General features: G+C 59.5%; 54 protein-coding genes, 1 other RNA gene and 1 pseudogene (2 of these 56 cut by a window edge). 29 read left to right on the top strand and 27 right to left on the bottom strand.

The window, feature by feature from the left end; genetic code table 11:
* The 3 genes from uvrB to HK20_RS06890 all read left to right on the top strand — a co-directional run.
* Positions 1-321 carry the 3' end of an excinuclease ABC subunit UvrB gene (uvrB, locus tag HK20_RS06900; protein WP_198943889.1) on the top strand. 1,971 nt of this gene lie to the left of the window's left edge, so 321 of the gene's 2,292 nt are visible here — the last part of the coding sequence; its start codon lies off the left edge, out of view; it ends in the stop codon at positions 319-321.
* A 78-nt stretch (positions 322-399) separates the two neighbouring features.
* The gene (locus HK20_RS06895) at positions 400-1,059 is read left to right on the top strand and encodes a 2OG-Fe(II) oxygenase (protein ID WP_086646347.1); all 660 of its coding nucleotides are present in this window, start codon (positions 400-402) and stop codon (positions 1,057-1,059) included.
* Between the two features lie 42 nt (positions 1,060-1,101).
* A complete protein-coding gene (locus HK20_RS06890) occupies positions 1,102-3,843 on the top strand; it encodes a pitrilysin family protein (RefSeq protein WP_086646346.1) in 2,742 nt (913 codons plus the stop codon).
* Positions 3,844-3,920: 77 nt separating this feature from the next.
* Here the strand turns inward: HK20_RS06890 and HK20_RS06885 are convergent, their stop codons facing one another.
* The 3 genes from HK20_RS06885 to HK20_RS06875 all read right to left on the bottom strand — a co-directional run bounded on the left by HK20_RS06885 (position 3,921) and on the right by HK20_RS06875 (position 7,183).
* A complete protein-coding gene (locus HK20_RS06885) occupies positions 3,921-4,877 on the bottom strand; it encodes a transporter (RefSeq protein ID WP_233129119.1) in 957 nt (318 codons plus the stop codon).
* A gap of 521 nt (positions 4,878-5,398) precedes the next feature.
* The gene (gene dinB, locus HK20_RS06880) at positions 5,399-6,478 is read right to left on the bottom strand and encodes a DNA polymerase IV (RefSeq protein ID WP_086646345.1); all 1,080 of its coding nucleotides are present in this window, start codon (positions 6,476-6,478) and stop codon (positions 5,399-5,401) included.
* A gap of 105 nt (positions 6,479-6,583) precedes the next feature.
* Complete coding sequence (locus tag HK20_RS06875) at positions 6,584-7,183, bottom strand: hypothetical protein (protein WP_086646344.1); 600 nt, start codon at positions 7,181-7,183, stop codon at positions 6,584-6,586.
* Between the two features lie 164 nt (positions 7,184-7,347).
* Here HK20_RS06875 and HK20_RS06870 point away from each other — a divergent pair, with 164 nt between their 5' ends.
* The 3 genes from HK20_RS06870 to HK20_RS06860 are packed head-to-tail and all read left to right on the top strand — an operon-like array spanning position 7,348 to position 9,700.
* The gene (locus HK20_RS06870; RefSeq protein WP_086646343.1) at positions 7,348-8,421 is read left to right on the top strand and encodes a quinone-dependent dihydroorotate dehydrogenase; all 1,074 of its coding nucleotides are present in this window, start codon (positions 7,348-7,350) and stop codon (positions 8,419-8,421) included.
* Entirely contained in the window at positions 8,418-9,293 is an 876-nt protein-coding gene (locus HK20_RS06865) for a TIGR01459 family HAD-type hydrolase (RefSeq protein ID WP_086646342.1), read from the top strand. The genes HK20_RS06870 and HK20_RS06865 overlap by 4 nt, the downstream gene beginning before the upstream one ends.
* 5 nt (positions 9,294-9,298) lie before the next feature.
* On the top strand, positions 9,299-9,700 hold the full coding sequence (locus tag HK20_RS06860) for an NUDIX domain-containing protein (RefSeq protein WP_233129112.1): 402 nt from the start codon (positions 9,299-9,301) through the stop codon (positions 9,698-9,700).
* A gap of 72 nt (positions 9,701-9,772) precedes the next feature.
* Here HK20_RS06860 and HK20_RS06855 read toward each other — a convergent pair whose 3' ends face one another.
* The 5 genes and pseudogenes from HK20_RS06855 to HK20_RS06835 form a co-directional block, all read right to left on the bottom strand.
* Positions 9,773-10,588 carry a TIGR00282 family metallophosphoesterase gene (locus tag HK20_RS06855; protein WP_086646340.1) on the bottom strand — a complete coding sequence of 272 codons (816 nt, stop codon included), beginning with the start codon at positions 10,586-10,588 and terminating at the stop codon, positions 9,773-9,775.
* Between the two features lie 33 nt (positions 10,589-10,621).
* Positions 10,622-11,206, bottom strand: a complete 585-nt coding sequence (locus tag HK20_RS06850; RefSeq protein ID WP_086646339.1) for a 5-formyltetrahydrofolate cyclo-ligase — start codon at positions 11,204-11,206, stop codon at positions 10,622-10,624.
* A non-coding RNA gene (gene ssrS, locus HK20_RS06845) (6S RNA) lies at positions 11,193-11,348 on the bottom strand. The genes HK20_RS06850 and ssrS overlap by 14 nt, the downstream gene beginning before the upstream one ends.
* Before the next feature lie 159 nt (positions 11,349-11,507).
* Positions 11,508-11,696: pseudogene (locus HK20_RS06840) on the bottom strand (cell division protein ZapA); the annotation flags it as partial.
* A 3-nt stretch (positions 11,697-11,699) separates the two neighbouring features.
* Complete coding sequence (locus HK20_RS06835) at positions 11,700-11,996, bottom strand: hypothetical protein (protein WP_086646338.1); 297 nt, start codon at positions 11,994-11,996, stop codon at positions 11,700-11,702.
* A 55-nt stretch (positions 11,997-12,051) separates the two neighbouring features.
* Between HK20_RS06835 and HK20_RS06830 the strand changes: the two genes are divergently transcribed.
* The 3 genes from HK20_RS06830 to HK20_RS06820 are packed head-to-tail and all read left to right on the top strand — an operon-like array spanning position 12,052 to position 14,101.
* Entirely contained in the window at positions 12,052-12,567 is a 516-nt protein-coding gene (locus tag HK20_RS06830; RefSeq protein WP_086646337.1) for a hypothetical protein, read from the top strand.
* Positions 12,564-13,478, top strand: coding sequence for a class I fructose-bisphosphate aldolase (locus HK20_RS06825; protein WP_086638149.1), 915 nt, complete (start codon positions 12,564-12,566; stop codon positions 13,476-13,478). The genes HK20_RS06830 and HK20_RS06825 overlap by 4 nt, the downstream gene beginning before the upstream one ends.
* Before the next feature lie 38 nt (positions 13,479-13,516).
* On the top strand, positions 13,517-14,101 hold the full coding sequence (locus HK20_RS06820) for a thiamine phosphate synthase (RefSeq protein ID WP_086646336.1): 585 nt from the start codon (positions 13,517-13,519) through the stop codon (positions 14,099-14,101).
* Between the two features lie 52 nt (positions 14,102-14,153).
* Here the strand turns inward: HK20_RS06820 and HK20_RS06815 are convergent, their stop codons facing one another.
* From HK20_RS06815 to epmA, 3 genes are all read right to left on the bottom strand, one after another.
* Entirely contained in the window at positions 14,154-14,966 is an 813-nt protein-coding gene (locus tag HK20_RS06815) for a fasciclin domain-containing protein (RefSeq protein ID WP_086646335.1), read from the bottom strand.
* Between the two features lie 12 nt (positions 14,967-14,978).
* Positions 14,979-15,389 (bottom strand): hypothetical protein, encoded by a 411-nt coding sequence (locus HK20_RS06810; protein WP_086646334.1) that lies wholly within the window; start codon positions 15,387-15,389, stop codon positions 14,979-14,981.
* Positions 15,390-15,484: 95 nt separating this feature from the next.
* Positions 15,485-16,510, bottom strand: coding sequence for an EF-P lysine aminoacylase EpmA (gene epmA / locus HK20_RS06805; protein ID WP_086646333.1), 1,026 nt, complete (start codon positions 16,508-16,510; stop codon positions 15,485-15,487).
* Positions 16,511-16,530: 20 nt separating this feature from the next.
* On the opposite strand from epmA, the gene HK20_RS06800 reads away from it, so the two are divergent.
* Complete coding sequence (locus HK20_RS06800) at positions 16,531-17,580, top strand: lysine-2,3-aminomutase-like protein (RefSeq protein WP_086646332.1); 1,050 nt, start codon at positions 16,531-16,533, stop codon at positions 17,578-17,580.
* A gap of 18 nt (positions 17,581-17,598) precedes the next feature.
* On the opposite strand, the gene ggt is transcribed toward HK20_RS06800, so the two are convergent.
* The 3 genes from ggt to HK20_RS06785 all read right to left on the bottom strand — a co-directional run bounded on the left by ggt (position 17,599) and on the right by HK20_RS06785 (position 21,479).
* A complete protein-coding gene (ggt, locus tag HK20_RS06795; RefSeq protein ID WP_086646331.1) occupies positions 17,599-19,398 on the bottom strand; it encodes a gamma-glutamyltransferase in 1,800 nt (599 codons plus the stop codon).
* 5 nt (positions 19,399-19,403) lie between these two features.
* On the bottom strand, positions 19,404-20,204 hold the full coding sequence (map, locus tag HK20_RS06790) for a type I methionyl aminopeptidase (protein ID WP_086646330.1): 801 nt from the start codon (positions 20,202-20,204) through the stop codon (positions 19,404-19,406).
* Between the two features lie 114 nt (positions 20,205-20,318).
* Positions 20,319-21,479 (bottom strand): D-alanyl-D-alanine carboxypeptidase family protein, encoded by a 1,161-nt coding sequence (locus HK20_RS06785; protein ID WP_233129111.1) that lies wholly within the window; start codon positions 21,477-21,479, stop codon positions 20,319-20,321.
* A 292-nt stretch (positions 21,480-21,771) separates the two neighbouring features.
* Between HK20_RS06785 and clpS the strand changes: the two genes are divergently transcribed.
* Entirely contained in the window at positions 21,772-22,149 is a 378-nt protein-coding gene (clpS, locus tag HK20_RS06780; protein WP_086646328.1) for an ATP-dependent Clp protease adapter ClpS, read from the top strand.
* Between the two features lie 353 nt (positions 22,150-22,502).
* Complete coding sequence (gene clpA, locus HK20_RS06775; RefSeq protein WP_086646327.1) at positions 22,503-24,848, top strand: ATP-dependent Clp protease ATP-binding subunit ClpA; 2,346 nt, start codon at positions 22,503-22,505, stop codon at positions 24,846-24,848.
* Between the two features lie 63 nt (positions 24,849-24,911).
* On the opposite strand, the gene HK20_RS06770 is transcribed toward clpA, so the two are convergent.
* On the bottom strand, positions 24,912-25,412 hold the full coding sequence (locus HK20_RS06770) for a DUF3465 domain-containing protein (protein WP_086646326.1): 501 nt from the start codon (positions 25,410-25,412) through the stop codon (positions 24,912-24,914).
* Positions 25,413-25,646: 234 nt separating this feature from the next.
* Between HK20_RS06770 and HK20_RS06765 the strand changes: the two genes are divergently transcribed.
* Positions 25,647-26,660 carry a cache domain-containing protein gene (locus tag HK20_RS06765; RefSeq protein WP_086646325.1) on the top strand — a complete coding sequence of 338 codons (1,014 nt, stop codon included), beginning with the start codon at positions 25,647-25,649 and terminating at the stop codon, positions 26,658-26,660.
* 84 nt (positions 26,661-26,744) lie between these two features.
* On the opposite strand, the gene HK20_RS06760 is transcribed toward HK20_RS06765, so the two are convergent.
* Positions 26,745-27,641, bottom strand: a complete 897-nt coding sequence (locus HK20_RS06760) for a polyphosphate kinase 2 family protein (protein WP_086646324.1) — start codon at positions 27,639-27,641, stop codon at positions 26,745-26,747.
* 109 nt (positions 27,642-27,750) lie between these two features.
* Between HK20_RS06760 and HK20_RS06755 the strand changes: the two genes are divergently transcribed.
* A complete protein-coding gene (locus HK20_RS06755; protein WP_086646323.1) occupies positions 27,751-28,359 on the top strand; it encodes a YqgE/AlgH family protein in 609 nt (202 codons plus the stop codon).
* Positions 28,360-28,413: 54 nt separating this feature from the next.
* On the opposite strand, the gene rapZ is transcribed toward HK20_RS06755, so the two are convergent.
* Positions 28,414-29,385, bottom strand: coding sequence for an RNase adapter RapZ (gene rapZ, locus HK20_RS06750; RefSeq protein WP_086646322.1), 972 nt, complete (start codon positions 29,383-29,385; stop codon positions 28,414-28,416).
* Positions 29,386-29,628: 243 nt separating this feature from the next.
* On the opposite strand from rapZ, the gene HK20_RS06745 reads away from it, so the two are divergent.
* Positions 29,629-30,027, top strand: a complete 399-nt coding sequence (locus HK20_RS06745) for a hypothetical protein (RefSeq protein ID WP_086646321.1) — start codon at positions 29,629-29,631, stop codon at positions 30,025-30,027.
* A 28-nt stretch (positions 30,028-30,055) separates the two neighbouring features.
* Here the strand turns inward: HK20_RS06745 and HK20_RS06740 are convergent, their stop codons facing one another.
* Together HK20_RS06740 and HK20_RS06735 are read right to left on the bottom strand one after the other, a co-directional pair.
* Positions 30,056-31,837, bottom strand: coding sequence for a stimulus-sensing domain-containing protein (locus HK20_RS06740; RefSeq protein WP_086646320.1), 1,782 nt, complete (start codon positions 31,835-31,837; stop codon positions 30,056-30,058).
* A gap of 9 nt (positions 31,838-31,846) precedes the next feature.
* Positions 31,847-32,563, bottom strand: a complete 717-nt coding sequence (locus tag HK20_RS06735) for a response regulator transcription factor (RefSeq protein WP_086646319.1) — start codon at positions 32,561-32,563, stop codon at positions 31,847-31,849.
* 193 nt (positions 32,564-32,756) lie between these two features.
* Between HK20_RS06735 and HK20_RS06730 the strand changes: the two genes are divergently transcribed.
* From HK20_RS06730 to HK20_RS06690, 9 genes are all read left to right on the top strand, one after another.
* Positions 32,757-33,338, top strand: coding sequence for a nucleotide exchange factor GrpE (locus HK20_RS06730; protein WP_086646318.1), 582 nt, complete (start codon positions 32,757-32,759; stop codon positions 33,336-33,338).
* A gap of 194 nt (positions 33,339-33,532) precedes the next feature.
* Positions 33,533-35,431, top strand: coding sequence for a molecular chaperone DnaK (gene dnaK / locus HK20_RS06725; RefSeq protein ID WP_086646317.1), 1,899 nt, complete (start codon positions 33,533-33,535; stop codon positions 35,429-35,431).
* A 155-nt stretch (positions 35,432-35,586) separates the two neighbouring features.
* On the top strand, positions 35,587-36,723 hold the full coding sequence (gene dnaJ / locus HK20_RS06720; RefSeq protein ID WP_086646316.1) for a molecular chaperone DnaJ: 1,137 nt from the start codon (positions 35,587-35,589) through the stop codon (positions 36,721-36,723).
* A 5-nt stretch (positions 36,724-36,728) separates the two neighbouring features.
* A complete protein-coding gene (gene dapB, locus HK20_RS06715; protein WP_086646315.1) occupies positions 36,729-37,508 on the top strand; it encodes a 4-hydroxy-tetrahydrodipicolinate reductase in 780 nt (259 codons plus the stop codon).
* Positions 37,509-37,696: 188 nt separating this feature from the next.
* Entirely contained in the window at positions 37,697-38,884 is a 1,188-nt protein-coding gene (gene metK, locus HK20_RS06710) for a methionine adenosyltransferase (RefSeq protein ID WP_086646314.1), read from the top strand.
* 18 nt (positions 38,885-38,902) lie between these two features.
* Positions 38,903-39,640, top strand: a complete 738-nt coding sequence (locus tag HK20_RS06705; protein WP_086646313.1) for a tRNA (guanosine(46)-N(7))-methyltransferase TrmB — start codon at positions 38,903-38,905, stop codon at positions 39,638-39,640.
* Positions 39,641-39,735: 95 nt separating this feature from the next.
* A complete protein-coding gene (gene purH / locus HK20_RS06700; protein ID WP_086646312.1) occupies positions 39,736-41,313 on the top strand; it encodes a bifunctional phosphoribosylaminoimidazolecarboxamide formyltransferase/IMP cyclohydrolase in 1,578 nt (525 codons plus the stop codon).
* A gap of 136 nt (positions 41,314-41,449) precedes the next feature.
* A complete protein-coding gene (locus tag HK20_RS06695; protein WP_233129110.1) occupies positions 41,450-42,190 on the top strand; it encodes an OB-fold nucleic acid binding domain-containing protein in 741 nt (246 codons plus the stop codon).
* Between the two features lie 122 nt (positions 42,191-42,312).
* Complete coding sequence (locus HK20_RS06690; protein ID WP_086646310.1) at positions 42,313-42,489, top strand: DUF1328 domain-containing protein; 177 nt, start codon at positions 42,313-42,315, stop codon at positions 42,487-42,489.
* Between the two features lie 103 nt (positions 42,490-42,592).
* Here HK20_RS06690 and glyS read toward each other — a convergent pair whose 3' ends face one another.
* Together glyS and HK20_RS06680 are read right to left on the bottom strand one after the other, a co-directional pair.
* A complete protein-coding gene (glyS, locus tag HK20_RS06685) occupies positions 42,593-44,653 on the bottom strand; it encodes a glycine--tRNA ligase subunit beta (protein ID WP_086646309.1) in 2,061 nt (686 codons plus the stop codon).
* Between the two features lie 4 nt (positions 44,654-44,657).
* Positions 44,658-45,542, bottom strand: a complete 885-nt coding sequence (locus HK20_RS06680) for a glycine--tRNA ligase subunit alpha (RefSeq protein WP_086646404.1) — start codon at positions 45,540-45,542, stop codon at positions 44,658-44,660.
* Between the two features lie 233 nt (positions 45,543-45,775).
* Between HK20_RS06680 and HK20_RS06675 the strand changes: the two genes are divergently transcribed.
* Positions 45,776-46,534, top strand: a complete 759-nt coding sequence (locus HK20_RS06675) for a DUF2076 domain-containing protein (RefSeq protein ID WP_086646308.1) — start codon at positions 45,776-45,778, stop codon at positions 46,532-46,534.
* Positions 46,535-46,626: 92 nt separating this feature from the next.
* Here HK20_RS06675 and HK20_RS06670 read toward each other — a convergent pair whose 3' ends face one another.
* From HK20_RS06670 to HK20_RS06655, 4 genes are all read right to left on the bottom strand, one after another.
* Positions 46,627-47,139: a helix-turn-helix domain-containing protein gene (locus HK20_RS06670; RefSeq protein ID WP_086646307.1), complete on the bottom strand. Its 513-nt coding sequence runs from the start codon at positions 47,137-47,139 to the stop codon at positions 46,627-46,629.
* Between the two features lie 136 nt (positions 47,140-47,275).
* Positions 47,276-48,955, bottom strand: a complete 1,680-nt coding sequence (lnt, locus tag HK20_RS06665) for an apolipoprotein N-acyltransferase (protein ID WP_233129109.1) — start codon at positions 48,953-48,955, stop codon at positions 47,276-47,278.
* Between the two features lie 86 nt (positions 48,956-49,041).
* Positions 49,042-49,887, bottom strand: coding sequence for a GNAT family N-acetyltransferase (locus HK20_RS06660; protein ID WP_086646305.1), 846 nt, complete (start codon positions 49,885-49,887; stop codon positions 49,042-49,044).
* Positions 49,884-50,378 carry a Fur family transcriptional regulator gene (locus HK20_RS06655; RefSeq protein WP_086646304.1) on the bottom strand — a complete coding sequence of 165 codons (495 nt, stop codon included), beginning with the start codon at positions 50,376-50,378 and terminating at the stop codon, positions 49,884-49,886. Before HK20_RS06655 ends, HK20_RS06660 begins: the two co-directional genes overlap by 4 nt.
* Before the next feature lie 161 nt (positions 50,379-50,539).
* Here HK20_RS06655 and HK20_RS06650 point away from each other — a divergent pair, with 161 nt between their 5' ends.
* Positions 50,540-50,824, top strand: a complete 285-nt coding sequence (locus HK20_RS06650) for a sulfurtransferase TusA family protein (RefSeq protein WP_086646303.1) — start codon at positions 50,540-50,542, stop codon at positions 50,822-50,824.
* Positions 50,825-50,887: 63 nt separating this feature from the next.
* Here the strand turns inward: HK20_RS06650 and rho are convergent, their stop codons facing one another.
* Positions 50,888-52,189 carry a transcription termination factor Rho gene (rho, locus tag HK20_RS06645; protein ID WP_086646302.1) on the bottom strand — a complete coding sequence of 434 codons (1,302 nt, stop codon included), beginning with the start codon at positions 52,187-52,189 and terminating at the stop codon, positions 50,888-50,890.
* A gap of 248 nt (positions 52,190-52,437) precedes the next feature.
* Entirely contained in the window at positions 52,438-53,586 is a 1,149-nt protein-coding gene (locus HK20_RS06640; protein WP_086646403.1) for a magnesium transporter CorA family protein, read from the bottom strand.
* A 267-nt stretch (positions 53,587-53,853) separates the two neighbouring features.
* On the opposite strand from HK20_RS06640, the gene trpB reads away from it, so the two are divergent.
* The 3 genes in view from trpB to HK20_RS06625 are tightly spaced (at most 13 nt apart) and all read left to right on the top strand, a layout consistent with a single transcriptional unit that may run on beyond the window.
* A complete protein-coding gene (gene trpB, locus HK20_RS06635; RefSeq protein WP_086646301.1) occupies positions 53,854-55,098 on the top strand; it encodes a tryptophan synthase subunit beta in 1,245 nt (414 codons plus the stop codon).
* On the top strand, positions 55,095-55,928 hold the full coding sequence (gene trpA, locus HK20_RS06630; protein ID WP_086646300.1) for a tryptophan synthase subunit alpha: 834 nt from the start codon (positions 55,095-55,097) through the stop codon (positions 55,926-55,928). Before trpB ends, trpA begins: the two co-directional genes overlap by 4 nt.
* Positions 55,929-55,941: 13 nt before the next feature.
* Positions 55,942-56,902, top strand: partial view of a TIGR03862 family flavoprotein gene (locus HK20_RS06625; protein ID WP_369823042.1) — the 5' portion only. Its footprint extends 305 nt past the window's final position; the window shows 961 of its 1,266 coding nt (coding positions 1-961); the start codon lies at positions 55,942-55,944; its stop codon lies off the right edge, out of view.

Here is a 56,902-nt window from a genome sequence, read left to right as displayed (position 1 = left end):
GCCGAGTTTGTGGGGCAGGATCTGAGTGCCACCATTGCCGGGCTGGAAAAGCGGATGCGCGATGCCGCAGCCGAGCTGGAGTTTGAAACAGCAGGCCGCCTGCGTGATGAAATTAAAAGGCTGGAAGCCTTGCAACTCGGGCTGGACGTGCCGCCCCCTCCGGCCCCAAAGGCCGGGGCCGGGGCCGGGGCCGGGGCCGGGGCCGGGGCCGGGGCCGGGCGCAAGGGCGCTGGCAAAGGGCAGGTCCCGCGTCCCTTGGGGCCGGGTGGCGGGGGGTATGAGCCAAAACCCGGAAAGGGCCGCAGTAAACGGCGCTCGTAACGGCTGGCTCTTGTTTATGCCGCGCAACCCTTCTACCGTTTCGGCGGTTAACAGGTTCACTTTTGCGGACAACAGGGTATGACCACGTCAGAATCCACCATCCGGCCCGATTATGCGGCACTAACGCAGGCTCCTGTCTGCGCAGAGCCATTTACACATATTATGGTGCCGCACTTTATTCGTCAGGATGACTTGCCCAGACTATTCGCCAGTCTGCCTGCCATTCATTCGGGTGGGTCTTTCCCTCCACAATCACTTAAGCTTGCCCCGCTGGTGCAGGCACTGGTGCGCGAGATGGAAGGCCCGGAACTGCGCCGGATCATTGCCCAAAAGCTGAACCTTGACCTGGATACAGCACCTTCCATGCTGACCATTCGTGGCCGCACGCGGGAAAAGGATGGCCGCATCCACACGGACTCTTTGGCCAAGCGCGTAACCATTCTGCTTTACCTGAACCCTACAGGCCCGCATTGGGAAAAGCAGGAAGGTTGCCTGCGCCTGTTGCGTGGCCCGCATGATATTGAGGACTACGCAAAGGAAGTGCAGCCTGTGGATGGCACACTGCTCATCTTCCCCAACGGGCCGACAACATGGCACGGGCACAAGAAGTTTGTGGGGTCGCGCTATACCATTCAGCTCAATTACATGACCGAGGATGCCAAAGCCCGCTCCGAGCTGCGGCGGCACAAGCTGTCTGCTCTCGCCAAAAAACTGCCTTTGCCTGCCATGGGGTACTAGGCATTTTTCCTTTGCCGTTTTCCACAGGACACAGGATTTTTCATGATTTTCCGTAAAATGACCATCTCCCGCGCGCGGGGTGCCGCACTTGTTGCCGGGCTGGCCCTGTGTGGCAGTGCGCTCTCGCCCGTTGGTGCCTTTGCGCAGGCGGCAGCGCCTTCCATGCCATCGGAACTGGTGCCGCCTTCGCTCAGCAGTGCGCAGGTCGTGCGGGCAACCCTGCCCAATGGCTTGCGGGTTGTGATCGTGCCCAACAAGCTGGCACCGGTGGTCACAACGGAAATCAACTATCTGGTTGGATCGGCAGAGGTGCCAAAGGGTTTTCCCGGTACGGCGCATGCGCTGGAACATATGATGTTCCGTGGCAGCAAGGGGCTGGACAAGGACCAGCTCGCGGCCGTGGGTACACGCCTTGGTGGCAGCTATAATGCAGACACGACCGAGGACGTTACCCAGTATTTTTACACTGCTCAGGCACGTGACCTGCCGGTGCTGCTCAGGATTGAAGCCCTGCGCATGAACGGGCTGACCCTGTCCGAAGCAGACTGGAACAAGGAGCGGGGTGCTATTGAGCAGGAAGTCTCGCGCGACCTGTCCAGCCCCGCCTACCGTTACCTTGAACAGCTGCAGGCCATTTTGTTCGCGGGCACACCGTACGAGCATGATGCGCTGGGCACGCGCCCGTCGTTTGATAAAACAAAAGCCGCTGACCTGCGCGCATTTTACGAAAAATGGTACGCGCCCAACAATGCCATTCTGGTTATTGTGGGGGATGTAAACCCGGTTACCGCCCTGCAACAGGTAGAAGATGCGTTTGGCGGTGTTCCACGTAAAACATTACCTGCACGGCACAAGGTTTCTCCCGTGCCACCACCGGCCAAAACGCTTACGCTGGCAACGGATTACCCCATAGGGTTTGCAACACTTGCCTTCCCCATGCCGGGTTCTTCCGCTGCGGATTATGCTACGGCGGATATTCTGTCCGATGTGCTGGCCAGCCAGCGTGGGGCACTGTACGACCTTGTGCCACAGGGCAAGGCGCTGTTTGCCGGGTTTGAATACGCCCCCAAAAAGGAAGCAGGGTTTGGGCTTGCTCTGGCAGCGTTCCCCAAAGGGGGGGATGCGGCAAAAGCCATGGCGGATATGCGGGGTGTGCTGGAGGCTATTCGCAAGAATGGCGTTCCGGCTGATCTGGTGGAAGCCGCCAAACGGCGCGAGATTGCCCAAATGCAGTTTGCTGCCAATTCGGTCAGCGGGCTGGCCTCCACCTGGTCCACGGCGCTGGCTTTTCAGGGGCTGGACGCACCGGGGGATCTGGTTGCCGCGTATCAGGCTGTAACGCCAGAGGCGGTGAACAAACTGGCTGCCACCCTGCTTAACCCGGCCCATGCGGTTTCTGCCGTACTCACGCCGGAAAGTTCGGGTAATCCTGTGTCGGGCAAAGGGTTTGGCGGGGCTGAGTCCTTTGCGTCTTCCCCCGATAAGCCGGTCAAATTGCCGGATTGGGCAGAAAAAGCCCTGCTCAAGCTGGACAAGCCTGAACCCACACCCCAGCCTTATGTGAGCACCCTGTCCAACGGGATCAAGCTGATCGTCTGGCCGGCCCATGTCAGCCATACCATTCAGCTCAGCGGGCAGGTCCGGCAGACACCCTCCCTCCAGCAGCCCGCAGGGCAGGATGGAGTGAATGACGTTACCGAAGCCCTGTTCTCCTACGGGACCACGCAGTATGACCGGCTGGCTTTCCAGAAAGCGCTGGACGATATTCCTGCATGGGAAAGTGCGGGGAGCAGCTTCTCCCTTCAGGTTCTGACACCCGATTTTGCAAAAGGTGTTGCCCTGCTGGCTGATAATGAGCTGCACCCGGCTTTTGCAGACAAGGATTTTCAGGTTGTGCGCCAGCAGACGGCACAGGCACAGGCAGGGGAACTGCTCTCGCCTGACCATCTGTTCAACCGGGCCATAAAAATGGCTGTGCTGCCGCCCAAAGACCCCACTTTGCGCGAAGCCACACCGCAATCCATCATGAGTGTGACGCGTGATGACGTGCAGACCTATTACAAAAAAGTCTGGCGGCCAGACAGAACAACCATTGTTGTGACCGGGGATGTAACCCCGGAAAAAGCACAGGCTGTGCTGGAACAGGCGTTCGGGGGCTGGAAAGCCGATGGCCCCGCACCCGATATTGACCTGCCAGCCGTGCCCCTAAGCAAGGCATCCCACGCACAGGTGCCAGATAAGAGCAGTGTGCAGGACGAAGTGGTTCTGGCCGAAACACTGGGCCTGACTGCGGCTCAGCCCGACCACTTTATGCTCCAGTTGGGGAATGAGGTGCTGGGGGGCGGTCTGTTCTCCTCCCGCCTGTACCGGGACCTGCGTGTTAAAACCGGGTATGTTTACACAGTGGGGAGCGCGTTCGAGTGGGGGCGTACCCGTGGCCTGTACACGGTCAATTACGGCGCAGACCCCGATAAGGTCGGCAAGGCACAGGCCGCTGCGGTGCGGGACATCAAGGCCATGCAGTCGGCCCCTCCTTCGGATGATGAACTGGCTCTGGCCAAGGCGTCACTTCTGCGGAGTATTCCTCTGGCCCGCGCCAGTCTGGACCGGATTGCAGCGCAGTACCTGCATCTGACCGATCTGGGTCTGCCGCTGGATAATGCGGACCGCGGGGCACTGGCCTACTACAATGCAACCGGCGCAGATGTGCAGGCCGCATTCCGCCAGTGGATCCGCCCGGATGATCTGGCATCCATTGTTAAGGGGCCTGATCCGTCTTTGTAAAAGACGTAGAATATACAGGTGTTTTATGCAGGCGGCGGAAAGTTCTCTTTCCGCCGTTCTGTTTTTTGCATTAGGTGTTAGAAGACACTGTTAAACGCAACCTGGGGTGATACGTCCAAACCCGTGTTGTGGCCGGCAAAGTAAGTGGACATACCTGCAATAACCCCAAAGCGGGGGGACCAGTTATACTCAATGGCAGGAGCAATCTGCCAGTCACCGGAGGACTGGGCTATGGTATCAACCTTTTTGCCTGTGGCGGTTGTGCCCCGTAAATGGGAGCCGTTGGACCAGTCCCGCGCCAGATCAAGGGCCAGAACCCACTTCTGGTTAATGCCGAATTCGAGCGAAAAACCACTCTCGCCATACATGCCCGGCTGTGCCCGGCCTTTAAAACCTGCTGATGTGCCATAGCTGGTTACGTCATGCAGGTGTGCGGTTGTGACCGCACGCCGGAAGGTGCTCCATACCCGCAACCGTAGCTCATGCTGGCCGGGCAGGGTGTAGGTGGATTGTTCTGTTAACGCCAGACGAAAAGTGTAGGTGCCAGCGCCCACACCATCCTGCACGCGGCCCAGCCTGTTATAATCCCCCGTAGGCATGGCCATGCCTGCAAAAACGCTCAGGGCGGGTATGTAGCGTTTGGGGTCTGCATCCACATAACGCCACATCAGGTCCACCGGCAGGTCACCAAACTTTAAACCGCTGCTGGTGTTGTCACCTTTTTTCCAGCGATACTCGATAACGGGGGTCAGCTGGATACTGATCGCATCCGTAATTGCGTATTTATACAGCGTAAAATTACTAACGGCCTTTTGCCTTGGGTGCATGGGCTGGCTCACACCATTGCTGTTAAACTGCCCAACCGGCTGGCTGTAGGTCATGTACGGTTCCCACGCGATCATGCCTTTTTTGGTCATGGCCCCGGAGGGGGAGACAAGGGAGCCAGTGTACCACTGCGGTTTTGCCTCCTGCTCACTTTGGGTCTGTGTGGTGGTGCTGTTTGCATCGGCTGCCCAAGTGGGCGTGGCGGCCATGGCAAGGGCTGGCACGCCAAGCGTGGCAGGTAAACGCCAGTGCATGGAGCCATACAGGCAGGTGCGGGCAAAAAACCGCTTGGCCTGCTGTATCAGCAATGTGCTCATGGGGGCGTCTGCTGTGCCGTTCCTGCCCGGCAAGTCTGCGGGTGCTGGTCCAGTTTTGTGCCCACATGGGCGCTTGTGTGCGGGTTTGACTGCGCCAGTGGGTACGACGTTGGAAAACGGGGAGGGGGGCGCAGTCATTCAGCCAACCTTACAGAGACACTGTTTTGTAATGGAACTGTATCGGTTGCCCTGAATTATCGCGGGTGTAAAGATGCTTACGGGATCAAAATTAGTGTATCTGCTGGGTATCGGGTTTTGTCGTTTGCCCTGTAGTCTTTGCGTATCCGCAATTTTTGGCGGGTTTTCCTTGTGATGAAGGAATGTTGACTTTCAACACATTTTGAAATCAAAACATTTTCTGTGTTGTACTGGATGTGGTCAATCTGGTAGCGGATTATGCTGCACGTGTTGCCTTATGGCAGCAGGGAAAGCTGGCGGTCTGCCGCAGGCTGCCCCGCTACACTCAGCCCGGCAAGCGATATGCCCAAAAGCCGGACGGGCTTGGCAAGGGGGAGCAGGGGGGCTAGCAGCCGGCTCCCGGCGTCTCGCAAGGCGGTTTCGTTCTGGATGGGATGGGGGAAGGACTGGCTGCGCGTCAGTTGAGTAAAATCCGAATGGCGGAGTTTGAGTGTGACCGTGCGCCCGCTGATCTTGCGCTTTAGGCAGCCTGCCCAGACCAGCGTTACAAGTTTGTCCATGGCCTGTTCCAGTTCGGGGGCAGCATGCAGGTCCTGTAAAAAAGTTGTTTCTTTTCCAAGGGATTTTCTTGGTCTGTTGGGTTCAACCGGTCGGTTGTCCACGCCGCGGGCAATGCCATGGTAAAATGTGGCAGCCTTGCCAAAATGGTGTTTGAGAATATCCAGTGCACAGGCGCGCAGGTCTGCCCCGGTATGAATACCCAGACCGTTCATGCGTCGGGCCGTGGCCGGGCCGATGCCGTGGAAGGTGCCAACCGGCAGCGGTGCTACAAAAGCCTCCCCCATGCCCGGTGGAATAACAAACAGGCCGTTGGGTTTGCGGTAGTCCGATGCCAGCTTGGCCAGAAACTTGTTGTAGGAAACCCCGGCAGAGGCGGTTAGCCCGGTCTGTTCAAAAATGCTGGCCCGGATTTCCTCCGCAATGGCGGTGGCGGAGGCACGGCGGAGTAATGGCTGGGTGATGTCCAGATAAGCCTCATCCAGAGAGAGCGGCTGAACAAGGGATGTATAGCGTGAAAAAATGGCGTGAATCTGGGCCGATACAGCCCTGTAGGCATCAAACCTTGGAGGAACAAAAACCAGTTCGGGGCATTTGCGCCGCGCAATAAGGGAGGGCATGGCAGAGCGCACGCCAAATTTGCGGGCTTCGTAGCTGGCGGCGGCCACAACGCCACGTTCCTGACAATGGCCTACGGCAACCGGTCGCCCTTTGAGGGCCGGGTTGTCGCGTTGTTCGACTGACGCATAAAATGCATCCATGTCGATGTGGATAATGCGGCGTATGGGCGTAGGCATGGCCCGGCCACTATGGCATGAACCGCACCAAAATGGAACAGAAAGAGAACGCGCCTTGCGGGCTCATTCCTGCGCAGTGCTCAAGCTGTGGTGTGCCCGGTAGGCTTAACCGGGGTTGTGTTGCGCAAAATTGCGGCGTGGTGGCGCATAACGCCACGAATGGGCGATGCTCATATCCAGATCATGCCACCGTGCGACCGAAAGGGCTGCGGTGGCAGGGTAGGCGGCACGGCTCATGCGCGGCATGGCTACGGGCTGCTGCAAAGGGCGCGCCGCATGGTGGGAGAGCCAGTAGCCCGCGCCCGCAAGGCATGCGCCCAGAGTGGTCAGGGCCGCCACCATGCGCTGGCGCAGGCGCGCAAAGGGGAGCAGGGGGCTCAACAGGGCCTGCATGTCCGTTTCCCGCTCATTCTGTGCGGCTTCGGTGGCGAGGAGCAGATTATACTCGGTTTCGGTTACGGCCAGTGTGCTGCCTGCGCAAATATCCAGTGCGGGCATTTCATGCGCGGCCATGTCGGTTAGCGCATCCTGAAAAGCTTGGGAGACAGCCATAAACTCCTGCCGGAAGCAGGGCAGGAACAGGCTGCCCGATGCACCCGGTGCTGCCCCGCAGGGGGGAGGGGCGCCAGCAAGGCGGCGGATGGTCCACAGGGTCAGCCGTTCACTTGCGGCAAGGTCGGTAAGGTACACAGGTGTATGCTGCATGGCGTGATCCGGAGGCAACGCCTCCCTCCCTAGCTATCGGTCATGGAGGATCATTAAATGAGAATCACTCTTAGTTGCAAGTAAAACTTTGGGCAATAATCGTGTGGTCGCGGGGCTGGTTTTTTCTCTTTCCTTAGGGGGCAGCTTGGGGCAGTACAAAGGGCATGTCAGTGCTAGCATCCCTCTCCCTGCCGCTTGTGCGCAAACTTGACCCCGAAAAAGCGCATGAGCTTGCCATAGATGCCCTTACGCTGGGCATTTCCGTTCCCTTCAAGCGCCCCGAGGATGACCCGGCCCTTGCCACGCGCGCGCTGGGTATGCGTTTTTCCAACCCCATTGGCATAGCCGCCGGGTTTGACAAGAACGCCCGCGTGCTGCGCCCGCTCGCCCGTTTGGGTTTCGGGTTTGTTGAGGCCGGGACCGTGACCCCCCGCCCGCAGCCGGGCAACCCCAAGCCGCGCCTGTTCCGGCTGGAAGAGGACCGGGCGGTTATCAACCGCATGGGGTTCAATAATCAGGGAATAGACCGTTTTGCCGTGCGCCTTGCCCGCCTGACCCGGCCGCTGCCATCTGGCAGGGCAGGGGGAGCCGGTGTGCCGGTGGGGGCCAATATTGGCATCAACAAAACCGGTGCGGACCCCGAGCGGGACTACCCGGCCCTTGTGGCGCGGGTCAAACCGTATGTGAACTACATTGTGCTCAATGTCTCTTCCCCCAATACGCCGGGTTTGCGCGGGTTGCAGGATGCGGCAAGGCTCAAGGGGATTCTGGACGCCATTGCAGCGCGCCACCCCGAACGCCCGCCCCTGCTGGTCAAGCTGGCCCCGGATCTGGAAGACGATGCCCTTGCTCCTATTGTGGAAGCCGCAATTCAGGGCGGTGTGCAGGGGTTGATCATCAACAACACCACACTGGCCCGCCCCGATAGCCTGCGTAGCCCGCACAAGGGCGAATCCGGTGGGCTTTCCGGCCGACCGCTGGCTGCCCGCTCGACCCAGATGCTGCGGCTTGTTGCCAATATTGCCGCTGGCCGTCTGGCTCTTGTTTCCTGCGGGGGGATCGAGAGCGGGCAGGATATTCTGGACCGTATCCGCCTTGGGGCCGATCTGGTGCAGGTTTACACGGCCTTTGCCTATGAAGGGCCAGCCCTTATTGCCCGCCTCAAGCGGGAGATGCTTCAGATCATGCGCGCACAAGGCATAGAAACACTGGATGATGTGCGTGGGGTGGACCTGTGAGCACTACCACAGACTGGTCACTCCCCCAGATTGCCGGGCTGGAAGCGCTGGCTGATCGGTATGATGGCTACATCATAGACCTGTGGGGCACCGTGCATGATGGCGTAAACCCTTATCCCGGCGCTCTGGAATGCCTGCGTGCACTCCATAATGCGGGCAAACGGGTTGTCATGCTCTCCAACGCGCCCCGGCCTGCTGCGGTAATCGCCACCCAGCTGGAAGGGTTTGGCGTGGACCGCACCCTTTACAACGGGGTCATGACCAGTGGGCAGGAAACCCACCGCCAGATGAAGGAGAAGGCAGACCCATGGTTTGCCCGCCTTGGCCACAAGGTGCTCCATATTGGCGGTGTGCATGATCTGGGGCTGTACGAAGGGCTGAACATCCAGCGCGTAACAGACGTGGAACAGGCCGATTTTGTGATGAACACAGGGCCGGATCTGGAGCGGGGCGTTGCAACGCTGGACCCCTACCTGCCCGAACTGCGTGCCTGCCTTGCCCGCAACCTGCCCATGATCTGCGCCAACCCCGACAAGGTGGTGGTCAAAGGGGGTAACCGGCAGATCTGTGCTGGTGCTCTGGCTGCGTTTTATGCCGAACAGGGCGGGGATGTCCGCTGGATTGGCAAGCCATACCCCGGTGTGTACCAGCCCGTGTTTGATATGCTGGACGTGCCCCGCACACGTATTCTGGCCATTGGGGATGCGTTGGGAACAGACATCAGGGGGGCTGCCGCCGTGGGGGTGGACAGCCTGTGGATTCTGGGCGGCATTCATCAGGAAATGGTGGGCAATGACATGGCTCTGGCCACGGCCGAGGCTCAGGCGGCTGGTCTGCGGCCAACGGCTGCGGTGCACAGGTTGGTGTGGTAACACTCGTGCAGCCAGCGGTTGGGTGTGGCGCGTTTATTCTGCGTGATGGCTGCCTGCTGCTGATCCGGCGGGTCAAGGCGCCAGAGGCCGGGTGCTGGGGTTTACCCGGTGGCAAGGTGGATCTGTTCGAAACCGCAGCGCAGGCCGCCATGCGTGAAGTGCGCGAAGAAGTGGGGCTGGAACTGCAACCCGGTCCCCTTTTGTGCGTGGTGGACCAGATTGACCGTGCCGCAGGCACGCATTGGGTGGCCCCGGTTTACAGGACAGGTCCAGTGCAGGGTGAACCCCAGCTATGCGAGCCCCATAAACATGATGGTCTGGGGTGGTTTGCCCTGAATGCCCTGCCACATCCGTTAACCACAGCCACACAGGTTGCCGTGCAGGCATTTAACGCGCAGGCGGAATAGGCGCCTTGCCACCAGCCCGCCGTATGGTGTGGTGGGCTGGTGGGTTTGCCTGTGGCGGATGTTCTTGGCGGTTCAGAAATCCGGCAGGGTCTGGGCCAGTAGTCCCCCCTGCCGCAAGGGGGCAAGGCGGCGGGCCAGACCGGTTGCATCGTCCGTTTCCACCATAATGCCGCAGATCGTGGCCTCACCCTCGGAGGGTTGGAGCCGCTCGCCGGGCATTTTGCGCACAAAGCGGGCAACGGCGGGTTCCTTGGTCATGCCGATCACGCTGTTATAGTCCCCGCACATGCCGGCATCGGTCTGGAAGGCAGTGCCAGCGGCCAGAATACGGTGGTCTGCTGTGGGGGTGTGGGTATGGGTGCCCACAACAAGGGACACCCTGCCATCGAGCATATGGCCAAAGGCCCATTTTTCGCTTGTGGCTTCGGCATGAATATCCACCACAATGGCATGTACCGTGGCCCCCATGCGGTGCTTGCCCAGCAATTCGTTGGTGCAGCGGAAGGGGTCGTCCAGCGGGTCCATGAACAGCCGCCCCATTACATTGACCACCAGCGCCTTGCGGCCATCGGCCAGCGCCACCACCACACTCCCTTGCCCCGGCGTTGCCGGCGGGTAGTTGAGCGGGCGGATAATGCGGGGCTCGCCATCAATATGGCCGATCAGGTCGCGGCGGTCCCATGCGTGGTTGCCAAGAGTAATCACATCCACGCCGCTTTGCAGCAGGGTTGTGGCAATGGCGGGGGACAGGCCAAAGCCGTGGCTTGCGTTTTCCGCATTGACCACCACAAGGTCCAGCCCCAGTTGTGTGCGCAGGCCACTCAGGCGGGAAAGAACGCCATCACGCCCGGTGCGGCCGACAATATCGCCCAAAAACAGAATTCTCACGCGTGGGTCTTTCGCACTGTGCAGGGGTGTGGGTTAGCCAAAACGAATAACCTCCTTTTCGGTTACAATACAGTTCAGGGGCTGGTCATGGGGGCCACGGGGGAGGTGTGCCACCTCCTGTGTGGAGGGAGCATAGCCTATGCTGGCGGCATGGGGCAGGGCAGCCAGTGTGCGGTCGTAATAACCGCCGCCGTAACCCAGCCGGTTGCCGCTGCGGTCAAACCCCAGCAGGGGGACCAGCACAAGGGCAGGCTCCATAATCGGGCCATCGGGGTGGTGTGTGCCAAAGCGGCCCGCCAGCATGGTGGATTCGGGCTGCCACTGGCGAAAAACCAGTGGGGAACCCCGCGCGGGTGTCTGGGGGAGTACAACGGTTTTACCCGTTTGCGCCAGAGCGTGGCAGAGCGGCCGCAGGTCCACCTCATGCGGGAGCGGCCACACGCAGGCAATGGGGCCGGTGCTTGCGCGCAGTAACGGCTCCAGCCGGTGGATAATCCCCCAATCCCGCGCGTAATCGCGCGCACGCATGGCGGCAAGGCATTCAACCCGCAGGGTTTTTTTGCGCTGCGCAATGTCAGGCGGGTCATTGCAGGGGGGGGGAATGTGCGGAGCCACCATGGACCGTGGGTCTTTCAACCTCCAGGACCTGCTAGTGCAGGTGGGCGCCGGGTAATGTGACCAAGGCCACAACAGAGCCAGCTCCCTAGGAAGTGCTTATCGGCCCAGGGGATGACTTGCCTCACGCGTCGGGCAGCCCCGCATCTTCTATGTAGGCGCGCTCCATCTCCGCTGCAAGAGATTCCGCAGTATCGGCCAGATCAGCCAGCCGGGTGTTGGTCAGGGCCAGTTCCGCCCGCAGGCGTTCTGCGTCCAGGGCCGCCAGTGCTGTGCTCTCTGGCACGCGGCTGCCTGACAGGTCTTGAATTTCGTCCGCCATTAGTAGTGCAGCCAGTACCAGCACGCGGGTTTCACCGCTAAATCCCAGATTGCGGACCTGCTGTACACGGCGTTCAACCTGATGCGCCATGGCCTGAACGTGGCGTTCCTGCCCGTTTTCGCACCCGACTGTATAGCTGTGGCCGTTGATATTGACCGAAACAAGCGCCATGGGTCAGTTCCCTTCCTCATGCCGGGGCAGGAGCGGGTCTTGGCCGGGTGTGGCCTGGCCCGTCTGGTCCAGAATGTCCCGCACGCGCATGATCAGCGCATCTATGTTGGCCAGCAGTTCCTGCCGGTCGGTTTCCGGTCGGTTCTGTTTTGCCTGCTGTTGCTTATCAAGAGCAAAGGAAATGCGCTGCAACGCACGGTCCAGCCGGGTAATGGACTCTTCCGCAGGTCTTGCGCGGGTGTGTATGCTGGCATAGCTGTTGCCTTGGGGTGAGTGCGGCTCCACGTCTTGATCCTGCATTCCTTTTCCCTTCTCTTGGGGTAAGGAATCACCTGCAAAAGCGATTGCGTCAAGCATGCTCACGGAAAACAGGCCACTTTTCTCATCTTCTCTGGCGGGTATCCGCTATGTGTGCGTCCATGACCGTGCTGGTGTGCATATGGCTTTGCGTGCGGCGGGGCTGGCGGAGTATGGTGGTTGCATTGGCCTGCTCTCCCCCCCCGGTGCGGTGGCATACATGGGGGTAGGCTGGTGGCATGCCCTGATGAACGATGCCGCAGAATCGGCCCGGCAGCCTTTTGTGCACGTGCTCGATTGTGACAGTAGTCCTGCAGGTGCGCTCATGGCGTTGCGTTGTGGCCAGCAAACTGCCATTCTGCGCCCGCAAAACCCACAATATGAGACAATCCGGGCCTTGTATGCACAGGAAAAAGCGACACTTCTGCCACAACGCCCGCCATCATTTAACCTTATCATGCCGTTAAGTGCCATATCGTCTCTTGTCGGGTATTTCGCCCACGGTTATTGCCAACACCAGCATCCGGAAAATAATGTGCCGGACACAAGGCAAAAGAAGGACTGTTCCCCATGACGCTTACCCCGAAGGTTAAGGCTATTCTCAATCAGTATGAGAGCGATAACCCCGGTACAAAGACGAATCTGGCCCGCCTGCTCAATGCTGGCAAGCTGGGTGGAACCGGCAAAATGGTCATTCTGCCGGTGGATCAGGGGTTTGAGCATGGTCCTGCCCGCTCTTTCGCAGCCAATCCGGCCGCCTATGACCCGCACTACCACTTCCAGCTTGCGATCGAAGCCGGGCTGAGCGGCTATGCAGCGCCTCTGGGCATGCTCGAATGTGGGGCCGCAACCTTTGCGGGTGAAATTCCGCTTATTCTCAAGTGCAACAGTTCCAACAGCCTTGCGACCGAAAAAGATCAGGCCGTTACCGGCACCGTAGCGGATGCGCTGCGTCTGGGTTGTGCGGGCATTGGTTTTACCATTTACCCCGGCTCGGAATACTGCTTCGATCAGATGGAAGAACTGCGTGAACTGGCGGCAGAAGCCAAATCCGTGGGTCTGGCCGTGATCGCATGGAGCTACCCGCGTGGCCCCGTGCTGGACAAGAAGGCCGAAACAGCCGTGGACGTATGCGCCTATGCCGCGCATATGGCCGCCCTGTGTGGTGCTCACATCATCAAGGTCAAACCCCCGACCGACGTTGTGGCACTGGATGCCTGCAAGCCTGTGTACGAAAAGAACAAGGTTGATGTGGCAACGCTTGCCGCGCGCATTAACCATGTTGTGCAGTCCAGCTTTGCCGGTCGCCGGATTGTCATCTTCTCTGGTGGTGAACACACCGGCACGGACAACCTGCTGGCCACCATTCAGGGTATTCATGATGGTGGCGGCTTTGGCTCCATTATCGGTCGTAACGTGTTCCAGCGCCCCAAGGCAGAAGCGCTGGCCCTGCTCGACCAGATTATCACCATCTTCAAGAGCTGAGCCTAACAGATGCGCATCGTGCGGAAAGGATAGTCGCAGTGTCGGAACTTTATCTTGTTACGCCTGCACTCTTGCACGCCGATGCGTTTTTGCCTGTGCTGGAGCAGCGTCTGGCCAACCACCAGCCCGCAGCATTGCTGCTGCGTCTGGCGGATGGCATAGCCCCTGCTGCCGCCATAGCCCTGATCGGGGCTATTCGCCCGCTTGTCCAGCATGAGGGCATTGCCCTGATGCTGGAAGACGCACCCGAACTGGCTGTGCAGACCGGGTGCGATGGGGTTCATCTCTCCCAGTCCTATACTGCGGCCAGTGTGCGCGACGTACGACGCCAGATTGGTGATGAACTGCAACTTGGTGTGGCCGTAGGCAGCAGCCGCGACGGCGCCATGCGCGCGGGGGAAGAAGGGGCGGATTACGTCTGCTTTGCTCCGGATGCCGCGCAGAGTGCAGAGGCCACACAGGCCGTTCTGGCTCTTGCCCAGTGGTGGTGCATGATGATGGAACTGCCCGCCGTAGCCTGCGCCGCAACCCCCGAAGACGCCCGCGCACTGGCCGGGTGTGATACGGATTTTGTCATGCCCGATACCAACTGGTGGGATGACCCTTCCCCGTGGGTTTTTTAACTCCAGCTATCCAGTAGTCCTGCGCCGTATGGGGCAAACCCCTTAAGGGGTGTTAGGGGTGCGTAGCCGCCTGTTCCGCAGGTGGCAGAACCAGCGTGTGCGTAAAATACAGTACACCGTTGGATTGTGGAATCCCCATGACCCAGAGCGGGCTGCTTTGCCCATGGGGTTGGCCAACCATGACCTGCTCTGTTTGTGTGTCCAGCCAGATGGGCAGCGCCTGCCCGTTCAGGGTGGGGAGCAGCAGGCTATGGCCCGGTGCGGCAGCAAGGGCTGCACGCAAGGCCTTGTGGGGCCATTTTCCGGTGACAATTGTATAGCCTAGCAAGGCGCGTACCCTGCCGGTGCTGGCTGGGTCCAGGAGCTGGCCACCAGTTTGCGCGTTATAGGTTTCCAGCGCCGTATTGGGCAGGGCGAACACCGTAAAAGGCCCCGCCTGCTGCAAGGTCGGGAATAGGCCGGTCCTGTCCAGCAGATGCGTGTAGTCGGCCAGCTCTATGGAACTGCGCAGGGTGTCGGACAGGGGGCGGTCGCAGAATGCGGGCGTTTGCGGGTTGCCGTAGGCAACGGCACTATCAATTGGATTGTTCTGCCCGGACTTGCCACTGCGCCCCTGTGTATAGGTGCGTGTGCCCGAAACTGTTGGCATCATATACGCGCAGGTAGAGATTGGCGTTGTGTATGTGTCCTGCCGCGCGGGGCTCTGCTCGCAACCACCCAGCATGAACATGCCAGCCAGCATAAGTGCCGGGGGAGCCACAAACCCACGCCAGCGGTGTTGTGCGCGGCGTGGGGTGTGGTGACGCAAAGGAGCCTCATCCCGGGTAGTCGTGGTGTTGAACGGTAAGGGCAGGAGGCTCAGCATGATGCGTGTGGTCTAGCAGCCGTCGCCCCGCATTGTCCAACTGATGACAAGGCCTTTTACGAGTTCAAAGTTGGTCTGGCAGCTATAGGTGTAAGCGGTGCCCATACCGCCGCCCCAGCCGCCATAACCCCAACCACCGTAGCCCCAGCCACCATAGCCGCCCCAGCCGCCACCCCAACCGGGGCCATACCCCCAGCCACCGCCCATGGGCATGGAGGTGTAGTCGGTCTCCTGCGTGATGTAGGCAAGAAAAGTGTGATCCCCCGTGGTGAACTGGCGCGTAGGCACGCCAAAGGTGCGGATAACATCCACGGTTGGCCGCCCGATCATGGAATCGAGCTTGCGTCGTTCCTCCGCGCTGGGAACCTGGCAGGCGGCAAGGGCTAGAAGCCCGATCAGTAAAAATCTGTTTGCGTATGTCATGGCACCGACTTGCCCCTTGGTGGAATACGCCTGCGGTGTGCGTCGTACGAGTGGAAGATAAGCAAAAAACACCTGTTAAGGCTAAATGTTGCAGACTAATCCTGTATCCACAAGACATCCTGTATCTGGCGGGCTCCACTGGCCAGCATAACCAGCCGGTCAAAGCCCAGCGCAATGCCTGAACAGGGGGGCATGTGGGGCAGGGCGTGGAGGAGTTTTTCGTCCATCGGCCAGGTGGGGCGGGTCGGGTAAAGCTGCTGGCGTTCGGCCCTGTCATGGGTAAAACGCTGGCGCTGCTCTACAGGGTCTGTCAGTTCCTCAAACGCATTGGCCAGTTCCATGCCTGCGGCGTAAAGCTCAAACCGCAGGGCCACGCGCGGGTCTGTGGGGTCCTTGCGTGCCAGTGCGGCCTGGCTTGCTGGCCAGTGCGTTAAAAACGTGGGGCGGGTCTGGCCAATGGCGGGTTCGATTCGCTCCAGCAACAAGCGGAAAAACAGGTCTTCCCAGTGTTCACCGTCGCGCAGGGTGCAGCCTGCCGCATGGGCCAGTGCCTGCGCATTACCTTGGGTTGGAAGCAGGTCAACACCAGCATGGTGGCGGAATGCATCTTCCATGCTCAGTCGTTCAAAGGGCTGGCTAAGGTCCAGCGTGCAGGCGTTGCGGTGCACGACAGGGGGCAGAACGGCTTTGAGCATGGCTTCTGTCTCGTCCATCAGGCCGCTCAGGGGCATGCCGGGCTGGTACCATTCCAGCATGGTGAACTCGGGGGCATGGGTGCCGCTGGCCTCACCATTGCGCCAGACACGGGCAAACTGGAACAGCGGCAGCCCGGTGGCGGCGATAATCCGCTTCATGGCGAATTCGGGGCTGGTGTGCAAAAACAGCGGTTGGCGTTGGCCGTTGGGTGTTTCCCGCTCGGTCTGGAAGGGGAGCAGATGCACCTCTTCCCCCGGCACGGGCACGGCGCAGGGGGTTTCCACCTCCACGCAGCCACGGGATTCCAAAAACGCGCGCACACCCCGCATGGTCAGGTTGCGGCGGATTAAAAATGGCAGCCGGTCGCGAATACGCTCGGGGTCGGGGCCACCAAAGGACAGATGAGATGTTGCAGACACAGACATGGGCAGAGTAGAGCCGGTACATGTCTTCCCCGGTCAAGCCCCCTTTTGCGACCAGCCGAACGCTGCGCACCCCAGATGAATTGATTGCCGCCGGTATGGCCACGCCCGCGCAAAAAGCGGACCTGCAAGCCATAGCCCGGCAGTATGCCACGGCCATACCGCCCGCTTTTGCGGAGCTGATGCACAGCCTAGACGACCCGATTGGCGTGCAGGTTGTGCCCACCATGCAGGAACTGGTGGTCACGCCGGAAGAGCGCTCTGACCCGATTGGAGATGATGCGCTCTCCCCAGTGCCCGGTATTGTGCACCGCTACGCGGACCGCGCCTTGCTTAAGCCCCTGCTGGTATGCCCGTTATACTGCCGGTTCTGCTTCCGGCGGGAGCATGTGGGGCCAGATGGCGGTGTGCTGGATGATGAAGCCCTGAGCCGCGCGCTGGACTGGCTACGCACGCATGAGCAGATCCGCGAGGTTATTCTGACCGGGGGGGACCCGCTCATGCTCTCGCCCCGGCGGTTGGGGGAGATTGTGCAGGCCCTTTCCGGCATGGCGCATGTAACCACCATCCGGGTGCATACGCGCGTGCCAGTAGCCGCACCCGAGCGTGTGACAGACGCATTGCTGGATGCGCTGGAAACGGACAAAGCCATGTGGATGGCCGTACACATCAACCATGCGCGGGAAATAGCTCCCCCCGCACGGAACAGCCTGCGCCGTATTGCCCGGCGGGGCATACCGCTGTTGGGGCAGTCGGTGCTGCTGCGTGGGGTGAATGACAGCGAGGAGGCACTGGAAGACCTGTTCCGCACCATGGTGGAAAACCGTATGCGGCCGTACTACCTGCACCAGCTCGACCCTGCGCCGGGTACGGCCCATTTTCATGTGCCGGTCGCACAGGGCCAGCGCCTGCTGGCTGGTCTGCGGGGGCGTGTTACGGGGCTTGCCTGGCCTATTTACGTGCTGGATATTCCCGGAGGCTACGGCAAGGTTCCTCTGGGGCCGGAGTATATTACGGGCGAGCGGCAGGTGCGTGACCCACAGGGCGGCACCCATAATCTGGACCGCCTGTAGGCGCTGCGGGGGAGGAGCTTACTCCCCTATCGCTGCCCCGCCGGGGTGGCGGTGGTCGGCCCCACCATAAAAACGGGCTGGTCCGTGGCTGTTCAGGCCGGGGCCCCCTACCAGAATCCCCTCGGGAATGCCCCACGGCGCATGCAGGACAAAGCTGTACCCCTCCTGCTCCAGCGTTTGCTGCACCTGCGGGGTCAGGGCGTTTGCCTCAACCTCCACACTCTGTGGCATCCACTGTTCGTGCAGGCGGGGCAGGTCTATGGCCTGCTGGATATTCAGCCCGTAATCCACAACGCCCAGAATAACAGAGAGTATAATGGTGGGAATGCGCGACCCACCGGGGCTGCCAATAACCATGACCGGCCTGTTATCGCGCGAGATAATGGTCGGCGCCATGGAGGAAAGGGGCGTTTTGCCCGGCGCAATGGCATTGGCCGCACTGCCGGGAATGCCAAACATGTTCAGCGCCCCGGGTTTGATGGAAAAATCATCCATTTCATCATTCATGATGATCCCGGTGTCTCCCGCCATCACCTTGGCGCCAAACCAGCCGTTCAGCGTATAGGTGGTGGAAATGGCAAACCCGTTCTGGTCGATTACCGAAAACTGGGTGGTTTCGGGTTTTTCTGGCGAGGCAACACCTGCACGCAGGTCAGCGGAGGGAATGGCTCTGTTGGGCGGAATATGCGCGCGTATGCTGGCAATATAGGCCGGGTCCAGCAGGCTGCTGACCGGGTTATGGACAAAAGCCGGGTCGCCCAGATCCCGCCGGTCGGAATAGGCGTGGCGCATGGCCTCTATTTCACGCTGGAGAGCGGGGGCGGTGTGCAGGCCAAGGGCGTGCATGTCATACCCGGCCAGAATTTCCAGCATTTCGCACAGGGCAATGCCGCCTGCACTGGGGGGCGGGGCTGTTTCTACCAGTAACCCACGGTAGGTGCAGCTTATGGGGGGCAGTTCGCGCGGCTGGTAGTGTTCAAAATCTTTGGCCTGCAAAATGCCGCCATGGGCTTTGGACTGCTCCAGAATACTGGCGGCGATGGATCCTTTGTAAAAGGCATCCGCCCCGTTCTGTGCGATCAGTTCGAGCGAGTGTGCCAGATTTTTCTGTACCAGCCTGTCACCGGGCTGGAAGGGGGAGCCATCGGGGCGCAGGAAAACCTTGCGGGCATAGGGGTCCTGCGCCAGCGCAGCGGTGGAGGTGTTCAGGAGCTGCACATCCCCTTCCCCCAGCACAAATCCATCGCGGGCGAGCTGAATGGCAGGGGCCATAACCACTGCTCGGGGCAGGTGGCCCCAGCGTTTATGCACGGCCTCCAGCCCGGCCACAGTGCCGGGCACGGCTACGGCCTTCCAGCCCAGAAGGGACAGGTCGGGGATAACATTGCCCTTACTGTCCAAAAACATATCCGGCGTGGCTGCCAGAGGGGCCTTTTCCCGGAAATCGAAAAAAATCGCAGGCTTGCCCGGTGGGCGCAGCATCATAAACCCGCCACCCCCCAGATTGCCCGCAGCAGGGTACACCACCGCCAGTGCATACCCCATGGCAACGGCAGCATCGGCAGCATTGCCCCCTTTGGCCAGAATGCGCGCTCCTACCTCTGATGCCAGCTTCTGGGCAGAAACCGCCATGCCGTGCTGCCCGGGTACGGGAGCAGCCACGGCTGCATTAGTCGGCACCGCTGCCCCGTAGGCCAAGGGGTCGGCCATGGGTGCCGCGTAGGCTGGCAGGGTGGCAATGCCTGCGCTCAGGCAACAAACCACCTGCACCACATGGCGCGCAACACGGGAGAACAACGTGGTGGGGGTGGTTTGCATGGCGCTTATCCTTCGGTTGGGTAAGGGGGGCAGTCGTACCCTGCGGGGGAACGGGTAAATATTTCATACCCGGTCTGGGTTACGGCCAGCATATGCTCAAACTGTGCGGACAAGGAGCGGTCACGCGTTACGGCGGTCCACCCGTCTTCAAGAATTTTCACTTCGGGTTTGCCAATGTTAAGCATGGGCTCAATGGTAAATACCATACCGGCCTTCAGCTTCATGCCCTCGCCGGGGCGGCCGTAGTGCAGGATGTTGGGTTCGGCATGAAAAACCTGCCCGATCCCATGCCCGCAAAAATCTTCCACAATGGAGTAGCGGTGTTTTTCGGCGTGGCTCTGAATGGCGTAGCCAATATCGCCCAGAGTGGCACCGGGGCGTACAACCTCAATCCCGCGCATCAGGCTTTCATACGTGGTGGTGATCAGCTTGGCAGCTTTGATGGACACCTTGCCCACGGTGTACATGCGGCTTGTATCCCCGAACCAGCCGTTAAGCTTGGGGGTGACGTCGATATTGACAATATCGCCCTCAATCAGTGGCCGATCACCCGGAATGCCGTGGCACACAACATGATTGACCGAAATACAGCACGACTTGGGGTAGCCACGGTAGTTCAGTGGGCCGGGGGTGGCGCCATGCTCAAGCGTGTAGGCATGAATAATGCGGTCCAGTTCGCCCGTGGTTACGCCGGGTTTGACGTAAGGCGTAATCATGTCCAGCGTTGCTGCGGCCAGCTGGCCTGCCGCCCGCAGGTGCTTGAAGTCTTCTTCGGTATGGAGAACGATTCCGCCTCTGCCCGCCATTCTGCACTTCCTCATCGTTGTTGGTGCTTTTGAGAAAGCAGCAAGATGAAGAGTGCAGGCCACAAAGGCAACCCGCTTTGGTTATAACGGGCTGCCTAAATGGCCATAAAATGTTCAGGTCCGGTTATGTGCGGTTGTGTGGTGCACCATGCTGCGGCGGATGGTGGGCGTGGCAATGGTATGGACCTTGGCCCCAATAACCGCAGTATGGCGGCCATGGCTGACATTGGTAATAGCCGCGTGGTGGCGGCGGGTTGCAGGTGCTTCCGCCACTTCAAGTGGTGCGTGCCTGTGGTTGGCGGCGGCCATGATCAGCGCGCCACGGCGGCTGCGGTGGCGCTGGCTGCTGGTAGCCTGCGCTACAAGAAGCGGGCGGGCAACAGGAGCTACGCCTTCGGCATCAAAGCCGTGGTCCAACTGGTTGGCCATGACCAGCGAGCGCTGGGTGTTGCTGGATGCCCCCATAACCACACCAACTAGCCGCACATTGTCACGCAGGGCGGAGGTCACAAGGTTACGCCCGGCTTCCTGCGTGTATCCCGTCTTCATGCCGTCTGCCCCGGCATAGACCTTGAGCATGGGGTTATGGTTGGGGATGTAGCGGCCATGGAAGCGGAAGGATGGGGTGGCAAAGTAATGGTAATATTCGGGAAAATCGGCAATCAGGCGGCGGCCGAGGGTGGCCAGATCCCGCGCGGTTGTCATCTGGTCAGGGTCGGGCAGGCCGGATGCGTTGCGGAACAGGGTCTTGGACATACCCATGGCGTGGGCCTGCTGGGTCATCATGGCGGCAAACTGGGGTTCGCTCCCGCCCCCGATCAGCTCACCCAGGGCACAGGCTGCATCGTTGGCGGATTTGGTGACCAGCGCAAGCACAGCCTGTTCAACCGTCAGGTGTGTGCCGGGAACCAGCCCGAGTTTGGAAGGTTCCATGGTGGACGCATGGATGGAAACCGGCACGGACTGGGTCAGGGAGATAGCCCCGGCACGCAGTGCGTTGAAGGTCATATACAGTGTCATCAGCTTTGTCAGGCTGGCCGGGTAGCGCCGCAGGTCCGGATCGGTCTGGGAGAGCACGGCCCCGGTATTGGCATCCATGACAATGGAACTGATCTGTCCGGCATACTGCGCACGGGCCTGACTGGCCGTAGTAAATGCAGCAAGGGTTACACCAGCAAGCAGACCTGCCCATTTACGCAAACGGAGGGTTTTTGTGCTGCCCGATGTTAGTCTGTTGTGTTCCGTTATCTGCCGTAACGCCGGTTTGTCTGCCACTGCTACCCCCACCTGTGCCTTATGGAGCACTATTCCGCCTACTGTCAGGAATCGCAAGAGCATGGCGGCAAAAAACTGGAACTCTGGCGCATGGAATCCAACATAAGCTATTCCCGCGTCTGTTCTGCCATGTTGTGCCCATGTGTGGCATAAATATGGCGCGCTGGTTCCATATTGGGCACGCACACCAGCTATTCTGTCGTTCCGCTCTCTTTTATTGTACTTTGGCTTTGCCAATATGGTGGTAAGGAACACCACTCGTTTTTCACCCTGCCTCGGGAGTTTGGTTGCCATGGCCTCGTTTCATCTTCCTGTTCTGCATACAGGCAACGGGCCGTCGCGGCGTGATGGAGGCATGGATTCGGACCGGGATGATGTGGAAATTGGCGTGGTTGTGCGGGCCAAACCCAAAACCCGCAAACCCGCCATGTACAAAGTGCTCATGCTGAACGATGACTACACTCCCATGGAGTTTGTGGTGTACGTCCTTGAACGCTTTTTTCAGAAGAATCGTGAAGAAGCGACAGACATCATGCTCAACGTCCACCGCAAGGGTGTGGGTGTCTGTGGTGTGTTTACGTATGAGGTGGCAGAGACCAAGGTTTCTCAGGTCATGGATCTGGCGCGCCAGAACCAGCACCCCTTGCAGTGCACCATAGAAAAAGACTGATACCAGAACCTCTAGCGTTTTCCTGAACACAGTTTGGCTGCCAGCCGCGCTCTGCGGTGTTTGGCGTGTGCGCAAGCCCGTGGTCGGTGGGGTGTCAGCCCCGCTTCTGGCCTGCAAATGCCGCTTTGCAGGCAGAACACGCATATTTTTGCGATTGAGCGCTTGGGTAAAAAGCGCGCAAAACCAGCATTCTTGCCAGAGATGAGAACGAAAAATGCGTGAACATGCGTTTTTTGCGTGGTTATGACTCGCATTTCTTGCCGAAGCAGCCAAATATGTTTGCAGGGCACCCGATCATGGTCCCGAGATTGTTTTGCCGTGGTCGGAAAGTCCGGGGAAAGGAGCGTCTCGTCATGTTGTCACGCAATCTTGAGCAGACGCTGCATCGGGCGCTTATTCTGGCCGGAGAACGGCATCATGAATATGCCACGCTAGAGCATCTGCTTCTTGCCCTGGTTGATGATGCGGATGCCGTAACGGTGTTCCGCGCTTGTGGGGTTGATCTGGACCGGTTGCGGACAGACCTGACAGGCTTCCTCGACAAGGACCTTGCCGGTCTGGCGTCTGAGCGCCCGACCGAACCCAAACCAACAGCCGCGTTCCAGCGTGTTATCCAGCGCGCCGCCATTCATGTGCAGTCCACCGGACGCGATGAGGTGACGGGCGCTAACGTGCTGGTCGCCCTGTTTGCCGAGCGTGAAAGCCACGCCGTGTACTTCCTGCAACTGCAGGACATGACACGTCTGGACGCCGTGAACTTTCTCTCCCACGGGATTGCCAAAGCCCCCGACCGCGCCACCCGGCGCCCGGTTGCAGGCAGCAATACCGGTGCGGAAAAAGGGGAAGAACCCGAACGGGCCGAAACCAAGGCACAGAAAAGCCAGGATGCACTGTCCACCTACTGCGTCAATCTGAACGACAAGGCGCTGGCTGGTAAGGTTGACCCGCTGATCGGGCGGGATACCGAAATTGAACGTACAATCCAGATTCTGTGCCGCCGTACCAAAAACAACCCGCTATATGTAGGCGATCCCGGTGTAGGCAAAACCGCCATTGCGGAAGGGCTTGCCCGCCGGATTGTGGAAGGCAGCGTGCCTGAAGTGCTGCTGAAATCCACCATCTATTCGCTGGATATGGGCGCATTGCTGGCTGGCACCCGCTACCGCGGTGATTTTGAGGAACGCCTCAAAGCCGTTGTGACGGAGCTGGATCAGGACCCGCACGCCATTCTGTTTATTGATGAAATCCATACCGTTATCGGTGCGGGTGCAACATCGGGCGGGGCCATGGATGCGTCCAACCTGCTCAAACCCGCTCTGGCGGCTGGCACGCTGCGGTGCATTGGTTCGACCACCTACAAGGAGTTTCGCCAGCACTTTGAAAAAGATCGTGCTCTTGTCAGGCGGTTCCAGAAGATTGATGTGCCCGAACCCAGCATTGATGATGCGGTCAAGATCCTGCGCGGCCTGAAGGGCAGCTACGAAAAGCACCACAAGGTCCGCTACACGGAAGAGGCTATTCGTGGGGCTGTGGAACTTTCCGCACGTTATATTCATGACCGTAAATTGCCCGACAAGGCGATTGACGTGATTGATGAGGTCGGGGCTTCGCGCATGCTCCAGCCTGAAGGCCGCCGCCGCAAGACGGTCAACCTGAAGGATGTGGAAGACATTATCGCCCGCATTGCCCGCATTCCGCCCAAAAGCATTTCTGCTGATGACAAGGAAGTGCTGCGTTCTCTGGAGCGTGACCTCAAGGGCATGGTGTTTGGGCAGGATCAGGCGATTGACGCACTTTCCGCCGCCATCAAACTGGCGCGTGCTGGCCTGCGTGATCCGGAAAAGCCGATTGGCAACTATCTGTTCTCTGGCCCCACAGGGGTTGGTAAAACGGAAGTGGCCCGCCAGCTTGCCAACGCGCTGGGTATTGAGCTGATCCGCTTTGATATGTCCGAATACATGGAGCGGCATTCCATCTCCCGCCTGCTGGGTGCGCCTCCGGGGTATGTCGGGTTTGATCAGGGTGGTCTGCTGACCGATTCCATCGACCAGCATCCTCATGCCGTGCTGCTGCTGGATGAGATCGAAAAAGCCCATCCCGACCTGTACAACGTGCTGCTACAGGTTATGGATAACGGCCGCCTGACGGACCATAACGGCAAAACGGTCGATTTCAGGAATGTTATCCTGATCATGACCACCAACGCCGGTGCGTCCGACATGAGCAAGGAAGCCGTAGGCTTTGGTCGCAAGGTGCGTGAAGGCGAGGATGAAGAGGCCATCAAGCGTCTGTTCACCCCCGAGTTCCGTAACCGACTGGATGCGGTTATTCCCTTCGCACATCTGACGCAGGAAATTGTCGGGCAGGTTGTTGAAAAGTTCGTGCTGCAGCTTGAAGCGCAGCTGGCTGACCGGCACGTGACCATTGAACTGTCTTCGGCAGCCAAGGAGTGGCTGGCGGAAAAAGGGTATGACCGCCTGTATGGTGCCCGTCCGCTGGGTCGGGTTATTCAGGAATCCATCAAAAAACCTCTGGCCGAGGAACTGCTGTTCGGGCGTCTGGCCAAAGGGGGTGCCGTTAAAATCGGCCTCAAGAATGGTGAACTGGCGTTTGATATTGTGGAGAGCAATGCCAATGCTGCCTCCAGCTCTGGCGAGGATGAACGCGGGAGCGAAAAGGAAGAAGAAGCCGCAGACTAACTTTTGCGCGCACTGTGAAAAACATATTTGGCTGGCCAGTTTTTCTGGCCAGCCATTTTTTGTTCAGTCGTATTTTGTGCCGTTGACAATAACGTAGCCCGGAATGCCCCATGAGCGGCCAGTGCCACGGTGTGTCCAGTCCACACCCTGCTGGCGTGCTGAATCATAATAATACCGGCCCACCACTTCGACCTTGTCGCCCTTGGCGACCCATGGCCAGGCGGGGGTGTGCATTTCGTCCAGGTTGGTCACAATGCGGATGGAAATATTGGGTGCAACCGTTATGTAAAAATAGCCATGTCGGCCGCTACGGGTTTGTCTGGCGGTTTTGGAAAGAGTTAGAACAGTCCCGCAAATATGCACTGCGGCATCGGCTTTTGGCCCACCGTTTTCAAACGCCTGCTGTTTGCTCAGAAAATCCTGATTATCGCATGTGGCAGACACGGAGACAGGCAGGTTGGTATCTGCATGTCTGTGCCGGGCCTGTGCCGGGGTGTTCAGGGTAGGCAGGGCCAGCCCGGCGCATAGGGCCAGCAGGGACATGCGGCGTGTAAAGTGGAACATGGGAATCCTTGTACGGGGTCAGCAGGTTTATCTGGCTGTGTTCATGACCGGGCGGTAACCTTGTGTCAAATGCACGTGATAGGGATGGAACAGGCTTATAATCAGGAGTTTACAGACCTTAATAATTTCGGCAAAACAGGGGGATACAGTATATTCTGCTGTTGTTTTGGCGAAAATGGTTGTGTGTCCCATGCGCCACATTGTTTCGATACCGGATTGAAAGACATATCCCGCATGCAAGACGATATTCTAAAACTTGCTTACGAAGTCTCTCAGATGACGCGGGAAAAAATTCATCTGATTGCTTCAGTCATGAACGAAGCCAAGTTTCTTGCCATCAACACACGCATTGAAGCCGCGCGGGTAGGGCAGGCTGGTGCGGCCTTTGGCCTGCTGGCAGACGAAATGGGGCGTATTTCCACCCGTATTGTTGGCATTGCCTCCGAACTGCGCAGCGCAACAGACAGCAGCACCGAGCGCCTGCTACAGGCTGGGAACGATCTGCTTTTGCGCGGCAAGGGGGAACGTATGACCGACCTGGCCCTGAATGTTGTGGATCTGATTGACCGTAATCTGTACGAACGCTCGTGCGACGTAAGGTGGTGGGCAACCGATAGTGCCGTTGTGCAGGCGCTGGAAAGTGCAACCCCCCAAGCGTACCAGTATGCTGCAGAGCGTCTGGCAACAATTTTAAAATCCTATACTGTTTATCTTGATCTTTTTATTGTTGACCCCAGAGGCAAGGTGGTGGCCTGTGGCCGCCCGCAGACACACCGTTCTCTGGAAGGGAGCGATATGTCGGGCGAGGCGTGGTTCGCAAAAGCCATGCGCACGCAAAGTGGAGAGGAATACGCGGTAGCAGACGTTAACCGTGTGCAGGCACTCAATAACGAACAGGCCGCCATTTACAGCACCGCCATCCGCGCGGGTGGGGATGCGCGCGGGCAGGTTCTGGGTGTTCTGGGCATTGCGTTTGACTGGGCACCGCAGGCCGAAGCCATTGTAAACGGTGTGCGCCTGTCTGATGTGGAACGGGGGCAGACGCGCGTTATGCTGGTAGATGCCCACAAGCGTATTATTGCATCGTCTAACGGTAGTGGTGTGTCGGGCGATTATTACAAGTTCACACCGCAGGCGGAGCGTGGCTACTACGTAAGCGGGGATAAGCTGATCGCTTATGCCCACACGCCGGGGTATGAAACCTATAAAGGCCTTGGCTGGTATGGGGTTTTGGAAACCAGCCTGTAAAGCAAAAGCTATTTAAGCAAGGTTTGCCTGTACCCCAGAGGAGTTTCCCCCCATTGCAGCGTGTGCTGCAATGGGGGAGGTGTTTCAGGGTTTTTCCTGCAACAGGCGTGTGCGGTAGTCATCAAGCTGGCGCATGACGTCGGGGTTGGGCTGTGGGGTAACCTGCCGCAGATTGTGCAAGGCCCGGATAATGGTGCCAATAACCACAAGACGTGCATACCATTTGTGGTTGGCAGGCACGATAATCCACGGGGCATGTGCGCGTGCGGTCTGGGCAATGGCATCCTGGTAAGCAGTTGCGTAATCATCCCAGTACTCGCGCTCATGCAGGTCCGAGGGGGAGAATTTCCAGCGTTTTTCAGGAATATCCAGCCGGGCCAGCAAGCGTTCGCGCTGTTCCTCGCGTGAGATGTTCAGGAAGAATTTGAGCACAATTGTGCCCTGTCTGCTCAGGTAGTGTTCAAGGTGGCGGATGTCGCTGTAGCGGCCATCCCAGAATTCGGGGGTGTTGAGTGCCCCGGGAACATGCCCGTTTTTAAGCAGGTCAGGGTGGACGCGGCTGACCAGAACATCCTCATACTGGCTGCGATTAAAAATAACGATGCGCCCTGCCTGCGGTGCGGCAGCATGGATGCGCCACAAAAAACCATGCAGCAGATCGGTCGGGCCGGGCTGCTTGAAGGAGGTTACGGCAACGCCTTGCGGGTTCACGCCGGACATGACGTGCTTGATCGTGCCATCCTTGCCAGCGGCATCCATGCCTTGCAGAATGATCAGGAGCGAGTGGGTCTGGTTGGCGTACAGAAGTTCCTGAAGGTCCTGTAGCAGACCCTTGACCTGCCTGAGCAGTTTTTTGCCCGTGTCCTTGTCCAGTCCCAGATGCCCATCATCATCGGGGTTGTGGTCGCCCAGCCGGAACTGGCTGCCGTCCGTGACCTTGTAGCTGTCGAGTGCATTCAAAAAACGGGAGAGGGTGTTCATGGACAGGTGTCCTGAAAATTGAGCAATATGTGTCGGAGGCATAGAATTACAGACAACAGTTGTGCTGGCAATCTTGCCAAAAAAGGAAGTGTTTCTCATATCTTGGGGGATGGTATTCGCAAACACGCCCCAACTCGCCCCTGCTGTTATGGATAACGGCCTTTCGCTGGCAGGTATGCTGCTGGTGGCAACGCCTATGCTTGGGGGGACCGCGTTTGGGCAATCCCTTATTTACATGTGCAGCCATACGCCAGATGGAGGGGCCATGGGGCTTGTTATCAACAAGCGCCTGCCCCGCCCCGATTTTGATGATCTGCTGGAGCAGTTGCACATTACCCCTGTTCCCCCGGTGCGCCGGATTGGCCTGTGCGCTGGCGGCCCGGTGGAGGAGGGGCATGGCCTTGTTCTGCATTCTGGGGAGTGGAGTGGTCAGGACAGCCTGCGTATTACCGAGAATGTGACACTCACCTCCAGCATGGATGTGCTGCAGGACATAGCTCAGGGGGGAGGCCCGCAGGATGCCTTGCTGGCCATGGGGCATGCGGGCTGGTCAGCGGGGCAGCTTGAGCAGGAAATTTTTCAGCACGATGCATGGATGGTGGTGCCTGCCACGCGTGAGCTGATTTTTGGCATGGACCATACCGTTAAATGGCGGCGGGCTCTGGCGTCCATCAACATTGACCCAGCCCGTCTGAGCGGGCAGGCGGGCCATGCCTGAGCGCACGTGCTCAACACCCATATCCAGATTACGGTGTGGCGGTAGGCGGATTGCTCAGTAAGGATCGACCCGTGTGGTTTCGGTCGGTTTTCTGGCCCAGCGCCAAGCACTTATGCCTTGCCGGGCCAGTTCGCGGTGCATGATCATGATCGGCCATTGGCCAGACCCCTTGTAGTGGCCCATGCCATCGGGGGCGGACAGGCGTTTGGCCAGTGCTTCCACCAGTGTAACCGAGCGGTGCCGACCACCTGAGCAGCCGATGGCGATGGTGGCGTATTTTTTGCCTTCCTGCACAAAGCGCGGCAGCACAAGCTGGAGCATGGCGTGGATCTGGTTCAGAAAAGGCAGGTAGTCCGGGTCGTGGGTTACGTAGGCTGCAACATCCCCATCCAGTCCGGTTTTGGGGGCCAGTTCGGCTACGTAATGCGGGTTCCGCAGGAAGCGGGCATCAAACACAATATCCGCCTCCCGTGGCAGGCCCGCAGGGTAGGCGAAGGACATCAGGGTAACAGTCAGCCCCTCGCTTGCACCACCAACCCATGGGCTAAACCGGCTTTCCACAAACTGCCGCAGGTCTGGTGGGGGCATATCTGTGGTGTCGATCACCAGATCGGCTGCGGCGCGCAGGGGGGCGGTCAGGGCGACTTCGGCCTCTATACCTTCTTTTATGCTGCTATGGGGGGCTAGCGGGTGCCGCCGCCGGGTGGCGGTATAGCGGCGGAGGAGCACACTTTCGTCCGCTGTGGCGTAAATCAGCTCCACGCGCAGGTGGGGGTTAACCCGCAGGCGGGCCAGAGCCGCCAGCACGGCGGACGCATCAAACCCTCTTGTGCGGGAATCGACCCCTATGGCCACAGGCCGTTCTGCCCGGGCTACAATATCGTCCAGCATGCCAAGTGGCGGGTTGTCGATCACCTCGTGGTCAAGGTCTTCCAGAATCCGCAGGATGGAAGACTTGCCCGCCCCGGACAGACCAGACACCAGCAGAATGCGGCGCGGAACCGACGTATCATCCGCCATGTGCATGGCCGGCTCTTCCTTTTTATTGTCCGAACAGAGGCATGCTCCCACCGGGCCGTTGGTGGCCTCTGGCGCGCAATTCGGATGCGGCGCGAGTTTAAAGCAGTTTTATGCGGAAAGAGAAGGCATTCTGCTCAGACCAGCTATACCGGATGTTAAGGAATGAGGCCAACCGACCCAAGGTGGTGCATTTGTTACGAAAGGGAAAATTGCGGTTCCCGCGCGGCTGCCTTACATCATCATTCCGTGATGAAAGATAAAACCCTGACACGGACCCCACGTTCCGTCGCCAGTCGTCCGCGTGTCGTGCAAACGGCGGGTGGCTTTGAGCTTGCCGGGCTGCATGCCCCCCAGTTCCGGGGGGTGGACCTTGCCGACCAGTGCCGGGCAGCCTTTGAAGAAGCCGTAACCTTGCTGGAGCCGCATGATCTGACATTGCGCGACGTCAGCCGCATTGTCTGCCATATTGCGGATGCGGATGAGTTTCCTGCCAGTTTTCCGGTTTTTCGCCAGTTTTTTCCCACTACATCACCGGGCATGACCATGATGTGGCTTAAGGATGCTCCCTCTTCGGTACCAAAAATCACGGTTGATCTGATCATCAACGTGCCGGAAGAGGAAGATATGGACGTGGCAGCAGGGTTCTGACGCCCCACAACGCCAGACCCCGCCACGTCTAGCGTGGCGGCAGGCTCAGCACGCGGGGCAGTTCGATAATGAACTGGGCTCCGCTTATGCCCCCCTTGTGGTCATGCAGGTTTTCCACAGCAATGCTGCCGTGTAGGGCCTCTATGATCTGGCGGCTGATGGACAGGCCAAGGCCGGAATGCTGGCCAAAATTCTCGCTTTTGGGGCGTTCTGAATAAAAGCGGTCAAAAATGGAATCCAGCTTGGCCTGGGGAATCCCCGGCCCCTGATCCGAGACGGAAATGCGGACTATTTTACCATTGGCCGCAGCATGCAGGGTAATCTGCCCATTGGGCGGAGAAAACGATATGGCATTGCCGATCAGGTTGCGCAGCACCTGCACCAGACGGTCTTCTACGGCCAGAGCAGTCAGCGGGTGCTCGGGGGTGTCATCCTGCACATCGGTCACCATAACCGGCTGCCCGTCCTGACGTGTGGCCTGATGAATTTCCGTTAGAACAGCCAGCAGCGGGCCAACCGCTACGGGGCGGGCCTTGGCGCGCGACATTTCCGCATCCAGTCGGCTGGCGTCGGAAATATCGGTAATCAGCCGGTCCAGCCTGCGCACGTCATCATTGATAATGGTCAGCAGGCGGCGCTGCTGGTTGAGGTCCTCTATGCGCAGCAGGGTTTCGATCGCGGAGCGGATGGAGGTCAGCGGGTTTTTGATCTCGTGGCTGACATCGGCAGCAAAGCGTTCAATGGCGTCCATGCGCTTCCACAACGCCTGTGCGCTGGCCTGCAGGGCGCGGGCGACATCACCAATTTCGTCCCGTCGGGCCAGCAGGCGTGCGGGCACCGTGCCTGTGCGCCCCGTGGTGTCCCGCATGACCTGTGCCGAGGCCGCCAGCCGCAGCAAGGGCCGCGCAATGGTGAGCGAAAGATACCACGACAGCAGGACCGTCAGCACCAGTGCCAGGAAAAAGAGAGAGAGAATGGTCGAGCGGATGGCAAATAGCGAGCGGTCAACCTGCGAGGCCACGCGGGTCAGCTGGATTACGCCCACCGTCCAGCCATCGCGCATAACGGGCTCGGCCACCGTAATAATCAGCCTGCCACGGGATGTGCGGCGGATATAGGGCGGGGCTTCTGGCGGTGGGTGGTCTGTACCGTCAAGGCGCTGTGGGCGGTCCGGGCGGTCGGGAATATCTTCCTCATCGGTATTGAGGGTGACAATGCCCGGATTATGGCCAGACCACAGCCACGTTAAAAACCGCTCGTAAATGCCCGGTTGGTACGCGGGGGGAAAGGGAATGGTATGGGAGCGGAAGTGGTGCGGCTCCGGTGGTGTGTCCAGCGTGTCGGCCACATCAATCAGGTTATCCGCGACCAGCCGGCCATCGGGGCCAAACAGGCGGGCATGGGCGTTGGGGCTGGGTTCGGTCAGACGCTGGAGGAGGGGGCGGGCCAGTGCGGCTTCCAGCTCGTACCCACGGTCCTGTAGCTGGGCGGCGTGGGGGTGGGCGGCGCGTACGGCACTCTGCCCCAGTGCTCCGGCGTAAATGCGGGCCTGCTCGCGCAGGGCGGTTACCTCGGTTGCCAGCAGGCTGTTGCGGAACTGGTTAAGGAACAGCACCGTAAGCCCCAGCAAGGCCAGCGGCAGGATATTCACCAGCAGCACACGGCGCATGAGGGGGGAGATCAGCCGGGTGCGCGATGCCTGATAGGCTGCCGTGGCTTCCACCCCACCATTATGCGGGCGCTGGCCGGGTATGCGCAGGCTGCGCGCCTGTGCAAACAGGTGCGCCAGCAGGGGGGGGCGGTTGGTCATGCCCTTGGGTCAGTCTTCCTTGTAGCGGTAGCCAATGCCGTACAGGGTTTCGATCTGGTTGAAATCATCATCCACCTGCCGGAATTTTTTGCGGACCCGCTTGATGTGGCTGTCAATGGTGCGGTCATCCACATACACGGTGTCTCCGTAGGCCGCATCAATCAGCTGATCGCGGGATTTGACCAGACCGGGGCGCTGCGCAAGGGTTTTGACCAGCAGAAACTCGGTTACGGTCAGGGGGACATCCTCCCCTTTCCATGTGCATTTGTGGCGCAGTTCATCAAGCGAGAGATTGCCGCGTGTGAGCGCACCCCCACCTGTGGGGGCGCCGTTGGCTTCCGCCCGGCTGACCTCGTTGCGGCGCAGCAGGGCGCGAATGCGCTCCAGCAGCAGGCGCTGGGAGAAGGGCTTGGTAATATAGTCATCCGCCCCCAGCCGCAGGCCCATAAGCTGGTCCACTTCCTCATTTTTGGAGGACAGGAAAATAACGGGCAGGTTGGAGCGCGTGCGCAGGCGCTGCAACAGTTCCATGCCATCCATACGGGGCATTTTAATGTCCAGAATAGCCAGATCGACCGGGTAGGCCGTCAGCCCCTGCAATGCCGATTCGCCATCCGTATAGGTCCGGACGTTAAAACCCTCTGCTTCCAGGGTCATCTGAACCGATGTCAGAATATTGCGATCATCATCAACCAGCGCAATTGTCTGCTTGGTGCGCTCTGTCATCGTTTGTATGTTCCTTTATCCCTTGCCATCAGCGCAAGCTGTTTAGCTTAGGCGCCGCAGGCTTCCAATGCCAAGAGGGGGAATGGCGTGATGCACGCTTTTTTCCGGCCAATGGCTGCCGTGCATAAAATCCTGCATTGCAGGGGGTCAACGGGTCTTGTCGGCTGGGGCGGTGTTGCCTACTTCTTGCTACATGACCCAAGATACAGAACCCACACAGGTCGAGACCCCGGTAGATCCGGCTCCGGCCGAACAGGCAGCCCCCCAGCAGGCAGGTGCTGCCGAGAATGCCGCCGATGCACACGTGCAGGACCTTGAACGCTCGGTTACGGAGTTCAAGGAAAAATGGCTGCGTGCTGAAGCCGAAAACCAGAACCTGATGGCCCGCGCCAAGCGCGACGTGGAAGATGCCCGCCAGTACGCGGTGCAGAAATTCGCGCGTGATGTGGTGGAAGCCGCCGAAAACCTGCGCCGCGCGCTGGACAGCCTGCCTGCCCAGACCGAGGGTGAGGACACGGTTGTGACCAAGATGCGCGAGGGGATTGAAAGTACGGAACGTTCCTTCCTGTCCATTCTGGAACGGCACGGGATCAAGAGCGACAACCCCGCTGGCAAGGCGTTTGACGCCAATCTGCATCAGGCCATGGCTGAACAGCCCAGCGCCGAGCATACCCCCGGTACGGTCATGCAGGCATGGACACCAACATGGACGCTGCATGGTCGCCTGCTCAAGCCCGCCATGGTGGTTGTGGCCAAGGCTGGTGACGCCCAGTAACACTGCGTGGGAGGGAAGATAAAAAACCTTCCCGCAGAGTGGTTTTTCCTTCTTGAAAAAGGGAAAACCGCACCATACATCAGGTTGGTCATTCTGATTGCGCCCCGACTTTGGTCCGGGTTCAGTCGGTTACGATAAAAAAGGGCTTTGTCTGATGCTTCGGGTCGGATGAAGTCGCTAAAAGGAGCACGAAATTGAGCAAAGTCATTGGTATCGACCTCGGCACCACCAACTCCTGCGTGGCCGTGCGCGAAGGTAACGAAACAAAAGTCATCGAAAACAGCGAAGGCGCACGCACGACGCCGTCCATGGTCGCTTTCACCGAAGGTGGTGAAATGCTGGTCGGGCAGGCCGCCAAGCGTCAGGCTGTTACCAACCCCACCAACACCCTGTATGCCGTAAAGCGCCTGATCGGCCGCCGCTTTGATGATGCGACCGTCCAGAAGGACAAGGGCATGGTCCCTTACAGCATTGTCAAAGGTGACAATGGTGACGCATGGGTTGAAGCCCGCGGCACAAACTACGCACCGTCCCAGATTTCTGCCTTCATTCTGGGCAAGATGAAGGAAACGGCGGAAGCATATCTGGGCGAAAAAGTGTCGCAGGCCGTTATTACGGTTCCCGCATACTTTAACGATGCCCAGCGTCAGGCAACCAAGGACGCAGGCCGCATTGCCGGTCTGGAAGTGCTGCGCATCATCAACGAACCCACCGCAGCAGCTCTGGCTTACGGGCTGGAAAAGAAGAGCGGCGGCACCGTGGCTGTGTATGACCTTGGCGGCGGCACGTTCGACGTTTCCGTGCTGGAAATTTCTGATGGCGTGATCGAAGTAAAATCCACCAACGGGGACACGTTCCTGGGTGGGGAAGACTTTGATAACCGTATCATCGGGTTCCTGGCCGACGAGTTCAAGCGCGAACAGGGTATCGACCTGCGCTCCGACAAGCTGGCCCTGCAGCGCCTGAAGGAAGCAGCAGAAAAAGCCAAGATCGAGCTGTCCTCCTCCAAGGAAACCGAAATCAACCTGCCGTTCATCACGGCCGATGCATCTGGTCCCAAGCACCTTGTGGTCAAGCTGACCCGCGCCAAGCTGGAAAGCCTTGTGGATGACCTGATCAGCCGCACGCTTGAACCCTGCAAAGCCGCGCTGAAGGATGCCGGTCTGTCTGCTTCGGGGATTGATGAAGTCATTCTGGTCGGCGGTATGACCCGCATGCCCAAGGTGATCGAAACGGTTAAGGAATTCTTTGGTAAGGACCCTGCCCGCAACGTGAACCCCGATGAAGTGGTTGCCATTGGTGCCGCCATTCAGGGTGCAGTGCTCAAGGGTGACGTCAAGGACGTTCTGCTGCTCGACGTAACCCCGCTGTCTCTGGGGATTGAAACGCTGGGTGGTGTGTTCACCCGCCTGATCGACCGCAACACGACCATCCCGACCAAAAAGAGCCAGGTGTTCTCCACGGCGGAAGACAATCAGGGCGCTGTGACCATTAAGGTCTATCAGGGCGAGCGTGAAATGGCGGCTGACAACAAGCTGCTTGGCAACTTCGACCTGACCGGTATTCCCGCAGCACCGCGCGGCGTGCCCCAGATTGAAGTGACCTTTGACATTGACGCCAACGGCATTGTGTCCGTTTCCGCCAAGGACAAGGCCACCGGTAAGGAACAGCAGATCAAGATCCAGGCATCTGGTGGTCTGTCTGACAATGACATCGAAAAGATGGTCAAGGACGCAGAAGCCAACGCAGCAGCCGACAAGGCCAAGCGCGAGCAGGTGGAAGCCCGCAACAGTGCGGAATCCCTTGTGCATCAGGTCGAAAAGTCCCTGTCTGAAGTGGGTGATAAGGTTCCTGCTGCGGACAAGACCGAAGCCGAAGGTGCCATTGCCGCCGTTAAGTCCGCTCTGGAAGGCACGGATGTTGAAGCCCTCAAGAGTGCAACGGAACGCCTGACACAGGCTGCGATGAAGGTGGGTGAAGCCGCCTACAAGGCAGGTCAGGAAGCCGAGGGCGCTGAAGCCGGTGCCAAGGCAGACGAAAAAGACATCGTTGACGCCGACTTTGAAGACGTGAACGAAAACAAGAAGTCCTGATCGGACGCATGCAGCCCGTGAGGCCATGTGACAAGCATGGCCTCAGTGCATTATCTTTCCGGCGTCCGTGCTTTTTATAAGGCGGACGCCGTTTTACATTTTACATTCTGGACAGATGCTGTGCTCATGCAAGAGGCAGCCCCAAGAGGACTTTCATGGCTACTCAGCTTGATTACTACGAAATTCTTGAGGTAACCCGCACGGCCTCTGCCGAGGAAATTAAAAAATCCTATCGCAAGATGGCCATGAAGTTTCATCCCGACCGGAACCCGGGGGATGATGCAGCGGAAGCCAAGTTCAAGGAAATCAATCAGGCTTACGATGTGCTCAAGGACGAGCAGAAGCGCGCCGCCTACGACCGCTTTGGCCATGCTGCGTTTGAAGGGGGGGGGGCTGGCCCCGGCGGGTTCGACTTTAACGGATTTGGTGGCGGCGGTCTGGGCGATATTTTTGAGCAGATGTTCGGGGACATGATGGGCCGCCGTGGTGGGCAGGCCCGCAGTGGGAACGACATCCAGACCCATGTTGAAATCACGCTCGAAGAAGCATTTGCAGGCGTTGAAAAGGACGTGCGGGTTATTACCCGTGTTGCCTGTGATACCTGCCATGGCACGGGTTCCAACAGTGGTGCCGCCGGGGTGGAAACCTGCCCAAGCTGCCATGGGGCGGGCAAGGTGCGTGCCCAGCAGGGCTTTTTTGTGGTGGAACGGGCCTGCCCGACCTGCCATGGCGCGGGCCGCATGGTCAAGGACCCCTGCAAAGCCTGCCGTGGGGAAGGAACTGTGGAGCAGGAACGTACCATAAAGGTGCAGATCCCCGCAGGTGTCGAGGACGGAACCCGCATCCGCCTGACAGGCGAGGGAGAAGCCGGTGGCAATGGTGTGCCGCCGGGTGACCTGTATGTGCATGTTTCCGTTTCCGAGCACTCCATTTTCCAGCGCGATGGTGCCAACGTGTATTGCCGCGTGCCCCTGCGTATGGCGCAGGCCGCTTTGGGGACCGAAATAGAAGTGCCGGTTATTGATGGTAGCCGCACCATTGTTAAAATCCCGGCAGGCACACAGACCGGCGCGCATTTCCGCCTGCGGGGCAAGGGCTTCTCGGTCCTGCGGTCCAGTGCGCGGGGGGATATGTATATTCAGGTCACGGTGGAAACACCGCAGGTGCTGACCAAGCGCCAGCGTGAACTGCTTGAAGAATTTGAGAAAGAAGCGGGCGAGGACATCAAACACAGCCCCGAGCACACAGGCTTCTTCCGCCGCGTGCGTGATTTTTTTGAAGGATCGGAATAACACACATGCGCATTGGTATTGCAGGGATTACAGGCCGCGTAGGGCGTTTGCTGGTTGAGGAAGTGCTGGCAGCCGGGGCGATCGTAGCCGGTGGCACCACCCGTTCGCCCGAGCAGGCCGCGGGCCTGCCTGCGGGTATTCCGCTGTTTACAACCATGTCCGCACTGGCAAAGGAATGCGAGGTTGTGATCGACTTCACGCATGCCGATACGGTTGCGTCGAGTGCGCAGGCGCTGGTTGGTACGGGGGTGGCTTGGGTGCTGGGCACAACGGGCCTTTCCGCACAGCAGAACCAGGCGCTGCGGGATGCTGCGGGTGACATCACCATTGTGCATGCTGCCAACTTTTCCCCCGGTGTCACGCTGGTGCGCCGCCTTGCCCAGATGATGGGGCAGGCCTTGCCAGCAGACTCCTACGATGCGGAAATTGTGGAAATGCATCATAGGCAGAAGGTGGATGCGCCTTCTGGCACAGCACTTGCCATTGGTCAGGCTGTGGCTCTTGGCCGTGGGGTGGCGCTGGAAGACGTGCGTGAAAGCGGGCGTGATGGCCTGACAGGCCCCCGCAAACCCGGTGCCATTGGCTTTGCCGCCCTGCGTGGTGGGCAGATTGTGGGGGAACATGACGTTCTTTTCACATCCGCGGATGAGCAGATTACCCTGTCGCACCGGGCTTTTGACCGGCGTATTTTTGCCACGGGTGCAGTACGCGCCGCATTGTGGGCAAAAGGGCGGGAAGCAGGGCTTTACAGCATGGAAGACGTACTGGGCCTGCCCCCGTTGTAAGGGCCAAAGCAGGCGGCATGGGGCGTGCCCCGCGTCTGGCGCAGGGCTGAAAACAGGGGCTTGTCTTTTGCGCTGGTGGCGTATGGCTCTTGACCATTACTTTCTATGCCGCCATAGGATGCCGTCCCCTTTTTTGGGGATGGTTACCTGTTTTCTTTTTTCACTGGCGTGGGGCGAACGGCACCATCATGCGTAAAGACGGCGATTTTCTGTTTACTTCGGAATCAGTTTCCGAAGGTCATCCCGATAAAGTTGCTGACCGGATCAGCGATACCGTTCTGGACGCGTATCTGGCGGCAGACCCCGAAGCGCGCGTAGCGTGTGAAACGCTGGTAACGACCAACCGTATCGTTCTGGCTGGTGAAGTGCGTGGCCCCGAGTCCGTAACCTCCGAGCAGCTGATCCATCTGGCTCGTGAAGCTGTTAAGGATATTGGGTACGATCAGGCCGGCTTCTCCTGGCGTCATGCCGAAGCTTCCAACTACCTGCATGCTCAGTCTGCTGACATTGCCGTTGGTGTGGACAGCACATCGGACAAGGACGAAGGTGCAGGCGATCAGGGCATCATGTTCGGTTATGCTTCTAACGAGACAGACACCCTCATGCCTGCGCCGCTGTATTATGCGCACCGCATCCTGCACACCATCCGTGACCTGCGTCGCGCTGGTGATGAGCGCGTTGCAGGCCTCCAGCCCGATGCCAAAAGCCAGGTGACCCTGCGTTACGTCAACGGTCGTCCGGTTGGTGCCACTTCTGTTGTGATCTCCACACAGCATGATGAAGGTGCGGACCAGAAAATTCTGCGCGATCGTCTGCTGGACGTAACCCGCAGCGTGCTGCCCGAAGGCTGGATGCCGCCTGAAAGCGAATTCTACGCCAACCCGACCGGCGTGTTCGTTATCGGTGGCCCCGATGGGGACTGTGGCCTGACGGGTCGTAAGATCATTGTGGACACCTACGGCGGTGCAGCCCCCCATGGTGGTGGTGCATTCTCCGGTAAAGACCCGACCAAGGTTGACCGTTCCGCAGCTTATGCCTGCCGTTACCTTGCCAAGAACGTTGTGGCTGCTGGTCTGGCAGACCGCTGCACCATCCAGCTTTCCTACGCTATTGGCGTGTCTCATCCGCTGTCCGTTTACGTGGACCTGGATGAAAGCGGCAAGGATGTGGATGAAGCCCGTCTGGGTGAAATCCTGCGTGAAGTCATGGACCTGACGCCGCGCGGTATTCGCAAGCACCTGCGCCTGAACCGTCCGATCTATGCGACCACATCTGCTTATGGTCACTTTGGCCGTACGCCGGATGACAAGCTGGATACCTTTACATGGGAACGCACCGATCTGGTGGATGCCCTGCGCAGCGCCCTGAAGCGCTGATATAAAGGTAGCGAGTTCATGACGGAGGCAAAAGGTCAGGCCATTGCTGGCCAGCCCGAAGCAGTGGATGTAAAACCCCCGCCGGAAAGGCTGTATGGTCGCCAGCGTGGGCATCCGCTCCGCCCCCGTCAGGAACGCCTGCTGGACGAAACGCTGCCACGCCTGCGGTTTCCGCTGGATAAGGCAGCGGACCCAGCCTCTGTTTTTGGCCATGCGCCACAACAGATCTGGTTCGAGGTCGGCTTTGGTGGGGGCGAGCATGTGCTGGCCCAGACCAAAGCACACCCCGAAGTTGGCTATATAGCCTCCGAAGTTTTTCATAACGGTCTGTGTTCGCTGCTGAACAAGCTTGTGCCTGTTGAGCAGGAAGCCACCGCCCCGCTGCCGGATATGCTCCGCCTGTGGGATGATGATGCGCGTCTGGTGCTGCGGGCCCTGCCCGATGCCAGTCTGGACCGGCTGTTCCTGATGTTCCCTGACCCGTGGCCCAAGGCCCGGCATGCCAAACGCCGGTTTGTGCATCCGCAGAATGTGGAACTCTGTGCCCGTGTGCTCAAACCCGGTGCTGTCTGGCGCGTCGCCAGTGACGACCCGACCTATCAGGCCTGGGTGCAGGAGGTCATGTCCGCACAGCCGTATTTTGAGGCACCACCCCCGGCGACCATCCGCCCCGATGGCTGGTTCCCCACCCGGTATGAGGCCAAGGCCATAGCCGCAGGTCGTCAGCCACTTTACTGGACGTTTATCCGCCGTTAGGCGGTGTCCATCTTCTTTGTTCCGGCTGGTTGCCTCTGCGCGGCATGTTGGCTAATCAGCCGCATTACGTTTTTTGCCGTGCGAAAGGTCCACCCATGAGCCAGACGACGCTTCCTATCCGTCGCGCCCTTATTTCCGTATCCGACAAAGCCGGTCTGCTTGATCTGGCCCGGGCCCTTGTGGCGCAGGGGGCGGAAATCCTGTCCACGGGCGGTTCCGCCAAAGCCCTGCGTGATGCTGGCGTGCCTGTTACGGAAGTGTCGGATTATACGGGGTTCCCCGAAATTCTGGATGGCCGCGTTAAAACGCTGGTACCCAAAATTCATGGGGGTATCCTTGGTCGCCGTGACCTGCCCGCGCATGTCGAGCAGATGAAAGAGCACGGCATTGGCCCGATTGATCTGGTTGCCGTGAACCTCTACCCGTTTGAAAAAACGGTTGCATCGGGCGCCGATGCCGAAACCTGCATTGAAAATATTGATATTGGTGGCCCGGCCCTTATCCGTGCAGCCGCCAAAAACCACGCGCATGTGGTGGTACTGACCGATCCGGCCCAGTACGAAGGGCTGATTGATGCGCTGGGCGATGGTGGCACCACGCTGGACATGCGCCGCTTTTATGCTGGTGCAGCCTATGCTCGCACGGCTGCGTATGATGCGGCTATTGCGGCATGGTTTGCCGCGCAGGCGCAGGATGCGTTCCCCGAACGGTTTGCTCTGGCTGGCCAGCGGGCTGAAATCCTGCGTTATGGTGAAAACCCCCACCAGCAGGCAGCCTTTTACCGCGATGGCAGCACCCGCCCCGGTGTAGCCACGGCCGTACAGGTGCAGGGCAAGGCGCTGTCTTACAACAACATCAACGATACAGATGCCGCGTTTGAGGCTGTTGCCGAGTTTGATGCCCCGGCTGTGGTCATTGTCAAACACGCCAATCCCTGCGGTGTTGCCGTTGCAGACACGCTGACCTCGGCGTGGGATCAGGCCCTGCGGTGTGACCCGGTTTCTGCCTTTGGGGGTATTGTCGCCCTGAACCGTCCGCTGGATGCGGTCACGGCGGAAAAAATTTCCACCATCTTTACCGAAGTCATTGTCGCCCCCGATGCTGCGGACGATGCAAAGGCCCTGCTGGCACGCAAAAAGAACCTGCGCCTGCTGCTGACCGGTGGCCTGCCTGACCCCACCGCTGCTGGTACGGTTGTGCGCTCGGTTGCCGGGGGCTTTCTGGCCCAGACGCGCGATAACGGACGGATTGCTCCCGAAGCGCTGAAGGTTGTCACCAAGCGCGTTCCCACGGAACAGGAAATGCAGGACCTGATCTTTGCCTTCCGGGTGGCAAAGCATGTCAAGTCCAACGCCATTGTGTACGCCAAGGATTGCGCCACGGTGGGCATTGGTGCCGGGCAGATGAGCCGCGTGGACTCCGCCCGCATTGCTGCCAGCAAAAGTGGGGAAGCCGCCAAGGCTGCTGGCCAGTCCACCCCTCTGACGCAGGGTTCCGTTGCTGCCTCCGATGCGTTCTTCCCCTTTGCGGATGGGCTGGAAACCATTGTGGCTGCCGGTGCGACAGCCGTTATACAGCCCGGCGGGTCCATCCGTGATGATGAGGTGATTGCCGCCGCCGATGCCGCAGGCATTGCCATGGTGTTTACTGGTATGCGTCATTTCCGCCACTGACGCGCTATTCCCGCTCTTGCGGGAATAGGCCTTCATGGCAGAGTATGCATACGAGTCTCACGCATTGCCGCGTTCTGCCCCGGTGGGGCAGGGCGCGCCTGTCCTTAGTGGTTGTTTCATGCGCTCTTTGCTTAGTTTGTCTGGTTTGATTCTGGCGTCTTCTGTTGCGGTGGCAGCCCCTGCACATAAGGAGGCGTCCCCCCACGGCACCACCTTTGCCTCCAGGCAGACCGCAACGGAAAAGCAGGCCACAGGCGTATATGACCTGTCCGTGCTGCCGGTGTTTACGGGGAGCGTGGTGCAGTTTCTGCCAGCACCCCACGGCGGCATTGTCGGTTTTGTGCTTGATGATGGCACGCAGGTTTTTGTCTCACCCGAACAGGCCCATACCTTTGCTGGCCTGATCAAGGTTGGGGACAAGGTGGATATTCGCGGTATCAAGGGGCAGATCCTGCCGATTATCCGTGCCTTTAGCGTGGCAAGCCCGCGTGGGCGCACGGTGCAGGACAGCTTTATTGAAATGCCGTTGCACTCCCCCGAAATGATAGCCGGGCCAGACCTTGTGCTGCATGGTGAGGTCTGGATGCCGCTGTATGATGCAGGCGGCCACCTGACGGGTGCCGTGCTCAAGGATCATTCGGTTATCTATCTGTCTCCGCGTGAGGCCGCGCGGGTTTCTGGCCTGCTTAAGGCCGGGCAGACGCTCTATGCTGTGGGTGGTGGCAGTAGTGGTGATCTGGGCATTGCCATTGACGCGCGTGAGATTGGACCTGCAGCGGATAAGCTGATCGGCATTGCCGTGGGCAATGTACCCCCGCCCGGCCCTGCTCCGGGGTCTCCGGGTTATGATCTTATTCCCGGGGCGGATGAGCACTAAGCCATCGAACACAAAGTGTCATGCCACAATGGCGACTACAGAACCGTGGTCGCCATTTTGCGTTAAGCCCCTATGGAAGCATGGAACATGCATGGCATGGACATGGACGAAGGGAGGCCAGAATGGCGTTGATACGGTGGATTATTGTTTTTCTTATTTTTGCTCTGCTGGCATCCCTGTTCGGATTTAATGGTGCGGCCTCGGGGTTCTCGGAAATTGCCAAGGTTCTGCTGTTCGTCTTTGTGGTGCTGCTGATCATCAGCCTGTTTTTTGGTGGTCGTTCGCGCTCGGGGCCGTAAAAAACAGACAGGGCCTGCACGATCTGGTCGTGCAGGCCCTGCAAAAGGCGGAATACCCATGTGTGTATGCCCCCACCTTCCGGCATGGAAGGTGGGGTGTTTTTTAGCCTTCGATCTGGCTGAAGTCGGCAATCAGGCGCATCATACGCACAAGGCGGGACAGGAGTTTGAGCCTGTTCAGGCGGAGTGCGGCATCTGGCGCGTTAACGGTGACATCTTCAAAAAAACGGTCAAGGGGCTGGCGCAGGCTGGCTGCGGCCCGCATGGCATCGGCAAAGTGCTCGGCTGCAAAAGCCTGTTCCACGGCGGGTTCAACTGTTTGTAGCGTTGCATAAAGGGCGCGTTCCTCGTCCTGCTCAAACAGGGTGGGGTCGGGCATGCCTTCATGCGGGCCGTCTTTTTTGTCCTCAATCCGCAGGATATTGGCGGCACGGCGGGTGGCGGCCAGCAGGTTCTGGCCGTCCTCGGTTTCCAGCATGGTCTGCAATGCCTGTGCGCGGGCGAGCAGACGCACGATGTCCGTGTCTTCATTATCGACCGAAATCGCGGCAAGGCAATCATGTCGTGCCCCTTCGGTGCGGACCTGTACGCGCAGGCGCTCGGCAATAAACTGGGGCAGCAGGGCCAGATCCGGTGCAGTGCGCAGGGGTTCGGGCAGGGCTTCTGCCGCCAGCGTGAACAGTTTAACCAGATCCAGCCGCAACCCGTTTTCACGGATCAGGCGGATAATGCCAAGGGCTGCGCGGCGCAGGCCAAACGGATCACCCGAGCCGGATGGTTTTTCGCCAGCGGCAAAAAAGGCCGTCAGCATGTCAAACCGGTCTGCCAGACCCAGCACGACGGAAACCGGGGCTACCGGCACCTCGTCCCCCGGGCCACGCGGTGTGTAGTGCTCGCTAATGGCCTGTGCCACTTCGGGCTGTTCGCCATCATGGCGGGCATAATAACCACCCATGACACCCTGAAGCTCGGGGAACTCCCCAACCATGCCGGTTGTCAGGTCGGTTTTGCTCAACTCGGCAGCGCGTTCACACAACGCGGCAGGGGCGCCAACCATGTCTGCCAGAATAGCCGCAAGGCGTACCATACGGCGGGTACGCTCCCCCTGCGAGCCCAGCTTGGCATGGAAGGTGATGGTGTTCAGCCCTTCCACGCGGGAGGCAAGGCTTTGCTTGCGGTCGAGGTTCCAGAAGTGCCGGGCATCGGCAAAGCGGGCGCGCAGCACGCGCTCATTCCCGCTGACAACCAGAGAGCCATCATCTGTGGGAATGATGTTGGCGACAAAGGCAAAGCGCGGTGCCGCCGAGCCATCGCTGTTGCGTAGGGCAAAATAGCGCTGGTTGACGCGCATGGACACCTGCATGACCTCGGGCGGGAGGTCCATGAAGATCGGGTCGATCTGCCCTAGGAAGGGAACAGGCCATTCGACCAGCCCGGAGACTTCATCCACCAGCCCGGCATCGGGCACAATGCTCAGCCCTTCGGCCTGTGCCAGTGCATTCAGCCCCGTGGTAATGGCTTCACGGCGTTCGGCGGCATGCACCATCACATGGCGTTCATGCAGGCCCTGCTGCCATTGTGCGGCACTGGTTACGTCCATAACACCGGGGTTGAGGAAGCGATGCCCCTCGGTCTGGTTGGAAGCGCTCAGGTTGTGGCCGTTATCGTCTGCCGTAGCCATGGAAAATGGTACGATCTGGCCGTCCAGCAGGCAGACAATCCGCCGCAGGGGGCGGACCCATGTCATGGTGCTGCCAGCACCCCAACGCATGGATTTAGGCCAGGGGAAGCGGCGCAGCAGGTCGGGCATAATGGCGGCAATATGCGCAGCGGCCCCAATAGGGGCTTCCTCACGCTCGAGCACCCAGAACCCGTTCTGCAGGGTCAGGGCGTCCTTGCTCACGCCATGTTTGCGGGTAAAGCCTTCCAGTGCTTTTTCTGGTGCGTTCTCACGCGGGCCACGTTCGGAAACGGTGCGGCCGGGCACCATGGCATCCAGGTTGAGGGAGGCGGCAATCCGGCGGGGGCCGGTATAGCTTCTGGCATCCACAGGGTTGAGCGGGGCCAGCGCCTCGCCCAGCAGGCGGAGCAGGTTTTCGCCGGCCTGCTGCTGCATGCGGGCGGGGATTTCTTCTGAAAAAAGTTCAATCAGCAATTCGGGCATGGTCTTATTTGTCCTCGCCTGCCAGCCAGGTTTCGCAACACAGTTTTGCCAGTGTGCGCACCCGGCCAATATAGGCCGCGCGTTCGCTTACGCTGATGACGCCGCGGGCATCAAGCAGGTTGAACAGATGGCTGGCCTTAAGGCACTGGTCATAAGCAGGCTGGGCAACGCCTGCCTCGGCCAGTGCAACACTTTCCTTTTCCGCATCGCTAAAGTGCTGGAAAAGGCGTTCCGTGTTGGCCAGTTCAAAATTATGGCGTGAGTAATCCTGCTCGGCCCGCAGGAACACATCGCCGTAGGTCAGGCCTGCGCCATTGTAGTCGAGGTCGTACACGTTTTCCACGCCTTGCACATACATGGCCAGGCGTTCCAGCCCGTATGTCAGCTCCGTGGAGGGCAGGGTTACGGGAATACCGCCAACCTGCTGGAAATAGGTGAACTGCGTGACCTCCATGCCATCGCACCACACTTCCCAGCCCAGGCCCCATGCGCCAATGGTCGGGTTTTCCCAGTCATCTTCCACAAAGCGGATATCGTGCTTGTCGGGGTCAATCCCGATGGCACGGTAGCTGTCCAGCAGCAGTTTCTGGCTTTCTTCGGGAGTGGGTTTAAGTAGGACCTGATACTGGTAGTAATGCTGGAGGCGGTTGGGGTTTTCCCCGTACCGTCCATCGGACGGGCGGCGGCAGGGCTGCACGTAGGCGGCCTTCCAGGGTTTGCTCCCCAAAGCCCGCAGCGTTGTGTGGGGGGAAAGTGTGCCTGCACCTATTTCCTGATCATAGGGCTGGAGAATGGCGCACCCCTGTTTTGACCAGAACTGGTGCAGGGTCAGGATAAGGTCCTGAAAGGAGAGGGGCCGCTCTGTGGGGCGGGGAGACGCCGGGTCCATGGTATGGATGAAACTCCGCAATATGACGGTCAGGTTGAATGTGCGCAGGGCACGCGTGGCCACACCATACAGCCCCACGCGCCAGACCGGAAGAGAAGGCAGGCCTTATGGCAGGGTTTCCTTTGTGGGGGTCTCTCTTGTAACAGGCTTGTGGGCGCGCCACATCTTGGCCAGAGTGTTCTGGCACAAAGCTCTGGTGCTGTAATTGGCCCGGCAGGGCGGGAAGGTATGGAATGACAAACGAAGAACGCGACCTTATTGAAAAATTTATGGCCCGTGTTGGTGGAGCCGCCCAGAATGGCTTTGGCAGCGTACCCGCAAGCCAGCCCAACCTGCCCGCGATTGACCCACAGGCAGACCAGTTTATCGCGCAGGAATTCCAGAAATACCCAGAAGCCCGCTACCGCGTGACCCAGATGGCCGTGGTGCAGGAAGCCGCACTGGTGCAGGCGCAGAATCGGATCCAGCAGCTTCAGTTCCAGCTTCAGCAGGCGCAGCAGGCCTTGCAGGCGGCACAGCAGCAGAGCAATGCCGGGCAGCAGAAGTCTGGCGGGTTTTTTGGTGGCCTGTTTGGTGGCGGGCAGTCTGCCCAGCCGCAGTCCGCACCGCCTCCGGGCTGGGGTGGGCGTCCGGCTATGCCGCCGCAGTATCAGCCGCAGCCTATGCCTTATGGCATGCAGCCTTCTGCGTTCTCGGGTGGGTCAGGCTTTTTGGGCAGCGCGCTGACAACAGCCACAGGTGTTGCCGGGGGCATGCTGGCGGCCAATGCACTCACCAGCCTGTTTAGCGGCCACCATGATGGCGGTATGGGCGATGGTGGCATGGGTGGCGCAACCACCAACGAAACCATTGTGAACAATTACGGCGATACAGGCGCAGACCCCTTTGCAGGCGCTGGCGTGCAGGCTGATCAGGGCTTTGATGCCGGTGGTGGCGATTGGGGCGGAGATGCTGGTGGAGACTGGGGCGGTGGTGACGATCAGAGCTTCTGATCCCCGGTTTTTCTAACCACACAAACCAGACAGGGGGCGGTGCGCAGGCATCGCCCTTTTTTTGTGTGCGGAGCTGCCGGTAAGCTCTGCGGTTAGCCCGAAGTGTTGGGTCGGGCCATGGACTGGATGAGGTCCAGCATTTTCTGCCGCAAGGCTTTGTCGGGGATCTGGTAATAGGCCCGTACCAGATCGAGTGTTTCTTTTCTGGCCAGCAGGTCCTGCTCGTCCGCCATGGCCTGTGTGGTGGGGGTAGGTGGAACAGGGGCAGATAGGGGAGGGGGCGCACCAAAAGGCTTGCGTGTTTCGGCAAATCCTGTGGTGGTTATGCCGGTGGCCGGGTTGAGCATATCATCAAAAAAGAAGCTGATCGGCACGTCCAGCGCAGTTGCAATATCGTACAGCCGGGAAGCCCCAACCCTGTTGGTGCCCCGTTCGTATTTTTGGATCTGCTGGAAAGTAACCCCAAGTGCTTCGCCCAGCTTTTCCTGCGATAGCCCCAGTAATGTCCTGCGTAGCCGAATACGTTTGCCAACATGGGCATCTATTGTTTCGGCATGCGTGGATATCGTGGAGGCTGGATCCGTCAAAGGCTCGGTTTTGCTCACGACTGGATTTTTTCCCGCGGCTGTAAAGGCTGGAACAAGATGACGGATAACATGTAATCTTAACGTTTCATAAAGGAAAATTGGGAACGTTCGAGAAAAGCATGAAATACTGCCGCCATAACAATGCCTGCCTGTTTTAAAGCTGTGTTTTACTGTTGGGAGGACTGGTCGCGTGCTGGTGATCGCGGCGGGGCAGGCAGGCCAATACTAGCACCATAACACATAGGCCCAGCGGAATGGACTGTCCCATCCTGCCAAACAAGGTTGGCGGAAGTGAGGCAGGGAGTGCCACAGTCAGCACGCCCGCCTTACCCCATTCCAGATGGTCCAGCATATGGCCCATACCGTCATAGGCGGTGGAAATACCGGTATTGGCAGCGCGGGCCACAGGAAGCCCTTCCTCCACAGCCCGTAAACGCACGGAGGACAGGTGCTGGCGCGGGCCTGCACTATTACCAAACCAGGCATCGTTCGTTACGTTTGCCAGCCACCGGGGGCGGTCATGCGCATTGACCACATCGCCCGAAAAAATAACCTCGTAGCATACAAGGGGGCCCACTGCGGGAATATCGGGCAGGTGCCATGTCTGTGGGCCGGGGCCTGCGGCCATACCGCCCTGGGGCACAATCTGCAGGGGAATGAAGGGGGGCTGATATTCACCAAACGGCACAAGCCGGGCCTTGTCATACACGGCTTCTATGCTGCCATCTGGTGCGAGTGCCATAACCGAGTTGCGGTAATGCCCTGCATCATCCATGCGGAGCGCACCAATAATGCCCGCATCGGCACCAACCGCCCATTCCATAATGGCCTGCCGCGCACGGGGGCTGTCCTGCAGCAGGTCATAACCGGGGAAAGCGGTTTCGGGCCAGAGGAACACAATGGGGCGGAACCGCTCACCTGGTTTGCGCTGTGTTGTCTGCAAGGCTTGTGCAGCCTGCACGCCCTGTGCGGTCAGATGCAGGTAGCGGGTAAAAATATCACGCGGGCTCTGCCTGCCTATTTTTTCGGATTCAGGGACATTGCCCTGCACAATGACGGCAATGGGACCGGGCTCGCTGGTGGGGTGCACGGTATAAAGCCGTAGAGTACCCGCTATGCACCACAGTAGCATAGCAGCAATGGAGCCTGCAAAAACACGCCTGCGTATGGCAGACGGCAGGGGGGCAGGGGCGTTATGGGTGCCAAGCAGCCGATCTGCCCAGCGGGCGAGCGGTGTCTGGTCCAGAAGGGCTGTCCCGCAGAGCAGGGCGAGTAGGACCAACGCAAGGGTCAGGCCATCTTCCCCCATCCACGCGGCAGGCTGGATCAGCAGCGTGCCTATGGGGCCGGGTATGGCAAGGCAGCTCCCCAATGCGTTCCATGTAAAACCACTGAAGATGAAGGTACGCCCCATATCAAACAGGGTCCACAGGGCGGCAAAGGCGCTCAGGCGGCGCAGGCCGGGGGGTAGTCGCGTGCATAATGCAGCAGGGACCGCCACAGTAGGGGCCAGAATGAGCGCGCAGCCAAGGGAGGGGAACGGTACAAACCACCAGAACTCATCTGCCCTGATCAGCACCGCATTGACCAGCCAGTACAGACCGGCGGCATAAAAACCAAACCCGAACAGGGCGCCTGTCCATGCGGCATGCCGCCAGTTCCGGGTCGTGTTGAGCCTTTGCCCAAGCAGCCCAAAGCCAAGGAGGAGGATTGGCAGAATATGGAGCGGTGGCAGTGCCAGCGTGGATATGCCACCAAGCCCCAGCATAAAGACGACAAAATAAAGAGTTTCCCGTTTTGGACAAAAGCGGGAAAACACGTTTTTTGAGGGCATGAGGGTGCTCATGGCACAGGCGGGCTGCCCGCCGGCCTGATGAATCCGTTAAAGATCAGGATGACGGGCAACTTGCCGTAAGTGGCTTAGTCCAGCGCATCGCGCAGGCGGCGTTCGTAATGACGGTAATATTTATCCGCCAGCAGTTCGCTCTTTACCAGAATGGCCACATCGGTGGTGTTGAACTGCGGGTCAATAACCGCGCCGTCCCCCACGTAGCCACCAAGGCGCAGATACCCTTTGATAAGGGGCGGAAGCCCCACAAGGCAGCGGCGTACATTCAGCGTATGCGGGTCCGTGCGCAGCATTTCCACGCGGCGGTTTTCCAGCGCACGCACGCGCAGGGCAGGGGGAGCCAGATGGTTGTGGTACAGATAGGTCAGCTCATCTGCAATCTGGTCCGGGTCCGTGCAGGGCAGGCTGGCGCAGCCAAACAGCAGGTCTATGCGGTGCAGGAAGATGTAGGAGGCAATACCCCGCCACAAAAGCTGCATGGCCGCCCGGCCACGGTAGTTTTTATCCACGCATGAACGCCCGACTTCCAGCAGGCGACCGGGGAATTCCTTGAGCGGGGTAATGTCGTATTCGTTGGAAGAATAGAAGCGCCCGATCTTCTGGGCCGCATCCCCCTGAACAAGGCGGTAGGTCCCCACAACACCGCGTGCATCCGAGGCAATGGCATTGTCGATGACCAGAAGGTGGTCGGCAACGCTGTCAAACTCGTCAATATCACGCTTCAGGCGCAGGGTTTCCGGGCTGGGGTGAGCGCCCATTTCCTCATAAAAAACGCGGTAGCGCAGGGCTTGTGCTGCGTCGCGTTCATCATCGGTTTCAGCAATGCGGACACTCAGGCTGCCGCCATGCAGTTCGGGAAAGCGTGAGCGATCCAGATCAAGCGTGGAAAGCCCGCCTGTGGTTTGTGTGGAACTCATGTCTGCTCTCCCTTGCGGCGTGAGCGGGGCGTTGTTTTGCCCGCGGAAGCACTGGCTGCGGACTGGCGTTTTTTACCAAACAGCTCCAGCCGCATGGAGACAAACTCGAATCCAAGCCGGTCTGCCACCTTCATCATGAAGGCCTCATGTTCGGGGTCTTCAAACTCGATCACTTTCCCGTTATCCACGTCGATCAGGTGATAATGGTGCCGACCATGTTCCGTTGCTTCGTACCGAGCACGTCCGCCGCCAAAGTCCCGGCGTTCCAGAATGCCTTTTTCCTCAAGCAGGCGCACCGTGCGATACACGGTTGCCACCGAAATGCGGGAGTCCAGCACAGCCGCGCGGCGGTACAGTTCTTCCACATCCGGGTGGTCGTCTGCTTCGGAAAGAACACGGGCGATAACGCGCCGTTGTCCGGTCATTTTCAGGCCGTGTTCGATACACAGCTGCTCAATCCGTGATTCTGCCGCTTGTACCTTCAAGGTCACAAACCCTGCCTAATGTTATCATCTCTGCGTTCGTCATTCAGGTAGCCGAAGTCAGAGGTGTTTGTCCAATTTTACACGATCATACAGTTTTTTTATGGTGTGTATGCCTGCCTGTATGATGCTGGCGTGTCATTTTTTCCCTCTGAAGGAGGAAAATCCGCATGAATGAGACCCTGATCCCGGGACAGGACGAGCCTGCCAGCACGGCGGTTCTGGATATTACGGGGGAAAAATGCCCCATGACCTTCGTACGCACCCGGCTGGCGCTGGATGTTCTGCCCCCCGGTGGCCTGCTGGCGGTGCGGCTGATGGGGGAGGAACCACACCGTAATGTCAGCCGCTCCGCGCGAGCACTCGGGCACGTTGTTCTGGCAGAAGCCCCCCAGCCGGATGGAAGTGTGGTGCTGACAATCCGCAAAAAAGAAGCCGCATCCGCTTCGGCCTGACAAAAACAGACACTCAGCAGATGCGGCCCGCCTGATACCGCTGGGCTTGGCCCTGTGGCTGGCCTAGTTGTTCATGGCTTCAAAGAAGTCATTGTTGGTTTTGCTGTATTTCAGCTTGTCGAGCAGGAAGTCCATGGCATCCATGGTGCCCATGGGCGCCAGAATCCGGCGCAGCACCCACATTTTGGACAGGGTTGCCCGGTCAACCAGCAGTTCTTCCTTACGTGTGCCGCTCTTGGTGATGTCAATGGCGGGGAAGGTGCGCTTGTCGGCCAGCTTGCGGTCAAGGACAAGTTCGGAGTTACCCGTGCCCTTGAACTCTTCAAAGATCACTTCGTCCATGCGGCTGCCGGTATCAATCAGGGCGGTGGCGATAATGGTCAGGGAGCCACCTTCCTCAATATTACGGGCCGCACCAAAGAAGCGCTTGGGCCGCTGCAGGGCGTTGGCGTCCACACCACCGGTCAGCACCTTGCCCGATGAGGGCACAACCGTGTTGTAGGCGCGGGCCAGACGGGTAATGGAATCGAGCAGGATCACCACATCGCGCTTGTGTTCCACAAGGCGTTTGGCTTTTTCCAGCACCATTTCGGTTACCTGCACATGGCGGTGGGCGGGTTCGTCAAAGGTAGAGGCAATGACTTCGCCGCGCACGGAGCGGGCCATGTCGGTCACTTCCTCGGGCCGTTCGTCAATGAGCAGCACAATCAGGAACACTTCGGGGTGGTTGGCCGAAATGGAAGAGGCAATGCTCTGGAGCATGACCGTTTTGCCCGAGCGTGGGGGCGCCACGATCAGGGCGCGCTGGCCCATGCCAATGGGGGATACCAGATCGATCACCCGCGGGGTGAAGTCCTTCTGGGAGCCCTTTTTGTTGTTTTTGTCGCCCTTGGGTTCAGGGGCAGTGGCCTGACTTTCCACTTCCATCTGGAGGCGGCGCTCGGGGTAGAGCGGGGTCAGGTTGTCAAAGTTGATCCGGTGGCGGACGGCATCGGGGGACTCAAAATTGATCGTGTTGATCTTGAGCATGGAGAAGTAGCGTTCGCCATCACGCGGGGCGCGAATCTGCCCTTCAACCGTGTCACCCGTGCGCAGGCCAAAACGGCGGACCTGTGTGGGGGAGATGTAAATATCATCCGGGCCGGGAAGGTAGTTGGATTCGGGCGCACGCAGGTATCCAAACCCGTCATGCATGATCTCAAGCGTGCCCTCGCCATAAATGGCCTGATCATTATCCGCCAGCGTTTTGAGGATGGCGAACATCATGTCCTGCTTGCGCAGGGAGGACGCGTTTTCGATATTCAGGTCTTCAGCGCAGGCCAGAAGGTCGGCTGGGGACTTGGCCTTGAGTTCCGCAAGATGCATCTAATAAATGCCCTGACTGGCAAGAGAAGTTCAAAAGGGGAAGGTCCGGATCGTTCCATGCTACGGCAGAGCCGGTCGGGGAGACCGGAAGCAGGCATGCCTGATAAGGCAAGGCCGAGCCAGAAGGAACCTGACGGGAAGGAATACCGCTGGGCAGGTGAAGTCAGCCAGCGTCTGGGGCCGGATACTACTCGGGGTGGAATTGCGCGTCAACACAGGAATGGGGCGGGCGCACCAGCGGCCAGAGGCTACTTGATGCCGCCCAGCCAGCCCTTTTTCCAGAACCATAGCAGCGGCAGCACAATGGTGGTTGCCATGAGCCCGAGCGAGTACCAGTAGCCAAAAGACCAGTTCAGTTCCGGTATGTCTTTGAAGTTCATACCGTAAATGCCAGCGATCAGGGTGGGGGCAACCCCAATGAAGCTGACAACGGTCAGTACCTTCATCACCCCGTTCTGTTCGATGTTGATGAACCCAAGGGTGGCATCAAGCAGAAATTCAACCTTGTCCTGTGACTGGGAGACATACGCATCGAGCGAGGACAGGTCGTGGCTGACCGATGTAATGCGCGCGCGCAGAATGCCCGACAGCGCATAGGCGGCCGTTGTTTTGCCGTCCTCCTCCGGTGCTGCCGTGGCAAGGGGTGTCGGGGGGGCGGTGCGGGGGGTGCACAGGGCAAACCCTGTGACCGGAATGGCAGAAGCGGTTTTACGGCTTTCCCCAAGGAACAGGGCAATGCGCTCCATGCCCAGCAGTGTGTCCCGCATGCGTGAGCACAGGTTCCCTGCCTCCCCAACCCGCTGGAGCAGGTTGCGCTGCCACACGGCCACGTTGCGGATGGGGGTCTGCTGCGTGCGGGCGCGAAAAATATCGTGTGAGAGTGTGTCCAACAGGTTGCCCATGCTTTCCAGAATATCGGCCAGCCGGTCCACAATGGCTTCAATCAGGGCGACCAGTATCTCGCCCGAATGGAGTAGGGTGTCGTGCTGGGGCGGGATCTCGGTTGGCGGGGGCTGTGCGCTCTGGCGCTCCGGTGCGGTGTGCGGTGGAGGCATGGCGGAGGTCACGCAGTCCGCCACAAGCTGGGCTACGGTCTCGAACGCCAGATAGAACTGGAAGCGGATGGTAAAAAGCCGCTTTTCGGTCAGGATAAAACCCACCGGCATGGTCTGGAAATCCGACCCGCTTTTGCGCAGCAGGGGGGAGGACAGAAAAGCCGCACCGTTGCGCACACTGATACGTGATGAACTTTCGATCGCGCTCAGGTCTTCCAGTGAGGGAATGGGCTGGCCGCAGAGTTTTTCCGCCAGAGCCAGTTCCTGGGGGGTGGGGTTGAGAAGATCCAGCCAGACAGCATTTTTGGCATCGTCTTCCGTTTCAACGGCGCGAGCAGGCATACCGGGCCTGTGGGCCAGAAACATGCGATTCTCCCAGTTTGTGCCCTATGGGCCTGTACAGCTGTATTTTCCGGTTCTGGCGGCAGCCAGCCGGAGCCCATGTATGCCCCAAGTATGACGCCTTTGTTGGGTTTATGGCAAGATGACCACGCGGGACCGTGCAATGCGGCGGCGCATCTGGTAAGCCATTTTGCCAGTTGAAAAGAACAAAACATGTGGCATCCCAGCAGGGCGCGCCATGGGGTTAAAGGAGCGGCAGAACGACTAATGGCGAACCCGATCGAACACGGCGGCGCAGCGGCGCAGAGCAATTCCTTCAGGCAGCAGCCTGATGAGCACGGTCATTTTGGTGGCCGGTACGGTGGTCGCTTTGTGGCCGAAACGCTCATGCCGCTTATTCTGGAACTGAATGAGGCGTACGAGGCTGCAAAGGCCGATCCCGCTTTTCATAAGGAACTGGTATATTACCAGACCGATTATATTGGTCGGCCCAGCCCGCTATGGTTCGCCCGCCGCATGACCGAAGCGTTTGGGGGGGCAAAAATCTACCTCAAGCGTGAAGAGCTCAATCACACCGGTTCGCACAAGCTCAATAACGTCATGGGGCAGATCCTGCTTGCCCGCCGCATGGGCCGCACCCGCATTGTGGCAGAAACCGGGGCCGGCCAGCACGGTGTGGCCACCGCAACCGTATGCGCCCTGTTTGGCATGAAATGCGTGATCTACATGGGTGCTACCGATGTGGAGCGGCAGAAGCCAAACGTGTTCCGCATGCGCCTGCTTGGGGCGGAGGTTGTGCCCGTAACGGCTGGGGCCGGTACGCTCAAGGACGCCATGAACGAAGCCATGCGGGACTGGGTGGCCAATGTGGCCGACACCTACATGCTGATCGGCACCGTGGCTGGCCCGCACCCGTACCCCGCCATGGTGCGTGATTTCCAGAGCGTGATCGGGGAGGAAACCAAAGTGCAGATGCAGGCCGCCGAAGGCCGTCTGCCCGATGTGGTGGTGGCCGCCATTGGGGGTGGCTCCAACGCCATGGGGATTTTTTACCCGTTCCTTGATGATGTGTCCGTGCGCCTGATTGGCGTGGAAGCCGCAGGCCACGGGCTGGATAGTGGCAAAACCGCTGCCTCCATCGAGCGTGGCCGCCCCGGTGTGCTGCACGGCAACCGCACCTACCTGCTACAAAACGCGGATGGCCAGATTGACGAGGCGCATTCCATCAGCGCCGGGCTGGACTACCCCGGTGTCGGCCCCGAACATTCCTGGCTGAACGATATAGGGCGCGCGGAATACGTGGGTGCGACCGATACCGAGGCGCTGGAAGCCTTCCAGCTCTGCACAAAGCTGGAAGGGATTATTCCCGCGCTCGAATCGGCGCACGCCATTGCCTATGCGGCCAAGATTGCCCCCACCTTGTCCAAGGACACACTGCTGGTGGTGAACCTGTCCGGCCGGGGGGACAAGGACATCTTTACTGTTGCCGAACATCTGGGAGTCTCGCTGTGAGCCGTATTGCCGCCCGTTTTAAAGCCCTTGCTGCCCAAGGCCGTGGTGCGCTCATCCCTTATCTGGAAGCGTATGACCCGGACCGGGAGACTTCTCTGGAGCTGTTCCGTGCCATGCCAGCGGCTGGTGCCGACCTGATCGAAGTTGGCATGCCTTTTTCCGACCCGTCGGCCGATGGTCCGGTTATTCAGGCTGCCGCCCTGCGTGGGCTCAAGGCTGGTGCCACGCTGGTTGGCGTGCTGGATATGGTGGCCGAATTCCGTAAGGGGGATGATGAAACCCCGGTGATTCTGATGGGGTATGTCAACCCGGTTGAATCCTACGGTTACGAGCGCTTCTGCAAGGATGCCGCCGCCGCAGGGGTGGATGGGCTTATTCTGGTTGACCTCCCCCCCGAGGAAGGCGCGGTTATCGCCGCTCCCGCACAGGCTGCGGGGCTGGACATCATTCGTCTGGTTGCCCCCACCACGCCGGATGCCCGTCTGGAGTATGTGCTGGGGCATGCATCGGGCTTTGTGTATTATGTGAGCATTGTGGGTATTACGGGCACCCGCTCGGCCAGTGCGCATGACCTTGCTGGTGCTATTCCCCGCATACGTGCCGCCACAGACCTGCCCATAGCCATTGGCTTTGGCGTTCGCACGCCCGAGCAGGCCGCGCAGGCTGCCAGCATTGCCGATGGGGCCGTTGTGGCCTCGGCCCTGCTGGCGACACTGGCGCAAACGCTGGATGAACAGGGGCGCGCCACACCCCAGACCCTGCCGCGTGTGCTGGAGCAGATCCGTGGTCTGGCACAGGCAGTCCGTGCTGCGGGCCAGCAGCCGGAATGACATGCGGCCGTGACTGCCCATGACCAATAAGCAGCGTATTGTTGTTGTGGGCGGTGGCCCGGCCGGGCTTGCCGCAGCCGAATACCTGGCCGACTGCGGGTTTGGTGTGCAGGTTATGGAGCGCATGCCAAGCCTTGGCCGCAAGTTTCTGATGGCTGGGCGGGGTGGGCTGAACATTGCCCATTCCGAAGCGCATGGGACGGTGCTGGAGCGCTATGGCCCAGCCAGCTCCTGGCTGCGGCCCGCGCTGGACGCGTGGACCATGCAGAACATCCGGGACTGGATGGCAGGGCTGGGGCAGGAGAGCTTTATTGGCTCCTCTGGCCGGGTCTTTCCCGTGGGGATGAAGGCATCCCCCCTGCTGCGGGCATGGCTTGCCCGCCTGAATGCCGCTGGCGTGACCTTCCAGACCCGTGCGGACTGGCAGGGTTGGGGGGCGCATGAACAGCTCCTGTTTAACCTGCAACAGGCAGGGGAGGGAGCACCCCACAAGGCTGAACTGGCGGCAGATGCCGTAGTGCTGGCTCTTGGTGGGGCAAGCTGGCCACGGCTTGGCAGTTCCGGTGGCTGGGTGCCCCTGCTGCAACAGCGTGGGGTGGACGTTGCCCCATTAGAGCCTGCCAATTGCGGGTTCTGCGCCCCATGGTCCGCCTTTTTTGCCGAGCGTTTTGCCGGCACCCCCCTAAAACCTGTAGCCCTGACATTTGAAGGCAGGCGTGTGCGGGGTGAAATTGTGCTGACCCGCACAGGCATGGAAGGGGGCGCGCTCTATGCACTCTCCCGCGCCGTGCGGCAGGCCATAACCGCGCAGGGGCAGGCAACCGTGCTGTGCGACCTGCGCCCCGACCTGAGCGAACAGGACCTGCTGGACAGGCTGCGCGCCACCCGAATGCGGGAGAGCCTGAGCAACCGCTTGCGCAAGGCCATAAAGCTGGCCCCCGCAGCTGTAGCACTGCTGCGGGAGGCAAGGGACG

The sequence above is a fragment of the Acetobacter sp. DsW_54 genome, assembly GCF_002153575.1.
Lineage (GTDB): Bacteria > Pseudomonadota > Alphaproteobacteria > Acetobacterales > Acetobacteraceae > Acetobacter > Acetobacter fabarum.
The sequence above is the reverse complement of the archived record's forward strand: the minus strand, read 5'-3'. Positions and strand labels throughout refer to the sequence as shown.

Bases quoted from the DNA above. Each gene is read 5' to 3' on its own strand.
- dinB (WP_086646345.1), bottom strand. From the start codon at position 6,478: ATGCCTACGCCCATACGCCGCATTATCCACATCGACATGGATGCATTT.
- HK20_RS06825 (WP_086638149.1), top strand. From the start codon at position 12,564: ATGACGCTTACCCCGAAGGTTAAGGCTATTCTCAATCAGTATGAGAGC.
- purH (WP_086646312.1), top strand. From the start codon at position 39,736: ATGAGCCAGACGACGCTTCCTATCCGTCGCGCCCTTATTTCCGTATCC.
- HK20_RS06675 (WP_086646308.1), top strand. From the start codon at position 45,776: ATGACAAACGAAGAACGCGACCTTATTGAAAAATTTATGGCCCGTGTT.
- HK20_RS06760 (WP_086646324.1), bottom strand. From the start codon at position 27,641: ATGAACACCCTCTCCCGTTTTTTGAATGCACTCGACAGCTACAAGGTC.
- HK20_RS06740 (WP_086646320.1), bottom strand. From the start codon at position 31,837: ATGACCAACCGCCCCCCCCTGCTGGCGCACCTGTTTGCACAGGCGCGC.
- epmA (WP_086646333.1), bottom strand. From the start codon at position 16,510: ATGTCTGTGTCTGCAACATCTCATCTGTCCTTTGGTGGCCCCGACCCC.
- HK20_RS06875 (WP_086646344.1), bottom strand. From the start codon at position 7,183: ATGCAGCATACACCTGTGTACCTTACCGACCTTGCCGCAAGTGAACGG.
- HK20_RS06640 (WP_086646403.1), bottom strand. From the start codon at position 53,586: ATGCCTGCTCGCGCCGTTGAAACGGAAGACGATGCCAAAAATGCTGTC.
- rapZ (WP_086646322.1), bottom strand. From the start codon at position 29,385: ATGCACATGGCGGATGATACGTCGGTTCCGCGCCGCATTCTGCTGGTG.
- rho (WP_086646302.1), bottom strand. From the start codon at position 52,189: ATGCATCTTGCGGAACTCAAGGCCAAGTCCCCAGCCGACCTTCTGGCC.
- HK20_RS06890 (WP_086646346.1), top strand. From the start codon at position 1,102: ATGATTTTCCGTAAAATGACCATCTCCCGCGCGCGGGGTGCCGCACTT.
- ggt (WP_086646331.1), bottom strand. From the start codon at position 19,398: ATGCAAACCACCCCCACCACGTTGTTCTCCCGTGTTGCGCGCCATGTG.
- HK20_RS06735 (WP_086646319.1), bottom strand. From the start codon at position 32,563: ATGACAGAGCGCACCAAGCAGACAATTGCGCTGGTTGATGATGATCGC.
- HK20_RS06690 (WP_086646310.1), top strand. From the start codon at position 42,313: ATGGCGTTGATACGGTGGATTATTGTTTTTCTTATTTTTGCTCTGCTG.
- HK20_RS06800 (WP_086646332.1), top strand. From the start codon at position 16,531: ATGTCTTCCCCGGTCAAGCCCCCTTTTGCGACCAGCCGAACGCTGCGC.
- HK20_RS06755 (WP_086646323.1), top strand. From the start codon at position 27,751: ATGGTATTCGCAAACACGCCCCAACTCGCCCCTGCTGTTATGGATAAC.
- HK20_RS06650 (WP_086646303.1), top strand. From the start codon at position 50,540: ATGAATGAGACCCTGATCCCGGGACAGGACGAGCCTGCCAGCACGGCG.
- HK20_RS06705 (WP_086646313.1), top strand. From the start codon at position 38,903: ATGACGGAGGCAAAAGGTCAGGCCATTGCTGGCCAGCCCGAAGCAGTG.
- lnt (WP_233129109.1), bottom strand. From the start codon at position 48,955: ATGCCCTCAAAAAACGTGTTTTCCCGCTTTTGTCCAAAACGGGAAACT.
- HK20_RS06815 (WP_086646335.1), bottom strand. From the start codon at position 14,966: ATGCTGAGCCTCCTGCCCTTACCGTTCAACACCACGACTACCCGGGAT.
- glyS (WP_086646309.1), bottom strand. From the start codon at position 44,653: ATGCCCGAATTGCTGATTGAACTTTTTTCAGAAGAAATCCCCGCCCGC.
- HK20_RS06770 (WP_086646326.1), bottom strand. From the start codon at position 25,412: ATGTTCCACTTTACACGCCGCATGTCCCTGCTGGCCCTATGCGCCGGG.
- HK20_RS06765 (WP_086646325.1), top strand. From the start codon at position 25,647: ATGCAAGACGATATTCTAAAACTTGCTTACGAAGTCTCTCAGATGACG.
- HK20_RS06835 (WP_086646338.1), bottom strand. From the start codon at position 11,996: ATGCAGGATCAAGACGTGGAGCCGCACTCACCCCAAGGCAACAGCTAT.
- HK20_RS06810 (WP_086646334.1), bottom strand. From the start codon at position 15,389: ATGACATACGCAAACAGATTTTTACTGATCGGGCTTCTAGCCCTTGCC.
- HK20_RS06730 (WP_086646318.1), top strand. From the start codon at position 32,757: ATGACCCAAGATACAGAACCCACACAGGTCGAGACCCCGGTAGATCCG.
- HK20_RS06830 (WP_086646337.1), top strand. From the start codon at position 12,052: ATGCTCACGGAAAACAGGCCACTTTTCTCATCTTCTCTGGCGGGTATC.
- clpS (WP_086646328.1), top strand. From the start codon at position 21,772: ATGGCCTCGTTTCATCTTCCTGTTCTGCATACAGGCAACGGGCCGTCG.
- HK20_RS06895 (WP_086646347.1), top strand. From the start codon at position 400: ATGACCACGTCAGAATCCACCATCCGGCCCGATTATGCGGCACTAACG.
- HK20_RS06870 (WP_086646343.1), top strand. From the start codon at position 7,348: ATGTCAGTGCTAGCATCCCTCTCCCTGCCGCTTGTGCGCAAACTTGAC.
- trpB (WP_086646301.1), top strand. From the start codon at position 53,854: ATGGCGAACCCGATCGAACACGGCGGCGCAGCGGCGCAGAGCAATTCC.
- HK20_RS06680 (WP_086646404.1), bottom strand. From the start codon at position 45,542: ATGGACCCGGCGTCTCCCCGCCCCACAGAGCGGCCCCTCTCCTTTCAG.
- dapB (WP_086646315.1), top strand. From the start codon at position 36,729: ATGCGCATTGGTATTGCAGGGATTACAGGCCGCGTAGGGCGTTTGCTG.
- HK20_RS06660 (WP_086646305.1), bottom strand. From the start codon at position 49,887: ATGAGTTCCACACAAACCACAGGCGGGCTTTCCACGCTTGATCTGGAT.
- HK20_RS06745 (WP_086646321.1), top strand. From the start codon at position 29,629: ATGAAAGATAAAACCCTGACACGGACCCCACGTTCCGTCGCCAGTCGT.
- HK20_RS06850 (WP_086646339.1), bottom strand. From the start codon at position 11,206: ATGGTGGCTCCGCACATTCCCCCCCCCTGCAATGACCCGCCTGACATT.
- HK20_RS06885 (WP_233129119.1), bottom strand. From the start codon at position 4,877: ATGGCCGCCACGCCCACTTGGGCAGCCGATGCAAACAGCACCACCACA.
- metK (WP_086646314.1), top strand. From the start codon at position 37,697: ATGCGTAAAGACGGCGATTTTCTGTTTACTTCGGAATCAGTTTCCGAA.
- clpA (WP_086646327.1), top strand. From the start codon at position 22,503: ATGTTGTCACGCAATCTTGAGCAGACGCTGCATCGGGCGCTTATTCTG.
- dnaJ (WP_086646316.1), top strand. From the start codon at position 35,587: ATGGCTACTCAGCTTGATTACTACGAAATTCTTGAGGTAACCCGCACG.
- map (WP_086646330.1), bottom strand. From the start codon at position 20,204: ATGGCGGGCAGAGGCGGAATCGTTCTCCATACCGAAGAAGACTTCAAG.